Consider the following 57,671-nt stretch of genomic DNA (forward strand, 5'->3'; position numbering starts at 1 on the left):
CCAGTGTTGACCCTGATTTTGATACTTCACGTCAGCGTCCGGCGTTAGCCCAGACGTTTGTTGCTGCTAATATGAGCAAATTTACCGCAGTAGCCGTGCATCTGCGGGCAAAAGCATCTTGTCCTGCATCGTCGGATCCTAATGCTGATCAGGGTGATGGTCAGGGTTGCTGGAATTTATGGCGTACGCTGTCAGCTAATGCACTTGCTAACTGGCTGGCAACGGATCCAACAGCGTCTGGTGATGAGGATTATCTGATACTGGGTGATTTTAATGCTTACGCGATGGAAGATCCGTTAACCGCGTTAATTGCACAGGGCTATCAGAATCTGGCGATTGCGGCCAATGATGGTGACCCGGCAGTATATAGCTACACCTTTATGGGGGAGGCCGGTAGTCTGGATCACGCGTTTGCCAGCCCAGCCATGCAGGCTCAAGTCCTGACAGCCGCCGCCTGGCATATAAATGCGGATGAAGTTCGCGAATTTAATTACAGTGAGGCACCGTTACGAGCAGGTTTGCAGAAGCCTGCGAGCTTTTACAATGCCGATCCGTTCCGTTCGTCTGATCATGATCCGTTAGTCGTTGAGTTAAACTTAACCCCGGCGTTCCCACCCGTTATGATTAATCTGGAGCTAATCCGGGTTAACCGTGGCCGTTCTGGTGCGACCCTGGTGCAGCTGCGCTGGAACAGTGATGTGAGCCAGGCGCTGACCTTATATCGTGATGAAAATCCGGTGGCCACTTTAAGCCGGCCCGGTCGGTACAATGATCAATTCAAAAACCCTGAGATTAATAGTGCAACATACCGATTATGTCTGGATGCCACCGCGCAGTGCTCAGAGCCGTTGGTGGTAAATTTTTAATGAAGCCTGGTGAGCATGCTGTAAGCTCACCAGGTTGAGTGAACCACTGAGCGATTAACCATAAAAAAACCTGCCAATTGGCAGGTTTTCTTATGTTGTATCAGCTGGCGTTACGCTGCTTTGGTTTTTTTGCTTTGTTGTTCATTCAATGCTTCAGCACCGTTGGGTTGCTGGGTCAGACTGTTGTCAGCAGCCAGATAATCCGGCTCAAAGTCATCAACATTAATCACAAATAAGCGACCTTCTTCAGCTAAGCGCAGTTTAGCGGCTTCTTCCTGGCTGATAACACCCAGTTCCAGTCCCAAGTCGGCGACTTCATGTAAGCGATAGAAAGGCAGACGTTTGTTCGCTGCTTTGCTTACTTTATCGAACAAGGGTTCAGCAGCCAGAATGTCCAGCAGAACCTGTTCAATCCGACCTAACTGGTTACCTGGCTCATCAGTAAGATATAAATGCAAGCCTAAACGAGAACGTGCTTCACACGGTGTTTGCATTATACGGGCAACCTGATGTTCCACTTTATCTGATGCCTTACGCAGGGTACGACCCCAGGGGAATACCACCCGCTTCAATACCACGCCCACCGCACGGTTAGGGAAGTTATCAAATAACTCATCCAGCGCCAGCTGTGCCTTAGCCAGATTATCTTCACAGGCCCATTGTACCAATGGTAAATCCTGTACCTGCCGGCCTTCATCGTTAAAGCGCTTTAACACCGCTGAGGTTAAGTACAGCATACTTAAAATATCACCTAACCTGGCTGAGATACGCTCGCGGCGTTTTAAATCGCCACCCAGGGTTGCCATCGCCACATCTGACATCAGGGCCATAGCAGCACTAAAGCGGTTCATCTGCTTATAATACTTAGCCGTGGCATCGTTGTAGGGCGCATGACTGAACATGCCACCGGTTAATGACAACCAGAACGTGCGGAAGAAGTTACTGATAGCAAAACCAATATGACCAAACACTGCTTTGTCAAAAGCTGTGACTGCGGCACCTTCATCATCCATTTGAGCTGCTTGTAATTCAGCCAGCACGTAAGGATGACAACGAATGGCGCCCTGGCCGTATATAATCATATTGCGGGTTAAAATATTGGCACCTTCGACGGTAATCGCTACCGGTGCACCTTGATAACCCCGGGCCAGATAGTTATTCGGGCCCATACAAATGCCTTTACCACCGTGTACATCCATCGCGTCGTTAATCGCGGTGCGCATCCGTTCTGTCATATGGTATTTGGTAATCGCTGAAATAACCGATGGTTTCTCTCCCAGGTCGATAGCACCCACTGACATCGTGGTGGAGGCATCCGCCATATAGGCGTAGCCGCCGATGCGGGCAATCGCTTCTTCAACACCTTCCATTTTACCGATAGGTAATTTGAACTGACGACGAATACGGGCGTAAGCGCCGGTCGCCATTGCCGCAGCTTTGATGCCACCTGTGCTGTTAGAGGGCAGGGTAATCGCCCGACCTACCGATAAACACTCAACCAGCATTTTCCAGCCCTGTCCAACCATAGGTGCACCACCAATGATGTAATCCAGCGGCACAAATATATCATCGCCCTGGGTTGGACCATTCTGAAAGGGTACATTTAGCGGGAAATGACGCCGACCAATTTTAACGCCCGGTGTATTAGCCGGAATTAAGGCACAGGTAATACCCAGTTCTTCCTTATCACCTAACAGTTTTTCCGGATCGTACAATTTAAAGGCCAGGCCCAATACGGTGGCGATAGGTGCCAGGGTAATATAACGTTTGTTCCAGGTAAGACGCATACCCAGCACTTCTTGGCCTTGCCATTGCCCTTTGCAGACGATACCAAAGTCAGGAATGGCGCCGGCATCTGAGCCTGCTTCCGGGCTGGTCAGGGCAAAACAAGGAACGTCCAGGCCTTTGGCCAAACGTGGCAAGTAATAGTTTTTTTGCTCATCAGTACCATAGTGCTGCAGCAACTCGCCCGGGCCTAATGAGTTAGGCACACCAACAATGCTGGATAACATCATGCTTTTACTGGTCAGCTTTTGCAGGACGCAAGACTGGGCATAGGCAGAAAATTCCAGACCACCAAATTTTTTGGCGATGATCATTGCGAAAAAGCCTTGGCTCTTCAGGAAGTCGTACACCTCTGGCGATAAATCAGCACGTTCATGGGTGCTGTGCCAGTCATCTACCATGGCCAGTAACTCTTCTACAGGCCCGTCCATAAAGGCTTGCTCTTCCGCACTTAATCTTGGTTTGGGGAAGTTATGCATTTTGTGCCAGTCGGGGTTGCCACGAAACAAGTCCGCTTCCCACCAGGTAGTGCCGGCGTCTATCGCTTCTTTTTCGGTAGTCGACATTTCCGGCATTATCTTGCGATACAGGCCTAATACCGGCTTGGTAATGTATTGCTGGCGGACACTGGCAATATTTAACGGCAGAGCCACAATTAAAAACAGTAGCCAGGCAAAAGTGCCGATGGTGTCGGTCAGGCTGCCTACTATTAATAAACCGGCAATGGCAGCGGTAAACATGGTAAGGCTGGCGCGATAATACGCTAACACACCGATTGCCACGACGATGGCAACGATCAGTAAAAACACATTCATTGTTAACTCCTGAAGAGAGGTCAGACCACTAGCATTTAAGCTTAGATGGCTTTGGAAAAAGTTGCAAGCAATATCCGGTATTTCCTATCGCAATTGTTTGCAAATTTTATTTAACAACAATAGTTACGGACTGACATAGGCTGCTGGCTCAGTATGCCGGTAAATCAGATGTTTTTTAACGTAAGGTAATGCAGACACCTGACGGCGCCAGCTATGGCAGTTAATGCTACAAAGCAGGCGCAATAAGGCTTAGGGAGGATAATTAATGTGGAGCGATAAACTCCAGTTTGTGCAGTTGGATATCAAATTGTTCAACGTTATCTTCACCACGCCACAGTCGTACCAGCATATAATCCAGTTCTGGCGCAACCCAGGCGTAAACTTGTTTTTCCGGATCGTCCATTCTGGCGATCCGCAGGGTATGTACTGTGCCATAGGGCAGGGCTAACGGTTCTTCCATCACTACTTTGTAATGGTAGGTTTTACTGTTGCCATTGCGGTTTAAAACATCATAGAAAAATTCTGTTTTGCCGGCCCTCAGGTCTAACACAAGTTGTTGGTGGTAACTTAACGGATCCAGCCAGTTATCCTGCCAGCTGTTGGCCTTAAGTTCTTTTGATTTGCCAACCATCAATTGCTCTTTGGCGGGATCCAGATGCAGTTCATAGTGCCGGCTGGGGCCGGTTCCCTGGCGTTTCATCACATAATTAAGCGGCTGGATTTGTTGATTTTCTACCACGAATTCGCTGGTTTCTTGCCGTTTATCACTAAAAATGAGCCAGCTTATATCGCTACTGTAACCCATCTGATAGCGGTCGTTGTTAAATTTAAGGTAGCGGGTGGCTTTGCCATGATTTTTGCCGGCACGGTATACCAGATAATCGGCGCTAAACAGACGAAATTGCGCGGTCTGATCCGCAGCAGGAGCTGTAACAGGAGTTTGAGCGTGAGTTATTACGGAATGTGTTAGCAGGCTGGTAAATAGTAATGACGCCAGCAGGCGCCATTTAAGATTCGTCCTCATCGTTCGCATATCCTTGTTCCGACAATACATTATTATCTAACCATGCCTTATCGCCGCGTTGTTGTAAACGGTTTTGACAAAACCAGCGAATAACCAGTGGATATAACTGATGTTCCTGCTCGTGTACTCTGGCGGCGATAGTTATGGCGTCATCTTCAGGGAATACCGGCACCTTAGCCTGTAAGATAACCGGACCACCATCCAGCTGCTCAGTGACAAAATGCACACTGCAACCGTGTTCGCGGTCACCGGCATCAATGGCACGCTGATGCGTGTTTAAACCCTGATACTTCGGCAATAAAGATGGATGAATGTTCAATAATTTTCCAGCATAGTGGCTGACGAAGTCTGCGGTTAGGATCCGCATAAAGCCCGCAAGCACCACCAGATCGGCCTGGTAGCTGTCAATTATACTAATAAGTTCTTTATCGTAAGCATCGCGGCTGGCGAAGTTTTTATGGCTTAGCGCATGGTTGGCAATGCCTGCGTCAGCTGCCCGTTGTAAACCGTATACACCGATTTTGCTAGAGATCACTGCCGTTACCCGGCCAGCGATAAAACCGCTGGCACAGGCATCGATCACTGCTTGCAAATTGGAGCCATTACCTGAAATCAATACAACTATGGATTTCATTGACAGCCCTATTCGTTAATAATCACAAGTTCTTCACCCTCTGCCGCGCCTTGGATCTCGCCCAGGTGCCAGGCGTTTTCACCCGCAGCTTGCAGGTTAGTCAGTGCAGCTTCCAACTGGTCTGCCGGGACGACTAACATCATGCCAACCCCGCAGTTAAAGGTACGATACATTTCGTGGCGGCTGACATTGCCTTGTTGTTGCAACCAGTTAAAAATGGCGGGCCACTGCCAGCTGTTGCCATTGATCACTGCTTTGGTATTGTCAGGTAATACCCGGGGAATATTTTCCCAGAAACCACCACCGGTGATATGGCACAGCGCATGTACCGGCATTTCTTTAATAAGTGCCAGCAGATTTTTAACATAGATGCGGGTCGGTTCCAGTAAATGATCCGCCAGGCTTTTTCCTTCCAGCAACGTATCAGCTGATTGGCCACTGACTTCCAGCACTTTGCGGATCAGAGAGAAACCATTTGAATGCGGCCCGGATGAAGCCAGAGCAATGAGTTGATCACCGGCTTGTACTTTGCTGCCATCAATAATGTCGGCTTTTTCTACTACGCCAACGCAAAAGCCGGCAATATCATAGTCGTCACCATGATACATACCAGGCATTTCGGCAGTTTCACCACCCACCAGAGCGCAACCCGATTGCACACAACCTTCAGCAATACCGGCAACCACTGCAGACGCAGTATCAACGTCAAGTTTGCCTGTAGCATAGTAATCCAGGAAAAACAGCGGTTCGGCTCCCTGAACTACCAAATCGTTTACGCACATGGCAACTAAGTCGATGCCTACACCGTCATGTCGTTTTAAATCCATCGCTAAGCGCAGTTTAGTGCCAACACCGTCGGTGCCTGATACTAAAACCGGCTCTTTATAACCTGCCGGAATTTGACATAAGGCGCCAAAACCCCCTAAGCCTCCCATGACTTCCGGACGGGTGGTACGTTTAACCGCACCTTTAATCCGTTCTACCAGGGCGTTGCCGGCATCTATATCAACTCCGGCGTCTTTGTAGCTTAAAGATGTATTGTGCTCGCTCACGGCTTTCCTCGATTGGCTTTATTGGTTGGCATAATCGGCGCGTATTTTACCTGTATAATGGCGCCGACAAAAGCATTACTGCATTACATTTGCAGCGGCTTGTTTTACGTAGTTTGCTACCAGAATAGAATTATCCTGGGTGATCTTGTGGTAACACACTGAAGCAAATGGAAATTCTCTGTCTGACAACTGCACTGAAATGTAAGGGGCGGCGTTATCTGCTGTATTGTTGTGCCAGTTGCCACCATAATTAGCGATAAACACCTCGCCAACATAAGCGCCAATAATATTGCTCAAGGTAAATATTAACTCAGCTGAATGACTTTGTTGCTGCTGATGCTGATGTAAAGTCGCTAACACCGTATCAATGTCTTTAAGACTAGCCAGCGTAAAATCCAGGGTTAGTTTATGTTCTTCGGCAATGTAAGCAACCGCATCCCGGGCTGCGTCTTGCATCAGCTTCGTTATATCAACACTTTGCATAATGATCCTTATTTAAGATGTTCCGCCAGGATTAACTGGCGTAATTGTTTGCTGCCGGGGCCAAGTGTCTCTTCCTGCGGGGTTAGCAGTGCCATAGGTACCAGCCGCTCTGAACTGTTACTGAGCTGTATTTGCACCAGGTCACCGTTGGCCAGGCCCGACGCTACTACAAAATCAGGTAGCCAGCAAAAGCCCAGACCCAGTTGCAGAATTTCAATGGCTTCATTAAAATTATCGACCGTCCAGCGTTGCTCGGCTTTTAACCAGCCGATATTTTCCAGTGGTTTTTGCGCAGTATCCCGGATAACAATCTGTAAATGCTGACTTAGCTGGTTTTGGTCCAGCCTAAGCTGAGTAGCCAACTCGTGGCCGGCACCCACCACTGCAATAAACCGGCTGACATATAGCGGTTCGCTCAGATACCCTTTAGGCACAACACCGGCGATAACTAAATCCGCTTTTTTCTGCACAATAATTTCACTGGTACCGGTTAAAACGGTATCGATAATCTGTACTCTGCTACCGCGGCTTAGCGGATAGAATGCCTGCAGGGCGCGGTATAAAAAGTGTTTCGGATAGGCCAGTTCTACCGCAATCCTGATTTCCGGCTCCCAGCCTTGCTCGATATTATCTGCCAATAGCTCAAGATCTTCAATTTGCTGAGTGAGAACCCGGGAACGGCGCAACATCACTTCGCCAGCATCGGTAAGTTGTGCTTTGCGGCCGATAACCTCAAGTAATTCGACACCCAACTGTGATTGCAGTTTAGCAACCGCGTGATTGAGTGAAGACTGGCTTTTATTGAGTAACTCAGCGGCCTGTGCATAACCGCCGGCATCGACAACTGCCTGCAGAATACGCCATTGTTCCAGGGTCGATCGAGGGCGGTAGGGCATATAAAGCCGGGTCCTGTAGCAATTTAAACGGTGGCAATAATCACGGCACGTAGCGGTGCCGGATAACCTTCAATCGTTTTACTATGGTCAGTCGGGTCAAGAAAATCAATTAAACTTTCATTTTCCATCCAAGGTGTTGCCCGTTGTTCTTCCAGCGTAGTCGTATTTAAATCAACTACTTTTGGGTTTTTAAAGCCAAGCCGGCTTAACCAGTGGCACAACGCCAGTGTACTGGGAATAAACCAGACATTACGCATTTTGGCGTAACGCTCTCCCGGCACCAGCACCGTATTTTCATCCCCTTCGACCACCAGCGTCTCCAGAATAAGCTCGCCACCTGGACGTAATTGTTGTTTTAACTGTTGCAGAAAATCTAATGGTGAGCGCCGATGGTATAAAACACCCATCGAAAATACGGTATCAAACTGAGCCAGTGGTGGCATATCGTCAATGCCAACCGGGACAAGATGAACGTCTGGATCGGGATTAAAATGCTTTATTGCCTGAAACTGGCTGTAAAATAGCTGTGATGGGTCAATGCCTACTACAAAATCAGCGCCTTCACCGCGCATTCGCCAGAGGTGATAACCACTACCGCAACCTACATCGAGCACAAAGCGCCCCTGCAACGGACTAATATGCGGCAACACCCGGTCCCATTTAAAATCTGAGCGCCACTCGGTGTCAATGTCGATACCATGAATAGTAAACGGCCCTTTGCGCCAGGGTTTTAGCTGTTGTAGTAAATAGCGGATCCGCTCGGCTTCACCGGCACTGATGTCGCCAGCCGCGCCAAACTGCACAGCTTTGCTTAGTTCAAGCGTGCTGGACGTTGTCACTGGCAGGTGGGCAACTATTTTTTGCCATTGTTTAAAGTCACCATGCAACGCATTTTTCTGCCATTGTGCCAATTGGGCGGGCAGTGTTTGCAGCCATTCGTGCAGCTTGCTTGTGGCTAATTTAGCGTAAAATGGGGTGAAGTCGAGCATTATACATTCCTGTAAGTATGAGCCTGCACAGCTTATTTAACCGCGAGCATAGAGCAAAAATTAAAACACTGAAACCATAGGCTTTGCTCACTAAATCCCGCCTTTTGCAGCCGTTGTTGATGTTGTGCCAGGGTATCGGGTTTCATTACGTTTTCAAGCGCCGAACGTTTCTGGCTGATCTCCAGCTCGCTGTAGCCATTGGCACGTTTAAAATCCAGATGTAAGTCCACTAACAGGGTGTTAGTAGTGACCGTATGAGCGATAAATTTTTCTGACAAAATCAGCACCCCTCCCGGCTTTAACCCCTGATAAATTTTCCCAATCAAGGCATCCCGATCCTCTGGTGCCAGAAATTGCAGGGTAAAGTTAATGACCACCACTGCTGCATCCTGAATCGCAATATCGCGAATATCAGCCAGTTCAAGACTGACCGGTACTTCAGAGCGAAATGCCAGCAAATGTCGTTCACAACGTTCCAGCATAGCTTTGCTGTTATCCACGGCGATGAGACGTGCGCCAGCAACGGAGATATTTCGACGCATAGCCAGACTTGCTGTACCAAGTGAGCAACCCAGATCGTAAAAATTACTCTGTGGTTGCTGAAAACGAGCGGTTAATTTGCCGATAGTTTGAATAATAGTCTGGTAACCGGGAATAGAACGTTGAATCATGTCGGGAAAGACTTCAGCTACTTGATCATCAAACCTGAAATCCTGAATTTGAGCCAGAGGCTCGGCGTAGATATGATCTTTTTGCATAGACATAAGCACCAGTGCTGCGCCGGATAAATAAATTAACGCGCGATAACAATAAAGAACGTAGTTTACCCGAATTGTTGTGGGCCGCCAAAAGCAAACTATCCCGGTTTAATAAAACGGGGTTGGATTAACCTAAGTGCGGTCAGATAGCCCGGGGCATCACTTGACCATTACTGGTACTAAGGGTAAAACATATATGATGTTAATCAGCTGTGTGGCGAAATGATCAGACGTTTATGGGTTTATGCTGGAATACTGTGTTGCATTATCAGCTCAGCACTGGTCACGGCTCAACCGCAAAAGTTCAGAGTTGCCCTTAGCAACGATACGTATCCGTACATGTTTATTGATGAGCAGGGGCAGCCAGATGGTCTGATTGTTGATTACTGGCGCGCAATCGCTCAGGAGCAACAGTTTGAGATAGATTTTGTGATGGTTCCATGGCCGGAATCGGTGGAAATGCTTAACCAGGGCAAGGTCGACTTTCATGGGGGAATGGCATACACCGATCAGCGGGCAAAAGATTATCAATTGCATAGCATTAACATTACGATTTATAGCAATGTGTTTGTTCATCGAGACTTATTGCGGGTAGAAAAGCTTAGCGACATAGCGCCCTACGTGATAGGGGTGGTCGAAAACTCAAGCCATATATCGACCCTTGCACGCGAACTGCCCAATGCGCTTTTACGGTCCTATCCAACAGTCAGTCAGATGTATGATGCGGCGCTGGCCGGCGACCTGAAAACATTTACCAGCCTAGATCGCTTACCCCCCCGATATTCTGGCTACAATGCATTAGTTAATCAGTTTCCGCTATATAAAAAAGTACCGCTACAACTCATTGATTTGTCATATGCATTGCCACTTAAATCGCCACTAAATAGTAAGTTAGTGCAGTATACAGCAGCGGTGTCTACCAACACATTAAACCAACTGGAACGCAAGTGGCTTGGTTTTAACGTTGCCAACGATAATACTTTGTTGCTCGGCTTGTCGGTTCTTAACCAACCTTATATGCATGTGACTTCGCAGGGCGAAGCAACAGGCTTGCTGGTCGATTTATGGCGGCTATGGTCTGAGAAAACCGGTACCAGCATTGCGTTCGTCCCTGATAACTCGGCCGATAGTCTGACCAGTCTGACGAATAAGCGGATCGACGCCCACATTGGTTTCCCAGACAATACGTTACTTAACCCGCAACTGGAAAAAGCATACCACTTATATAGTTTCAGTAGTGCATATTACACATTAAAAAACAATGACTTACCATTGCCCAATGCCAGTTTTACGGGAAAAGTGGGCATTTATTATAATTCCGGCTATCTGCCTGAATTGCAGCAACAATATCCTGATGTGACCTTTATCCGCTTCTCATCACTGGAAGCAATGACGAGCGCAACAATTGGCGGTGAAATAGATGGTTTTTTTGGGGCCGAAGCCATTTTGGATGCCCGTCTTAATCACCTGGATCTGGCCAGCGAGTTCATTGCCGCGCCAACTACGCGGCTATTTGCACCACTTTATGCATTAACCCATATTGATAATTCAGAATTAGCGATAAAGATTAAAAACGGGTTTAATCAGATGTCACTGGAGGAGTTGGCCACGATTGAAAAAAAATGGGTCAGCTCAGCCGAGCAAAGCTATTATGCGGACTTTAAAAATAAAATACCGCTGACACCAGAGGAAAAAGCCTGGCTGTTGGAACATAGCCCATTGCGGGTTGGCTTGATGCGCAACTGGCCACCGATGGAATTTGTGGATGAACAGGGCAATGCCGCTGGCGTGACCCAGGAAATACTGCAAATTTTAGGCGAACGGTTAGATATTGAATTTGAGATAATGCTGTATGACAATTTTGACGATATTCTAAATGATTTAGAACACCGCAAGCTCGATTTGGTCGCCAATATATCACCGACGGCTGAGCGGGAAACGTTCGTTCGTTTTACTGAGCCGTTCTGGTCTGTGCAATGGGCGCTCATCAGTCACATTAACAGTGAAAATATTACCTCCGCCGCCGAGCTTAGCGGGAACAGTGTTGCTATTTTTGGCGATTATCAGTTAGCTTCGCATCTGTCTGATGTGGTAGCTGACACGGAGGTTATTATTGTCAATCAACTGAGGGATGGAATTGAGCTGCTGCAGAATAACAGAATTGATTTTGTGCTTGATTCGGTAGCAGCGGGAAGCCGCGAGTTAAAACGGTTGAATGCGGTAAATCTGCGAATGCAGGTGATTGATGATTTACCTGATTTTCCTTCACTTGTTGGCGTACGAAGCGATTATCAACCGCTGGTGGCTATATTGAATAAAGGGCTACGCAGCATAAGTGAAGCTGAACGGGCACAAATGTATCAGCATTGGTTTGATGTTGAAATCACCCAGGGCGTTGATAGCAAAAAAGTACAGCTGATAATTTGGCGGATAGCGGCAATAACCGTAGTGCTGATAACAGTGTTTACGATCTGGAATTTGTTTTTACGCCGCGAGGTAAACCTGCGCCGGCAGGCCGAACATAAAATGCGTCATATGGCCACCCATGACGATTTAACCGGACTACCGAATCGCAGTTTGCTCAAAGAGCGGATTGACCAGGCGGTCGAGCAACATAGCCGTCATAACGAAATTTTAGCAGTACTTTTTATCGATCTTGATGGCTTTAAAGAGGTAAATGACCAGTATGGTCATGATGCCGGTGATGAGTTATTACTGAAGCTTGGTGGTGTTCTGGACAGCTGTATTCGAAAAAGTGATACGGTGGCCCGCTTTGGTGGCGATGAATTTGTGGTGTTGTTGACAGCGCTCTTGCACCCGGATGATGCCGCTATTGTGGCAGAGAAAATAGTGTTTCAGTTAAGCCAGCCGTTACAGTTGTCCTTTGCACAGATTCAGGTGGGTGCCAGCATTGGTATTGCGATTTACCCGCACGATGCCACCGACAGCAGCGCATTGTTAAAGCAAGCCGATAAACAAATGTATCTGGCAAAGCAGCAAGGAAAGAATGGTTATCGGTTCACTGAACGAGAGTTTTCGTGAACGGGCAGTGACATTAAGCGCTATTTCTATATAATTGGCGGTCATTTTACAGCGGCTGACCAACGAGATATAAGGAAGGGTTAATGCGTAGCCATTACTGCGGTTTTTTAAGTGCCCAACATGCCGGGCAACAAGTTTCATTATGTGGCTGGGTTAACCGGCGCCGGGATCTCGGTGGCGTTATTTTTATCGATTTACGTGATCGTGAGGGCATGGTTCAGGTTATCTGTGATCCGGATTTAACTGACTTATTTGAGTTGGCGTATACGCTCAGAAATGAATTTTGCATTCAGGTCACCGGCGAAGTGCGACTGCGCCCGTCGTCACAAATTAATGCCGATATGGCAACCGGTGAAATTGAAGTGTTCGCCAGTGGTTTATCCATATTGAATAAAGCGGCGCCGCTGCCGCTTGATTTCAATCACGACAACAGTGAAGAGCAGCGCCTTAAATACCGCTATCTGGATTTACGCCGCCCCGTCATGAGCGAACGGTTAAAGTTTAGGGCAAAAGTGACTAGTTTTGTTCGTAATTTCATGGACAGCAATGGCTTTCTAGACGTTGAGACGCCTATCCTGACCAAGGCGACTCCGGAAGGTGCCCGCGATTATCTGGTGCCAAGTCGCACCCACAAAGGTCAGTTTTTTGCCCTGCCGCAATCTCCTCAGTTGTTTAAGCAATTGCTGATGATGTCAGGCCTTGATCGTTACTATCAAATCGTAAAATGTTTCCGCGATGAAGATTTACGCGCCGATCGCCAGCCAGAATTTACTCAGATTGATATTGAAACCTCTTTTATGAGTGCTGAGCAAGTGATGGCAGTAACCGAACAAATGGTCCACCAGTTGTTTTTACAACTGCTGGAGGTCAATTTGGGCGACTTTCCGCAAATGACCTTCCATGAGGCAATGCGGTTGTACGGTTCTGACAAGCCCGATTTACGCAACCCAATGCAGTTTGTTGATATTGCAGATCTGGTAAAGCAGGTTGAGTTTAACGTATTTTCCGGCCCTGCGAACGACCCTAAAGGGCGGGTTGTGGCACTGAAAGTACCTGCAGCTGCCGATAAGGTCTCACGCAAAGACATCGACAACTACACCAGTTTTGTTGGCATATATGGTGCTAAGGGTCTGGCGTGGATGAAAGTGAACAACGTTAGTGCCGGCATCGATGGCGTACAGTCACCGGTGGCCAAATTTTTAACTGCCGATATTGTCAGCAATATTTTGCAGCGCACTGCTGCCGCTGATGGCGACATGATTTTCTTCGGCGCTGCCAGCTATAAAGTCGTGTGCGAAGCTATGGGCGCGTTGCGTCTGAAACTGGGCGACGATTTAGGCATAACGGTGCCGGGCTGGAAGCCGTTATGGGTTGTTGACTTCCCGATGTTTGAAGAGAATGAAGATGGCAGCCATACCGCGGTGCATCACCCGTTTACCTCACCGCTTGATACCGCCGGTTTTTTAGCGACGCCGGTTGCACAGTTGGATCATACTAATTTATTATCAAACGCCTATGATATGGTGTTAAACGGCACTGAATTAGGTGGTGGTTCTGTCCGTATTCACAGCGCTGAGGTGCAGGCAAAAGTATTTAAATTGCTTGGTATCAGTGATGATGAGGCAACAGAAAAGTTTGGTTTCTTACTGGAAGCGTTGAAATTTGGCGCACCACCGCATGCAGGTTTAGCTTTTGGTTTAGACCGGTTGGTAATGTTAATGACCGGCGCTACGTCAATTCGCGATGTGATGGCGTTTCCGAAAACGGCGACGGCAGCGTGCCCGCTTACTGATGCACCTGGTGAGGCTAATAATGCGCAACTGGCTGAATTAAGTATTCAGGTTATCCGTAAAGCTCAGTAGCACCGCGGCACTATTTTGTAGACAGCAGCCTGTAAATTGGAACCTGTAGATAGCAACCTGTAGAAAATACCCTGTAAGTTGTTAACCTGCGCCAGCAAATTGCGGGCGCAGGATTATTACCGCAAGCGAGGAGTGAAATATGGCCGGCCATAGTAAATGGGCGAACATGAAGCATCGCAAAGCCCGCCAGGATGCGAAAAAAAGTAAAATATTTACCAAAATTATTCGTGAGCTTACCGTTTCTGCTCGCAGCAATCCTGATATCAGTGCTAACCCGCGGCTGCGTCTGGCAGTAGACAAAGCATTGTCAGAAAATATGACCAGAGACACCATTGATCGCGCGATCAAGCGCGGTGCCGGGGCAACAGAAACTGAGAATTACGAAGAGTTAGTGTACGAAGGCTACGGCCCCAATGGTGTAGCCATTATTGTTGAAACCATGACGGACAATAATAAACGAACGGTTGCTGATGTGCGCAACGCTTTTACTAAAAACGGTGGCAACCTGGGCACATCGGGATCGGTAGCTTATTTATTTTCCCGGCGTGGCGTACTGCTGTTCGCGCCGGACATAGACGAAGATGCACTGCTCGATGCCGCCCTGGAAGCAGGGGCAGAAGATGTGCAAACCCATGAGGATGGCAGTACAGAGGTGTTTACCAGCCCTGAACATTACAACGACATTAAAGACAGCTTAGCTGCCGCCGGTTTTACTGCCGATAATGCAGAAATAGATATGATACCGTCTATTCGTGCCCAGGTTGATGCAGACAATGTTGGCCGGTTTTTTAAATTGATAGATATGCTGGAAGACTCTGACGATGTGCAGAATGTGTATCACAATGCTGATATTAATGACGATCTGCTTAACGAGCACAGTGTGTAGTGAATATTATTCTGGGGATTGACCCCGGCAGTCGCCTGACCGGATACGGTGTGGTGCGCCAGCAAGGCAATAAATTTGTCTATATGGCCAGTGGTTGTATCAGGCTGGGCACTGACGAGCTGCCAGAGCGTTTATTGCGGATTTTCAACGGTATTTCCGAGATCATTACCCAAACTCAGCCAACCATATTTGCTATTGAACAAGTATTTATGGCCCATAATCCTGACTCTGCATTAAAGCTCGGACAAGCACGTGGCGCAGCTATTGTTGCCGCTAAGCACGCCGGACTGGATGTATATGAGTATTCAGCGCGGCAGGTTAAACAAGCGGTAGTGGGTACTGGCGCGGCTGACAAAGCTCAGGTGCAGCATATGGTACGTTCGTTATTGCAGCTTAGTGCCAGCCCGCAGGCCGACGCCGCAGATGCGCTTGCAGTTGCGTTGTGCCATGGGCATACTCAGCAAAGCCTGGTGGCCCTGGCTGGCCAGGCGCGTAAAACGGTGCGCCGGCGCCTGCGCTGAAATGTCACGGCCTAGTTAAACCTGGTGATAATAGTTACCTGTCAACATTTAAAATTAACGAATTAAGAAGAAGCGCTGCCTGATGATTGGACGTTTACAAGGTGTATTACTGGAAAAACAGGCTCCTGATATTTTGCTTGACGTGGCTGGCGTTGGCTATGAAGTGCAATTGCCCATGACCAGTTTTTATCAGCTACCTGAACCGGGAAATCAGCTGATTATTTTTACCCATTTTGTTGTGCGGGAAGATGCGCAGCTGCTTTATGGTTTTATCACCAGCACTGAGCGTAGTTTGTTTCGGCAACTGATAAAAGCCAACGGTGTCGGTCCGAAACTGGCACTGACCATTTTATCAGGGATGACCGCCCAGCAGTTTGTTCATTGTGTATTGCATGATGAAATTAGCACGCTGGTAAAATTGCCGGGGGTAGGTAAAAAAACCGCCGAGCGATTAGTGATAGAGATGCGTGACCGGTTAAAAGATTGGGGGGTTAGCGGCACGCCGGTTACTGACCGGTTGACATTAAGCAGTGATGAAGCAATTTTTGCGCCGCCGGCCAGTGCCGAACAAGATGCCTTAAGTGCTTTGCTGGGGTTGGGTTACAGTCAGGCTCAGGCCAGCAAAGCAGTAAAATTAGTTAAACGCGCCGACATGAGCAGTGAGCAACTGATCATGGCCGCCCTGAAGAGTATGGTATAGCCAGGATGATTGAAGCTGATCGAATGATCCAGGGCAATGCGACCCGCGAAGATGAAGTCATCGACCGGGCCATCCGCCCCAAAACCCTGGCCGATTATACGGGTCAGCAACATGTACGCGAACAAATGGCGATTTTTATCGAGGCGGCCAGGGGGCGGGGCGATCCACTGGACCATTTATTAATTTTTGGCCCACCAGGCCTGGGTAAAACAACCCTGGCAATGATTGTTGCGAATGAAATGGGGGTAAATATCAAAAGTACCTCTGGTCCGGTGCTGGAAAAAGCGGGTGATTTAGCGGCATTGCTTACCAATCTTGAACAAAATGATGTGTTATTTATTGATGAAATACATCGCTTAAGCCCGGTGGTCGAAGAGATTTTATATCCGGCAATGGAAGATTATCAGCTGGATATTATGATAGGTGAGGGCCCTGCTGCTCGCTCTATAAAGCTTGAATTGCCGCCCTTTACCCTGATAGGGGCAACCACCCGCGCCGGAGCGCTTACGTCGCCACTGCGTGACCGCTTTGGCATCGTTCAACGCTTAGAATTTTATAAAGTAGATGAGCTTAGCGACATTATTCAACGCTCAGCGCTATACCTGAATTTACAGCTCGATAAAGAGGCGGCAACCGAAATTGCCCGTCGCTCACGGGGAACCCCCAGGATTGCCAACCGTTTGCTGCGCCGGGTACGTGACTATGCTCAGGTTAAATCAGACGGTACCGTGACGGTAACGGTAGCCGCGCAAGCCCTGAAAATGGTTGACGTCGACGCAGAAGGCTTTGATTATATGGATCGAAAGTTGATCCTGGCCATTATTGATAAATTTATGGGCGGGCCGGTAGGGCTTGATAACTTAGCGGCGGCGATTGGTGAAGAAAAAGAAACCATTGAAGATGTGATAGAGCCCTTTTTAATCCAGCAGGGCTTTATTCAGCGAACGCCCCGTGGCCGTATTGCCTCACCTCGTGCCTATCAGCATTTTGGCTTCGATTTACCACAAAGAGATTAAGTTGAACAAAAGTACTCGCCAAATAGGACATAAGTGCCAACTAGGACGCGAATAAAAAAAAGCCCGCTCAAAGGAGCGGGCAAAGCAACAAGTTGAAGGTGTGCTTCAATAAATCCAGGGAACATGTTTGAAACAGCAGCAAAACTAATCTTAGCTATCAGTCATACTGCTTAAGTGAACTTTACTAAACAGGGTAATCGACTTACCGTGCTTTTGCGCTAGCTCAGAACACAGGGCGTATGTTAAAGACTTCGAGTAAATACTTCAAACGAGAAAAATTAGCGCGCTGGCATTAGTTTAACTAATGCCAATGAGGTTATTGGATGTTCACTAAACAAGCAGTTAACGTACAAAGGACGAAAGAAGCCCTGTATTCATCTGCGATTAAGTTTAAATGTGGATGATGGCTCGGATTACTTTTAATAGTTATCTGTAGCAGTTGCGGCCTTTTTTCAGCTAATACATTGCATGCGTAACATATTGAACTTAAGCGCACTGCCACAGTCTGCTTTTTAAGCATAATACAAGTGGTCACCGCAAATAAATATAGTTGCATTGGAGCCTTGCCAGCCATTGAGTTTACCGTGCTGGCTAATTATCATACGCGGCAAAATGAGATATGGTTATAAATGGCAGATAAAAGCTTCACGTGGCCGGTGCGGGTATATTATGAAGATACCGACGCTGGCGGTATTGTTTATTACGCGAATTATCTGAAATTTTTTGAAAGGGCCCGCACCGAATGGTTACGGGCGCTGGGTGTCGAACAGGATATTTTGTTGTCAAATAATATCGCTTTTGTTGTTACTCAGGTTTTAATGAACAATAAAAAAAGTGCAGTTTTTAATGAATTATTGACGGTATCCAGTCAAATCAGTACCTTAAAGTCTGCGAGTATCATTTTTTCCCAGCAAATTTATAATGCTTCGGCCCAGTTAGTGTGTCAGGCTGAAATTAAAGTTGCCTGTATTGACAAGCAGGCTATGAAAGCCCGGCCAATGCCGGCCGAAATTGCAGAGGTGTTAACGCGTGTCAGGTGAAATTTCCATTCTTCATTTATTACTCGATGCCAGTATCGTAGTGCAGTTGGTAATGCTTATTTTGGTGGGTATGTCGGTTGCTTCCTGGAGCATGATTTTTAAACGGAAAAAAGTACTGAAAGATGCGTTGGCAGATGCCAAGAGATTTGAAGATAAATTCTGGTCGGGTATCGATTTGTCAAAACTGTACGCAGAGGTCAGCGCCCGGCAGAGCAATATCGGTTTAGAAGCCCTGTTTAAAGCAGGTTTTAAAGAGTTTGCCAGATTACATAAAAGCAGCAGACAGCAGCCTGCTGCTTTAATGGAAGGGGCTCAGCGGGCGATGCGGGTAGGCTTGTCACGCGAAGTGGAGCGGCTGGAAACCAATTTGCCTTTTCTGGCTACTGTTGGCTCTATCAGCCCATACATTGGCTTGTTTGGTACCGTATGGGGCATTATGAATTCATTTATAGCTCTGGGTGCAGTGCAGCAAGCGACGCTGGCAATGGTAGCACCAGGCATTGCCGAGGCATTGATTGCCACGGCTATCGGTCTGTTTGCGGCAATACCGGCAGTTATTGCCTACAACAAGTTTTCGCATCAGGTTGAGTTGCTTGAAAGTAGCTACGTGAACTTTGTTGAAGAGTTCTCTAATATATTGCACCGCCAGGCGGTTAACAGTACTGAGGCTGCCTGATGTACGTCCGCAAAAAACGGCGAATGATGGCCGAGATCAATGTCGTGCCTTACATTGATGTTATGCTGGTGCTGCTGGTGATTTTTATGGTGACGACACCACTGATTACCCAGGGAGTGAAAGTTGAATTGCCAAAATCGGCAGCCGAGCCGATCGCTCAGATGACTGAAGGCAAAACGCCGTTAGTGGCCACGGTGGACAGTGACGGTTTATATTATTTCGAGAAAGATGGTAATCAACAAGGCCCTTTTACGTCGGCTGAGTTGCAGGTAGAAGTCGCAAGCTGGCTGACGATAGAACCCGGAACCCAGGTTATTGTCAAAGGTGATAAAGCGGTAAGCTATGAAGCGGTTATACGTCTGATTAATGTTTTGAAAAATGCTGGTGCGCCGGCAGTGGGTTTAATGACTGATAATGAAGTTTGATAAGATTAAACCAGCCCTGACCACGTCGTTGGCAAAATCGGTGGCTTTACATGTCACGATTTTGCTGCTGCTGATTTTTGGTGCAAATATTAGTTTTAAGCGCAAAACGGTTGAGCTTTCGATCAGCGCTGAACAGGCCGTAGAAAGTAACCCGGCGCCGGTAGAAGCGGTGGCGATTGACCGTAAGCAACTAGAACAGCGGGTTGCTGAAATTCAAAAGAACCGGGATGACGCTAAACAAGCAGAAGAAGACCGGATTGCCGCACTGGAGCGCAGGGCCAAACAGGCTGAACGTGATCGGGCAGCGGAAGAGCAACGATTAAAGCGGGTAGCGGAAGAGAAACGGCAGGCTGACGAAGCGGCGCGTAAATCGAAAGCGGCAGCGGCAGAAGCGCAAAAGCAGCAGCAAGCCGAAATCGCCAAAGCAAAACAAGCAGAAGAAGCGCGAAAGGCGCGCGAAGCGGAGCAGAAAAAAGCGGAAGCCGCAGCCAAAGCCGCTGAAGAGCGTCGTAAGCAAGCGGAAGAAGAAGCGGCTAAAGCGCAGGCTGAACGTGAGCGTAAAGCGCGTGAAGCACGGGAACAGGCCGAGCGGGAGCGGCAAATTCAGGAGCAGCTTGCCAACGAAGCAGAGGCAAGACGGCAGGCCCGGGCTCAACAAGCCGTTACCGAGGTGCAGCGCTACACGGCAATGATTCGGGACGCTATTCAACGTAATTTATTGGTAGATGAAAACATGCGCGGTAAAACAGCCCGGATCAACATCCGGCTGGCAAGCAGCGGCTTTGTGACTGACGTACGCTACGTTAGTGGCGACCGCCAGGTAGCAGATGCAGCCATTCGAGCTGTGAACCGGGCAGGAACTTTGCCGGTATCAACTGATCCCGATGTTTATAATCAACTGAAAGATATAACTTTAACGGTGGCACCAGAATTTCAATGATGACTAATTTATTAAGAAAGACGCTAATCCTGACGATATTGTTATTTCCGGCGCTGGCCCGTGCATCCCTGGAGATAGTCATTACCGAAGGGATTGACTCTGCTAGGCCAATAGCGGTTCTGCCGTTTAGTTTCAATGGCACCACCCGGCCGACAGAAAATCTGGCTGAGATAGTTTCTGCTGATTTAATGCGCAGTGGCAAATTTAGCCCGCTGGCCAGAATAAAAATGCCGCAACAACCTGCTAAAGCCAGCGACATTAACTATGCCGCCTGGGCAAAAGAAGGTGTTGAAGCGATTGTAGTGGGGCAGATTAACGAAATTGGTATTGATCGCTATACCGTGAGTTTTGAACTGATTGATGTACTCAAAGGTAACAGTGGCCCCAGCTCACAAATGCTTAATGCCGGTAAGCTGGTCACCAGTAATGAACATATACTGGACAGCCGTGAAACCACCATTAATGGCGGCCAGTTTCGCCAGTATGCCCATCGGATAAGCGATATCGTTTATGAGAAACTGACCGGTGAGCGTGGTGCTTTTTTAACTAAAATTGCGTATGTGCTGGTGCAGCCGGATAACGAGTTTCCCTACCAGTTAGTGGTTGCGGATTACGATGGCGTAAATGAACAAATATTGCTGCGCTCCAAAGAGCCCTTAATGTCGCCAAGCTGGTCGCCTGATGGTACCAAACTTGCTTACGTGACCTTTGAACGACGTCAGGCTCAGATATTTGTGCAGGATATCTATAGTGGCCGGCGTACGGTAGTCAGCACCTTCCCCGGTATCAATGGTGCGCCAGTCTGGTCACCGGATGGCGAAAGCCTTGCATTGGTGTTGTCTAAAGATGGTAACCCGGAAATATACACCTTACACATTGCCAGCAAAGCGTTACGTCGCGTTACTAATCAGCGCGCTATCGATACTGAACCAAGCTGGTCACCGGATGGCACAGAGCTGGTGTTCAGCTCGGACAGAGGTGGCAATCCCCAGCTTTATAGCGTAAATTTAATAACAGGCACTACCAGAAGATTAACCTTTGAAGGTGAGATGAATCTGGCAGGCTCTTATACCCCTGACGGCAGCACTATGGTGATGGTGAACCGTACTCAGGGCCAGTATCATATTGCAAAAATGGATCGGCAAAGCCGTTTCCTGCAAGTATTAACCAAAACCAATCTGGATGAATCACCCAGTATTGCGCCAAATGGTTCAATGATTATTTACAGCACTATGCATGGTTCGTCGCAGGTGCTGGCACTGGTTTCAATGGATGGACGCTTTAAAGCCCGACTGCCGGCGATAAATGGACAGGTAAAATCGCCGGCCTGGTCACCTTTTTTATAAAACAAAAACGTGGTTAACTTACTAAGGACAACAAAATGAAATTAAACAAAGTGTTAAAGGCTTTATTGATCGCAGTTCCTGTGATGACATTAGCCGCCTGTAGCTCAACGTCATCAACTTCTGCTGACGATGGCCGCAACACTGGAGCTGTAGAGCCTGTTACTGAAACAGTACAGGTTGAAACTGCAGAGCCGGTAATCAGCCCTGCTGAGCAAATGCGTCAGAAACTTGAAGCATTACGTCAGGAAAACACTATATATTTCGACTTCGACCGTGCGACAGTTCGTCCAGAGTTTGTAGAAGTATTAGAAGCACATGGCACCTTTTTACGTGCTAACCCAAGCGTTCGGGTGACTATCGAAGGTCATTCAGACGAACGTGGTACGCCAGAATACAACATCGCACTTGGCGAGCGTCGTGCTCAGGCAGTAGTGTCTTATTTACAGAACCTGGGTGTATCAGCTGGCCAGTTATCTACCGTTAGCTACGGTGAAGAGAAGCCAGTAGACAGATCACGTACTGAAACCGGCTTTGCTAAAAACCGTCGCGCAGTATTGGTGTACTAATAAAATAATTAATTTGAGTGATCATGACAGTAAATAAAACACTGTGGGTTGCTCTGTCCTTAGTGAGTACCGGTGCCTGGGCTAACCCGGCACCGGTTACTGAGTTGGGCAGAAATATCACAACAAATCAAACGCTTGCCACAACGGCTTCCGGTACTATGGAGCAACGTCTGGCTACCTTAGAAAGGGTGGTAGAAGCCCGGGCCCAGGGGCAGCTGCGAATGCAGCAGCAATTAAATGTATTGCTGGAAGAAGTTAGCCAGCTGCGTGGCGTGACTGAAACACATACTTATCAGTTGGATGAAATGCTGCAGCGGCAACGTGATTTGTATCAGGAAATTGATCGCCGGGTAGGGGCTTTGCAAACCAGCAACGCAGCCCAGCAGCCAACTGCCGCTGCCAACGTTAATAACGTTCCCACTGTTTCATACTCTTCCAATATGTCAGAAAACGAAGCTTACGATAAAGCCGTTAATATGGTGCTGAAGGATCGGCGTTATGAAGCCGCAATCCCAGAGTTTGAAGCCTTTTTACAAACTTATCCTAATTCAGGTTATGCGCCCAATGCGCATTACTGGCTTGGCCAGCTGTTATTTAATAACAATGAGCTCGCTAAAGCAAAAACGCACTTTGAACGCGTTGTAACTAACTTCAGTACATCTAATAAAGTACCTGATGCATTGCTGAAGCTGGGACAGGTAGCCGAGCGCGAAAATAATAAAGACGCTGCGCTGCGATTTTACCGGCAATTAACCAAAGACCATGCCTCGGCAACATCTGCCAGACTGGCTCAGGAACGAATAGACATCCTGAATTAAACCATGCAAGCCAACCTTAAGGTTGGCTTTGTTGTTTCATATCGCTGACTTTTTGCGCAGTCAGGCCATCAAGGCGTCCTTTTTAACAATTTTCGGTTGCACTGGCGCCGTAAATCAGTAAGATATGCGTCCGCGGTAAGGGTCGTTAGCTCAGTTGGTAGAGCAGTTGACTTTTAATCAATTGGTCGCTGGTTCGAATCCAGCACGACCCACCAAACCGCACAAACAGTACATTGAAGTGGGTCGTTAGCTCAGTTGGTAGAGCAGTTGACTTTTAATCAATTGGTCGCTGGTTCGAATCCAGCACGACCCACCACTTCATGCACCCTGTTTGGGTCGTTAGCTCAGTTGGTAGAGCAGTTGACTTTTAATCAATTGGTCGCTGGTTCGAATCCAGCACGACCCACCATTTATTTCGTCGCACCTGTTTGGGTCGTTAGCTCAGTTGGTAGAGCAGTTGACTTTTAATCAATTGGTCGCTGGTTCGAATCCAGCACGACCCACCAAACACTCCCCCATAAATACTGTTATTGCTCGCCTGCCAAGTGTATAATATGCCCCTTTTTACGCAACCGGTCAGGTGTTATGACGCAGTCGATGTATTTTAGTGAACAGGATTTCAGTTTCCCCAGAAAACCGGCTTCACTGTCTGCAGATGAAAAGCTTGCTTACAAAACCCGAATTAAAGCCTTACTGCAGCAAAACAATGCGGTATTGGTAGCCCATTACTATACCGACCCTGAAATTCAGGCACTGGCCGAAGAAACCGGCGGCTGCGTGTCAGATTCTTTAGAAATGGCCCGTTTTGGTAATGAGCATCCTGCTACAACGCTAATCGTTGCCGGCGTTAAGTTTATGGGCGAAACCGCAAAAATTCTGACCCCGCATAAAACGGTGCTAATGCCTACCCTGGAAGCGACTTGTTCTCTGGATTTGGGTTGTCCGGCCGAGCCGTTCTCGGCGTTTTGTGACGCGCACCCTGACCGCGTGGTAGTGGTGTACGCCAATACCTCGGCTGCGGTAAAAGCGCGGGCTGATTGGGTGGTAACCTCTTCAATCGCACTGGATGTTGTTGACTATTTAGATAGCCAGGGTAAAAAAATCATCTGGGGCCCCGACAAACACCTGGGTGCTTATGTCCAGAAGCAAACCGGTGCCGATATGTTGTTATGGGATGCCGCCTGTATTGTGCACGACGAATTTAAAGCCAATGCGTTGGTTGAGCTTAAAAAGCAGTACCCTGACGCTGCCGTGCTGGTGCATCCGGAGTCACCAGACAGCGTAGTGCAGTTAGCAGACGCGGTAGGCTCAACCAGCCAGCTGATTAAAGCCAGCCAAACTTTGCCCAACAGCACCTTTATTGTCGCGACCGACAAAGGCATTTTTTATAAAATGCAGCAGCAAATGCCAGAGCGCACCTTTATCGAGGCTCCAACCGGCGGTAACGGCGCAACGTGCCGCAGCTGCGCTCATTGCCCCTGGATGGCAATGAACGGCTTAAAAGCGATTGAGGACGCGTTAATTGATACTACTGGCCATGAGATCTTTGTCGATAATACCTTACGCGAAAAAGCCCTGGTGCCACTTAACCGCATGCTGAACTTCGCCCGCGAGTTAAAAATGCAGGTAAAAGGTAACGCTTAAGCCAGCCTTTTGGTTAAAATAAACGCTGGCTGCTTAAAAAGCAGCCATAAAAAAACAGTTACGTATATAACAGTTGCAGCGCAGGGCGAATTTCCCTAGTATAGCCGCGCTTGCAACGCAAGTTCCGGAGAGATGGCTGAGTGGCTGAAGGCGCACGCCTGGAAAGTGTGTTTAGGTTAACCCCTAACGAGGGTTCGAATCCCTCTCTCTCCGCCAATTAAATGAAAAAGGCCCACGCCAAAAGCGTGGGCCTTTTTCATTTAAGCGTCGAGATGAGGATTTGGTTCGAACCCTGAGGTTCGACAAAACGGCAGGATAGCCGTTTTGCATGGCCCTGCCACCCGAAGGGCGAGTGCCATGGATGGCGCGAGTGAATCCCTCTCTCGGCCCAAAAAATGGGCCTTTTTCATTTAAGCGTCGAGACGAGGTCTTGACGAGAACCCTTTGGTTCGACAAATTCGCCGGGAGCGAATTTGGACGCACTTCAGTGCGGCCCGCAGGGCCAGCACCATGGATGGTGCTGGCAATCCCTCGGTCTCGCCAAAAGCATGGGCCTTTTGTTTTAACGCGGTCGAGACGAGGATTTGGTTCGAACCCTACGGTTCGACCAACTTACTTATCTTCTTTCTTGCTATTATCCACCACTATCTTTACGCGCTCATGCGGCATATATTCCTCCGGCTCATCGGGAAAAGCTTCGGCATCGGTATTGGTCATACTTTCCAGGCTACCGGACAATACACCGAATTCATCTTCTAACTCGGGCACATTTTCCAGCTCTTTAACCCGTTTAGCTATCCGTTGGTCCAGCCACTCATCAAACTCGGCAGTACCGGGTTCTGGTCTTTCAGAACGTTGTTTCATAGTAGATCCTTCACGCAATAATCACTTTTCCCACCAACATAAGTAAAGCCCATGGCCTCATAATGTGACCGCACTTTACTGTTAATGGGATTCATTATCCTTATTTGGTCTGCACCTATCATGTCAGCATAGGTTTCAGCTACCAACACGGTCAGCTGAACCGTTTGTCCACTTAGAGGCGTTTTCTCTGGCGAAGATTCAATCATATCCAGTCGCAGTTTTCCTGCGCCCCAGGTTGGCCGGCCCAACGATGCGCTACACAACATGCTATGAAACCAAATTGCCAGCTCAAAACGCTTAGGGTAAATGGCGGCATAGCGGCTGGTCCATTGCGGCCAGGACCACATTACCCGCCGATTAGGGTGGGTATCCCAACGTGATAACTGCGACATTGCTCTTCCAGTTATATCATCAAGCTTAACTGCTTCCTGAAAATTTAACGGCATTTTAAGTAAAGATTTTGAACGGCTTTGCTCCCTTAACTGAGCATAAGTACTATCGGCTAACTGGTGGCTTGGCTGCTTCATATTGCATCCTTGTAATTTAAAGTTAAAAAATAGTAACTTTTAAGGCGCCAGCGAGCAAGCAGAAACTTAGCATAAAGGTTAGCAAAGAACGGTAATTGACCCCGTCACCATTTCCTATACAATCGGTTGATTGTCATACGGATATGTAGTGCATGAACAAAAAAGCCCTGAGTGAGCGCGATATATGCTCCAAGTTTATTACCCCTGCCATTTTGCAGGCCGGTTGGGATTTGCAAAGCCAAATTCGTGAAGAGCTCACCTTTACTGCGGGTAGAGTAATAGTACGTGGTCGCATGCATACCCGTGGTGAAAAGCGCCGCGCCGATTATGTGCTGTATCATAAGAAGAATCTGCCGCTGGCAGTGGTAGAGGCGAAAGACAATAAACACAGCCTTGGCTCTGGTATGCAGCAGGCGCTAGCATACAGTGAAGCGCTTGATGTGCTGTTTGTGTTCTCCAGCAATGGTGACGGTTTTTTATTTCATGACAAAACAGGCTTAAGCGGTAAAACCGAGCAAGAGTTAAGCCTTAACGAATTCCCTTCGCCAGCACAGCTATGGCAATGGTATTGCCAGCATCATGGTTTTAAAGACGCTGCCGTGCAGTTGGTAGATACCCCATACTATGATGATGGTAGTGGCCGCAGCCCGCGTTATTACCAAATGACAGCCATTAACCGCACGGTAGAAGCAGTAGCGCGTGGCCAGGACAGAATATTACTGGTTATGGCCACCGGCACCGGTAAAACCTATACCGCGTTTCAGATTATCTGGCGGCTTTGGAAGTCACGGCAGAAAAAGCGTATTTTGTTTTTGGCCGATCGCAATATTCTGGTCGACCAAACCAAAAACAACGACTTTAAACCATTTGGTCAGGCCATGACCAAAATTACCAAGCGCACGATTAATAAGTCTTATGAAATCTATTTGTCGCTATACCAGGCAGTTACCGGCACTGAAGAAGAGCAAAACATCTACCGTGAGTTTTCGCCCGACTTTTTCGATTTAATCGTTATAGACGAATGCCACCGGGGCAGTGCAAGGGAAGACTCGGCCTGGCGCGACATTCTGGATTATTTTAAAACCGCTACGCACGTTGGCCTTACCGCTACACCCAAAGAAACAAAGGAAGTCAGTAATATCCATTATTTTGGCGAGCCCATTTTTACCTATTCGCTTAAACAAGGCATTGATGATGGCTTTTTAGCGCCTTACAAAGTCGTGCGCATCGATTTTGATATTGACCTGCAAGGCTGGCGGCCAAAGAAAGGCCAGAAAGACAAATACGGCCTGGAGATTGAAGACCGGATCTATAACCAAAAGGATATGGATCGCAATATCGTATTTGACGAGCGCACCCAGCTGGTAGCGCAAAAAGTTACCGAATACCTGCAAAAAACCGGTGAGTTTCAAAAAACCATTATTTTCTGTGATGACATCGACCATGCCGAGCGCATGCGCCAGGCCTTAGTGAATTTGAACCCAGAGCGGGTGCGCGAAAGCGGCAAATACATCATGCGCATTACCGGCGATGACAACGAAGGCAAAGCCGAGCTTGATAACTTTATCAACCCGGAAAGCCGTTATCCGGTTATTGCCACCACCAGCAAACTGATGACCACCGGCGTAGATGCCCAAACCTGTAAGCTGGTGGTACTTGACCAACGCATTCAGTCGATGACGGAATTTAAGCAAATTATCGGCCGTGGCACCCGTATTAATGAAGACTACGACAAGCTGTGGTTTACCATTATGGACTTTAAAAAGGCCACCGAGCTGTTTGCCGATCCGGCCTTTGATGGTGATCCGGTAATGGTATATAACCCCAAACCGGGTGATGATCCGGTGCCACCGGAAGAAACACCGGGGGGTATAGAAGATGAAGGGCCAGGTTATCATCCAACGCCTGAGAGCGGCGAGGGTGAAGATGATGGCTTTGGCCCAGGTGGTGAAGGCGGCGGCGAGAAACGGAAGAAGTTCTTTGTTAATGGCCAGCCGGTAAATATGATTGGCGAGCGGGTACAGTTTTTAGGCCCGGACGGTAAGCTGATCACCGAATCATTAACCGACTACACCAAACATTGTGTGCAAAAGCAGTTTGCCACCTTAAAAGACTTCTTCCGCCACTGGAGCAGCGCCGAGCGCAAACAGGAGATTATTCAGCAGCTGGCCGAGCAGGGCGTGTTTTGGGATGAACTGCGCGCAGAAGTTAAGCAAAAGCACGGCGGCGAGCTGGATGCCTTCGATTTAATTGCTCATATCGTTTACGATGCACCGCCACTTACCCGGCGCGAGCGCGCCAATAACGTGAAAAAGCGCAACTACTTTACTAAATACCAGGGCGCTGCGTTGCAAGTGCTGGAAAACCTGTTGGAGAAGTACGCCGACACCGGCATTGCGCATATTGAAGATATTAAAATTTTACAGCTGCCGCCTTTTAATACCATGGGCACGATGGTCGAGCTGGTGAATGCCTTTGGTGGTAAAGCCGGTTACGAGCAGGCCCTGCACGAATTAGAACAAGCGCTTTACGACGATAAAAGCATCGCCTGAGTGTGAAGCTCAATTTACAGGTGAGAACCGGCTTGCGCTAAGCCAACCGTTGCAGGTCTGGACGGCCGAATCGAGCCTACAGGGATGTATTAACGGCGTGTTGGCGTGTGTATGCCGGTTCGTGAGCTTTAGTCGCATTTTTTGAGTTAAAAAGGAACACCATGTCAATTAGCAGTACCATTAAATCCATCCAAGACATTATGCGTAAAGACGTTGGCGTAGATGGTGACGCCCAGCGCATTGGCCAGCTGGTCTGGATGCTGTTTTTAAAAATCTATGATGATAAAGAGCAGGAATGGGAGTTATTCGGCGATTACAGCTCACCCATTCCAGAGCACTTGCGCTGGCGCAACTGGGCAGCCAATGCCGAAGGCATTACCGGTGACGAGTTAAAGCAGTTTATCGATAACGAACTGTTCCCGGCTTTACAGAACTTGCAGCCAAAAGGCGATGATCAGCGTGCTTTTGTAATTAAAAGCGTGTTTGAAGATGCCTACAACTATATGAAGTCTGGTCAGCTGCTACGGCAGATGATCAACAAAATTCAGGAAGGGATCGATTTTAATAAAGCACAGGAACGCCATTTATTCGGTGACATGTACGAGCAAATACTGCGTGACTTGCAAAACGCCGGTAACGCCGGTGAGTTTTATACCCCGCGCCCGGTTACCGAGTTTATGGTACGGATGGTTGGCCCTAAGCTGGAAGACAAGGTGCTTGATCCGGCCTGTGGTACGGGTGGCTTTTTAACCTGTACTATCGAGCATAAGCGCAAACATTACGTTAAAACTCCCAGCGACGAGCAAGTGCTGCAAAACAGTATTTTTGGAGTGGAGAAAAAGCCATTGCCACACTTACTGGCCACCACCAATATGATTTTGCATGGTATTGAAGTACCGTTTCAAATTCGCCATGACAACACCCTGGCCAGGCCACTAATTAGCTGGGGGCCCAAAGAGCGGGTCGACTGCATTATTACCAACCCGCCGTTTGGTGGCATGGAAGAAGACGGCATAGAAACCAACTTCCCGCAGGCACTGCGTACCCGCGAAACCGCCGATTTGTTTATGACGCTGATTATCCACCTGCTAAAAGACGGTGGCCGCGCCGCCGTAGTGCTGCCAGACGGCTTTTTATTTGGCGAGGGCATGAAGTCGCGCTTAAAAGAAAAGCTGCTGGAAGAGTGCAACCTGCACACCATAGTGCGGCTGCCCAATGGCGTGTTTAACCCTTACACCGGCATTAAAACCAACCTGCTGTTTTTTACCAAAGGCACACCGACCAAAGACATTTGGTTTTACGAACATCAATATCCAGAGGGCGTTAAAAACTACAGCAAAACCCGGCCAATGCGTATTGAAGAATTCGCAGTGGAAGAAGCCTGGTGGGGCAGCGCAGCCGATGGCTTTGCCACACGGGAAGAAAACCAGTTTGCCTGGAAGGTTTCGGTCGCAGATATAAAAGCCCGCAACTACAACCTCGATTGCAAAAACCCGCATATTGGCGAGTTAATAAGCCATGACCCGGAAGAGTTGTTAGCCAGTTATGCCCAACAGCAGCAGGAAATACAGCAGCTGCGCGACCAGCTAAAAAGCATTCTGGCCGAAGCCCTGGCTCCAAGCCATGCCAAGGGTGAAAAGTCACCTACCAGTGGCAAGGGTGGAAACTAGCATGGCAGTGCAAGTTGAACAGCTAATTACCGAGCATTTAGATCTGTGGTCACAGGCACAAACCGCCAAAAGTACCAGCGGCCGTGGCAGTAACAACAAGATTGAGCTAACCGGAATTAAAAAGCTGCGTGAGCTAATTTTAGAACTTGCTGTGCGCGGCAAATTAGTTCCGCAAGACCCAAATGACGAACCGGCCAGTGAGCTGTTAAAGCGGATTGCCACTGAAAAAGAAGCATTGATAAAAGCGGGTAAGCTTAAAAAGCAAAAGCCACTGTCGCCGATTACGGATGATGAAAAGCCCTTTGAGATCCCAAAAAGTTGGCAATTTTCTTACCTTGGCGATCTGGGTAATACTCAAACTGGTTCAACACCAAGTAAAAGTGATCCTGAATTATTTGGTTCTGATGTGCCCTTTATTAAGCCAGGGGATATTTCTGAATGGGGTATTTCGTATGATGGAGAATTTCTTTCTCAAAAAGGGGCTACAAGCCTTGGGCGATTAGCAACACCAGGGTCAATTTTGATGGTTTGTATAGGCACTATCGGTAAATGTGGTTTGATAGAAAGAGAGTGTGCTTTTAACCAGCAGATCAATTCAATTACTCCTTATGTAAACATCTCAGATTATTTGCTGATTGCTCTGAAAGCAAAGTATTTTCAGATGTCAGCTTGGGCGTCATCTTCAAGTACTACGATCGCAATTCTGAACAAAAATAAATGGTCGCATTTGGTTGTCCCACTCCCTCCTGTGGGTGAACAAAATCGAGTTGCATCAAAAGTCGACGAGCTAATGGCTCTTTGCGATCAACTGGAACAGCAAAGCTACCAGCAGCTCGATGCTCATAACCAACTAGTTGATGCCTTACTGGCTACCTTAACCCAAAGCCAGAACGCCGACGAACTGGCCAGCAATTGGCAGCGCCTAGCCGCGCACTTTGATACCTTGTTTACCACCGAATACAGCATTAACGCGCTAAAACAAACCATTCTGCAACTGGCAGTAATGGGCAACCTGTGCAAACAAGACCCCAACGACGTACCCGCCAGCGAACTGCTCAAACGCATTGCCGCCGAAAAAGAAGCTCTGGTAAAAGCCGGTAAAATCAAAAAACAAAAACCACTACCGCCAATTAGTGATGACGAAAAACCGTTTGAACTGCCGGATGGGTGGGAGTGGGTGAGATTAGCAGATATTTCTTATCAAATTACTGACGGTGCGCATCATACACCTGTGTATATTGAGCAAGGAGTCCCATTTATATCTGTCAAAGACCTAAGCAAAGGATTTATTAACTTTTCAAATACAAGATATATTTCCAAGGAGCAACATGCAGAACTCACCAAAAGATGTAATCCAAAACGAGGGGATCTACTTCTAACAAAAGTTGGAACGACAGGTATACCTGTTCTTATAGACACCGATCTAGACTTCAGTATTTTCGTTAGTGTCGCCCTTGTTAAATTCTCTACAGCGAATATTAATGGTGATTTTCTCGTTTACTTGTTCAACTCACCACTTGTAAAAAAACAGTCTGATGAGGGAACTCAGGGGGTCGGCAATAAAAATTTGGTTTTAAAAACCATATCTAGTTTTTTAATCCCAATACCGCCCTTTAAAGAGCAGGTTAGAATTCGAGAGAAATTAAATCAAGTAATGGATATGTGTCATACACTTTCTGAAAAACAGAGAGTTGTTATACAAACACAAACTGTTTTAGCTGATGCTTTGGTTGCGCAGGTAGTGGCATGATCGAAAAAATCAGAATTTCCCTTTGGGATATATTTACCTTTTTCATGACTGGCGTTTTTGCACTAATCGTCACACTTTCGGTATTGGCGCTAACTGGCCGATTGCCTAAGCATGACGTTGTAATCGATTTTGTGATCAAGTTGCCAACAACTTACATTATTGTAGTTGCGCCAATTGTTCTGACTTTACTTGGTTTATTAATTGAACCAATGGCAAACTTTTTTGAGAGATATATAGGAAAACATCTATATTTCTGGCTCAAGCTGAACAAAGCAGAGCGATATTCAGATGAAGTAGTGATGAAGGACTATATCAAAAACCACTGCTTTGGCGATCTGAATAATCGTATCGAAAATCCCTACCATCTTTGCAAGGACTATGTCGAAACAAAGCAGTTAAGCACTACCTTTATGGTGTTTTTAGCTCGTTATGGCTTCTACCGGAATTGTAGTTTCATAGTTTTAGTAGCTGGTATATTTTATTTTGTGGATAACCTCGATGGCGCTTCATTCCTGTTGATGCTGCTTAGCTTTTTAATCAGTGCGCTGTTAACCAAACGAGCAAATGAGTTTTATAGCTACCAGGGCCCGGCAGTATACAATGCTTTCCTGATAGATCATCTAAACTGGCCAGCACAGCAGATGGCAAAAGTACAAAAGCAAACTGAAAAGCCAACAGAAAACCAGGACTAGTTTAAAATGGAATTAAAAGGACTTTTAGAGCGTGGGTATTTCCCGAAAGAATTACCAAGACCGTTTACAACAACACCTTTTGCAGAAGTGATGTATTCTTGGTCTATTTTGTTTGGATCGTCTACTTTCCTTGGTCATTTTGGCAAGCCGATTGTTAAAGAATCCCGTATTCCAGTTGCTAAAGAGGTCTTTTATTCATTAGCTAGAGGGGGCTTACAACGCCGTCAATTGAGTATCTGTAACCCTATCTTGTTTTATTTATTGGCACGTGAACTAGTAAGCCATTGGGCAGAGATCAAACCTCTTGTTTCAGGTTCAAAATTTGCTGCCACTGAGCCTGAATTTAAAAAAGATGGCCGAGCTATTAATGGTAAATATCCTCAAAACGCTAGGGCCGAATTAGCTAGGAAGAATCGAATTGGCGCACGTTATATTTTAACAACTGATATCAGCAGGTTTTATCACAGTATTTATACCCACTCGATTCCATGGGCGTTGCACGGAAAAAAAATTGCTAAGATTAATCGACGGCTGGATAGCTTAGGTAACAAGCTTGATTACTTGGTTCGGCAAGGACAAGATGGGCAAACTGTTGGGATACCAATTGGCCCTGATACTTCGTTAGTCATTGCAGAGTTATTAATGCACCGTGTAGATAGTGAACTGGCAAAAAAGTTTCCTGACACAAAAGGGCACAGATTCATTGATGATTACGAAATTAGTTTTATGAATCGTGATGAAGCTGAACGTGCTTATCATATTCTTGATGCTAACCTTGCAGAGTTTGAATTAGCGCTAAATACAAAGAAAACTTACATAACTGCGCTGCCAGCCAGACTTGAAGAGCACTGGGTTACTGAATTACGACGGTTTCAATTTCGTTCTAGTGCTAGTGGTCAGGCTGCTGATTTAGAGGCATATTTCTCGTTAGCATTTGAGTTACATAACCAATACCTGAATGATGCTGTTATGCAGTGGGCTATATCGTGTCTGAGATCAATTCAACTACACGAAGAAAACTGGGAATTATTTCAAAGACTTTTAATGCTTTGCGTGGCACCTGAACCTGCTTGTTTACCATTTGTGCTTGAGCAACTCCTTCTTCGTAAGCATAAGCACCCAGATGTACTCAAAGAAGAAATGGCGTTTTTGCTGAATAAGTTAATTATTGAGCATGCCGAACTTCGGCATTCAAGTGAAGTAGCAAACTCGCTATGGGGATGTTTGGCACTTCAAATTGAAATTAGTCAAGAGGCATGTAACAAAGTCTCTGCTTGCCGGGATTCTTGTATTGCGTTGTTAGCTTTGGATTGTGAACAGCAAGGACTAGTAGAAATACCGTTAAAAAAAGCCGTCTGGGAAGAATACTTAAATACCGAATCGCTATATGGCGATCAGTGGTTACTTGCTTATGAAGCAAGCTTAAAAGGTTGGCTGAAGCCAAAAAAGGATCTTGATTATGTTGAAAAAGATGCCAGCTTTGCCTTTTTAAAATCTAATAATGTGTTTTTTTACCGGCAGCGTGATAGTTGGGATGATGATGAACTGCCAATAACACCTTCATTTAGACCATACGATGATCAAGTTAATTATTAAATAACAGGTATTTGAAATACCACGATGAACAAGTCGGCAGAAGATTTCGATTCAGTACTGCATTCAGAAAAAATTCTTTATAAGTAATGAATTGAAGATAGGGCTATTGCAGTCCATTGATTAAATGTGAAAAGGAATGTTAATCATTAATGAATGGCGTTTGCCTTTTGTGGAAGAGTTTGAACAGCTATTTGGTAAAAAACGTATTTATGGTAAAAACGAATTACATCCGGGTTGGCAAGAAATTCAAAATTTTTTCAATTCTTTAGAAAAAACATTTTGGACGTCATCGCATTATAGTAGCTTTATAAAAGGTGCTGCATGGTATGCCAGTTTAGAGAAGGGTATTACTTATGAAGGTTCAGCTGATTACGACAGAGGTTTTGTTCGACTTGTTCGCCAGGGGAAATCAGAGAGATATTTCAACAATATTACGGCTGATAATCGGTTCAAATTATCTGACTGTAAGACATATGTTATTGATGAAATAACAGGATTAGAATGGAAGCGTGATGCTGAACTTGAAAGGTGTTCTTGGCGCTCAGCTATTTTGAAGTTCAGTGAAGGAGCTATTAAAGACTCCCGTGATTCAGAATTTGAACAGCGGAAGAATAACTGGCGTTTACCGCATAAAATTGAATTTCTAAGAGTGATGCGTTACGAGGAAGAACTTGGTTTTTTGCTTGATGATATTACAGGAATGTTTTGGTCTTCGGACGATGGTGCTAGCCGTATGATGCCATCTGTCAAACCAGTTTTGTTCAGCACCAATATTACTCCACGTCCTGAAGCACTTCGTGTCAGGTTGGTTCGTAACGCAGTTAGACGAGATAAAAGTGACTCACTTATCAGTCAATTTGAAATCAGTGCTTGCGGTGATTTTGTTACCGATTATGTGAATAAAATTGAGTGGAAACGAAATTCTGAGCCAGGATTTTTTACCTATGATGAAGCGAAAAAGCGTTTTAAAGTACCATCATTTGAAGAGACACTGCGAAGCTACACTTTTTATAGTAAGAGTGATAGTTATAGAGATTGACGAACCTACTAGCCTTAATTTACCCACTTGGGTAACGAAATAATTACCCATGGTTGCATCAGGAAATCCCCTCTGATATTCTCAAGTCGCTTTCGAACCACTAAGCAAAACTCGAAGCAAACAACTGGGTAGCAAAACGGGTAAGTAGGCGTTTTTAAAGAAAACGACATTTAGATTCAGTGAGTTACGCTTCAGTCGGGAGACCTCTCTCTCCGCCAATTAAATGAAAAAGGCCCACGCCAAAAGCGTGGGCCTTTTTCATTTAAGCGTCGAGACGAGGTCTTGACGAGAACCCTATGGTTCGACAAATTCGCCGGGAGCGAATTTGGACGCACTTCAGTGCGGCCCGCAGGGCCAGCACCATGGATGGTGCTGGCAATCCCGACATTACGCCTACTGCATGGGCCTTTTGTTTTAACGCGGCAGAGATCGAGGATTTGGTTCGAACCCTTAGTTCGACCAACTTACTTATCCTCTTTATTGCTATTATCTACCACTATCCTCACCCGCTCATGCGGCATATATTCTTCCGGCTCATCGGGAAAAGCTTCGGCATCGGTATTGGTCATACTTTCCAGGCTACCGGACAATACACCGAATTCATCTTCTAACTCGGGAACACTCTCCAATTCTTTAAAACGTTTAGCGATATAGTCGCCAAGCCATTTATCAAATTCTGGTGTACCAGGTTCTGGTCTGTCTGTTCGCTTTTTCATATCAGGTCCTTAGTGCAAAAGTCACTTTTGCCACCAACGTATAAATAGCCAAGTGACTCATAATGTGACCTCACTTTATTATTAATCGGGTTCATAATTCGGACTTGTTGCGCTCCTATGCTAATAGCATAGGCTTCTGCCGCGATTACAGTTAATTGCGCCGTATTTCCTGTTAGAGGCGTTTTCTCCGGAGAAGATTCAATCATATCTAATCGCAGTTTTCCTGCGCCCCAGGTTGGCCGGCCCAACGATGCGCTACACAACATGCTATGAAACCAAATCGCCAGCTCAAAACGCTTAGGGTAAATGGCGGCATAGCGGCTGGTCCATTGCGGCCAGGACCACATTACTCGCCGATTAGGGTGGGTATCCCACCTCGATAATTGCGCTATGGTTCTACCAGTAATATCTTCAAGTTTTACTGATTCCTGTAAACGTAAAGGCATCTTTGATACTGCCTGCGCGCGGCTTTGCTCCCTTAACTGAGCATAAGTACTATCGGCTAACTGGTGGCTTGGCTGCTTCATATTGCATCCTTGTAATTTAAAGTTAAAAAATAGTAACTTTTAAGGGGCCGCCGAGCAAGTAGAAACTTAAGCACAATGGTTAGCAAATAATAGCTAATCATCATACAGATATGTGTACACATGAATAAAAAAAGCCTGAGTGAGCGCGATATATGCGCCAAGTTTATTAGCCCGGCACTTGTAAATGCGGGACGGGACATGCGTAAACAAGTCCGTGGAGAGGTCGGTTTTACGGATGCACGTATTTATGTCAAAGGCAATCTAACCACCCTTGGTAAATGTAAGCGCGCTGACTATCTTCTTTGTTACAAACCTAATATCCCAGTAGCAATTATCGAAGCAAAGTTTAATCACCCTTCTGTAATAGCGGTATTCAGTTGCTGCTTTTCAGGCAGTAAAAATTTCACTGGCAATGCTAGCAACTTCCGAAACATGAACTATATTCAGAACGAAGCAAGGTGGTACCTGAAATAGGTATATGTGCTTTAGCTAAAGTCTGTGCTGCTTAAAGTAAAAATGTTTAATCTTCTTTGGAGTATTCATTTTGGAAAAGCTGGAAGAATATTTGAACAACATAATCTATAGGCAAGAACAACTGGCCAAAACCATGTTGATTTTAGTTGTTTCAATGGTTGTTGTAGCAGCTTTATTTCTAGTAATTATTTTAACTAGTTACGATGATCATAGTTTTGTTGGTTCGCTTGCAGTCTCCATTTCTGGTTTCATTGTTTCAGTGTTATTGGTCGGAGTTTTTGTAATTATTCGCATTCATTCCTGTATGAATGGTTGTGATTTAATAAAGGTAAGACTGTCGCAAGGGGGACTTATAGCCGCAGAGAAGGCTTTAAGTAGCACGTGTTGTATCAAAGATTTTCCTATTGAAAAAATTAAAACGTTAATACCATCTGGAAAATGATTATGGATAAAGAAACGCTCGCGAATGAATTAAATAGGGTCCAGGAACGTGATAAAAGACACCTTAAAATATTAATAGTTGGCTTGTCACTTCTAACTATTTTTGGGTTTTTTACCGTAGCGTTGCTGATGGATTCTCTGAAAAGTAGATATGAAGCTAAGTTTGAGGATTTTGAGATAAAAACAGAAAATATAACAAGCAATATGTATACGCAACTCGATGTACAGAAGAAAGCGTTTAATGAAATGATTGAGTTGAGAGATGAGATCTTAGATAAATTAAATATGGATGTGAGAACTGTAAGTCAAATGAGCAAAGAGGAAATTGATGAGCTTTGGCTAACAGCATATGTGAAGAGCACTAACAATCGTAAAGATATTATCGAGATGACTGACCAGGTTGCAGATATGTCTAGTACTATTAAAGAGTTAAAAATATCCTTAGCACATTTTGAGCAAACCATGGAAAGAGTTAGTGCGCTAGAGATAGACGCAGAGAACGGTGAAAAAGATCTAAATGGAATTGAAGGAAAATTACAGCAATTGATAGATCGAATTACAGCGTTTGAAAATAAAATAGAGCAAAATCTAGTCGTACAAAAAGCTGAATAACAGAGTGGGTTTTGGCTGCCGTTACAAACTTTGTTTTGACGTTCGACCCGTTACAGCATCAAACAAGCCTTTCAATTCAGACATAGAAACTCCTCTGCTGAACCACACCAATCTAGCGCTGAATGATGACAAACGTAATACGCCTGTTATTTAAGAGACGTTTTCAGGATTAAAAGTAACATTTAGCTGCAAGCATGCAGGCGGGTCGCATTGCTGTCATCTACACTAAGATTTTTAATGTACTACCAGTGGGGATATTTATGGCAAATGAAGGCTATCACGAACCTATAGCAGAACTTAGTGCCGAAACGCGCGACATGCACCGGGCTATCACTTCATTAATGGAAGAGCTGGAAGCGGTTGATTGGTATAACCAGCGGGTTGACGCCTGTAAGGATGAAAATCTGAAAAAGATTCTTATTCATAACCGGGATGAGGAGAAAGAGCACGCCGCCATGGTGCTGGAATGGATTAGGCGAAAAGATCCGCACTTTGACAAACAATTAAAAGACTATTTATTTACCGATAAACCTATCGCGCACAAATAATCCTTGCTCAGCCCTCTTCCGCTTATCCGGGGACGGCTGGTAAACTAGCGAAACTGCCAAAAACCGCCATCCGGTGGTTTTTCACCTTTTGCTTTTCGGAGTGTGCATGCGTAATGTCGTTGCGTGGTTGCTTGCTGCGTGGTTGCCTGCTGTTTCTGCCCAGGCTGCTGTTGTGTTCAGTGATGGCTTTGAAACCAGTGATGGTGAACAGTGGCGCCAGTTAGGTGATTGCCGGGCCTTGCTTGGGGTGCCGCGTTCTGGCGAGATGTCTTTGCGGTGCAAGCCTGGCAACAGTGTAATGTTCAGCAAAGAGGCGATTGGCGAGATGGGCGTGCTGGAGCTATGGCTGCGGCCTGAAACTGCTACAACCTCGTATCGTATTCATGTAATGGTATCCGATTTGCCCTCAGTGAATGCGCTGTGGCAGCCAATTGCCCTGATAGAACATTTGGGAGGGGATGTCAGTTTTAAAGCACATCGGGTATCGATAGATGAGCCTGCCAAACGCTACCTGCGACTTGATATCGAAGTGCTCAGCGGTACCTTGGATCTTGACGATGTGATGGTAGAGCGCATTTTGCTGGCTACGGCGTTACAGAAAAATGAACAGCGCATTGTCAGTGGGATCCTGGACAAATTACGCCAAGATCAAAATATTGCAGTGCAGGCGGAGTCATTCCGCACTCTGGGCGTAAACTATGCTGCTCAGCTGGATTTGCAACGACAATACCTGGAATATGCCAATGCGTTACATTCCGGTATTGCCCTGGCATTGGCGGGCTCTGAGCGCAACCGAATGTCTAACCCGATGGCTTATGCCAGCTTTCGTAGTATTGTCACCGATGCCAGACGTGTTTCAACGCCATTGCAACAAGCACGGCTGAATTCGATGCTAAAGCCCTTTGGTGACCTGGTTACGGCCAGTTTAAATGTGGTTAGTGCCGGTGCTTACTCTGCCTTTGCCGAGCCGTTTAAGTCGTTTCTTGCCTCGAGTTTTGATAAAAGTAACTACAATGACGCCGGTTTAAGCCGGGCCGATCGAAAATTCGCTGAACACAATGGCCTGAAAATTTATCAGGATGCTGAGCGTTTTTTAGCCGAGCTGGAAAAAGAACTGACCCAGGTAGCGGCTTTAGATAATGAACTGATTAATATTCAGAAGAGTGTTGATAATTTTCGCCGTGAGCTGGATAAACAGCTACGAGCGACGTTGCAACACGCCAGTATGGCTCGTTCGCAGGAAACCGTAAGCCGGGCCTTGAGCAAGGACGAGATGGCCCGCAAAAAGCTGATGGACGACGTGGCTGGTAATATTACCCTAACAGCCAATAGTTACCTGAACGAAGGCAATAATACCGAGCTTATTCGTTATATTCTGAAAACATCAGAACAACTGGAACAAACTCAAAGTTATAAAGATCAGTTTAATCAAATCACCTCAGCGGTGCTGACCTACTATGATCGCTTTGAGCGTTCAGTGAATCCCAGTCAGAACCCGTTCTCCGATCCTGCTGATAAACACATCTGGGAAAATCACGCCCTGAAGGCCCGGGGTTATTTGCAGCAGTCAAAAGAGTCATTTAACCGGGCCTATTTGTAAGATTGTAAGCACCAGGCGTGCGGGGTACAAATGCGTGTTAATGACGAGACAGCTACTCCGGTATAAATGTGACAATAAAGTACTGACAAAACCAATTTTATTTCACAATTCAGCTTAAGCTCAGTTTGGGCGACCTAAGCTTAGCCTGTATTCGCGGTTTTAGAGGGATACCTTTATCAGGTATTGACTATCAGCTATTGGCTGGCCGCTATTTTTTTGCTGCTATTTATTGACAGTGCAGGAGTTTGCTATGAGTGTTTCTAAACAAAGTGATGTACCGCAACACCCGTTTTTTTATCCGCAGAATAATACGGTTGACTTAACCCGGCAAGAGCGCACCGCATTAAGCCTGGTATGGAACGATAATAAGACTGATACCATAAGGTCTGCTCAGGACGAATCCGGCACGGCGCATTGTGCGGTGTTGGGCTATAACTGATGTGTCGTTAAGCTGTACTTGCCTGAAGCTGAGGCTGTGTTTAAAATCGGCGTTTTACGGTTTATCCGGCGGCGCTGATCTGGCCAGCCCCGGTTGTATGAGAGCAGGCATGAATAAAAATTATATTACCAATGGTATCGCGGCGCTAATTGTAGCTGCTGGCTGGTTTTGGCAGCAACCACTGCTGCTGAGTGTGGGCTTGTTTGCCTTATCTGGCGCGCTTACTAACTGGCTTGCCGTGCATATGTTGTTTGAAAAAATACCCCTGTTATACGGCTCCGGGGTAATTCCGGCCCGCTTTGCTGAGTTTAAAGCCGGTATTTATCAGCTGGTGATGACCCAGTTTTTCAGTAGCGATAATATTGAACGTTTTATCAGCGACAGACAACAGACCGCCAGTCCGTCATTTGATTTTCAACCTGTTATAGAAAATACCGACTTATCTCCTGCCTTCGATTCCCTGCTAAACGTGGTTGAGCAATCGTCGTTTGGTAACATGCTGAATATGTTTGGCGGCAGTGCGGCGCTATTGCCGCTAAAAGAGCCGTTTATTGCCAGGTTAAAAGATGCTCTGACCGACATATCCCGCAGTGATGAGTTTGAGCAGCTCGTTCTGGCGCAGCTTGATCAACCTGAGCAGCTACAGAATATCCGGGGGCAGGTAGACACCATTGTCCAACAACGGCTGCAGGAGCTCACGCCTGAGCTGGTAAAAGAGATTATTCAGCAGATGATCCGCCAGCACCTGGGCTGGTTAGTGGTATGGGGTGGGGTATTCGGAGGTGTAATTGGCTTACTGGTGGCTTTTATCCCGTGAGCAGTAAGCTGCCAGTGCCTGTTGTGGCACTGGCTGACGCTTTATTTATTGTGCTGCGGTGTTAGTGTTTACTTTTTGGGTAGCGGCATAAGCTTCTACTTCGCGCCATACCCGCAATAGGTTGCCAGATAAAATCTTATCAATATCGTTTTCACTGTAACCGCGCTCAAGTAAACCTTGGATCAGGTTAGGATAACTGGCCACATCTTTTAAGCCAACAGGCAGAGAATCTCCGACGCCATCATAGTCTGAACCGATCCCAACATAATCAATACCTATCAGTTTTACCACATGGTCAATATGGTCCAGTACGGTATCTAAGGTTGCAAACGGATAGGGGTTTTTCTTGCGAAACGCTATTTCGAATGCATCATCATCCGCCACGTTGGCCCGCTTGGCTGCCGCTTTACGTAGGGCACCATACTGATTCGCCATGGCGGTAACAAAAGAAGAACCAAAGTTGATCTGGACGACACCGCCATTTTTCGCTAATGCTCTGAGCATATCGTCGTCCATATTGCGCTCAAAACCAGGGGTATAGCTTCGTAGCGAAGAGTGGGACGCAATCACCGGCACCTTGCTTAAGCTGACAACCTGATAAAACGCATCATCGGATACATGTGAAATATCAATCATCATGCCGATATTATTCATCGCCACCACTAACTCTTTACCGAATGGGCTTAAGCCCTGCCAGCGGCGACGTAAATCGTAACTGGAATCAGAAATATGGTTGCTCTCAGAGTGTGCCAGGGTAATGTAGCGAATGCCGCGCTGATAAAAATGACGTAAATTGGCCAGATCTCCACCGATGGGCGTGCCGTTCTCCATGCCGAGCGCTAACGAAATTTTTTCAGAACCAAACTGCTGTAGCACGTCGTCAGTGTTATAAGCCATGGCGAACCTGGCAGGCGCCCGGCCAACTAAAGCTTCCATGCCGTCAATCAATTGGTTGGCCAGCTGATACCCCCCGCCCGTGCGCTCGTACGATGCCGGAATGTAAATGGACATAAAGGGCGCATTTAAGCCGCCTGCACGCGCACGCGGGTAATCAAACTCGCCGCGGTCGGTGGCCTGACTGACATCTTCCCAGTCTTTATGCAAGCGGTAAGGTACGTCGATATGGGTATCGACAATGATACGTTGCTGGGCTATCTGACGCGCCAGTTGCTCGGTAGTTAATGCAGAGCCAGCTGCCTGCGGAGTTGACGAGCCCTGGCTGCTGCAGGCGGTTAATCCAGTGCTAAGCAATGCGCTACACAGAATGGATAGCGGAAACGAAAGGCGGGTTTTCATTATTGGTTCCTTGTTAATAAAACGGCTGGCCATAATATGCTATGCTGCGCCTTGAAAATCCAGTCCGGAGTTGATGTTATGTTACGCCTGCTTGCCCTGTGTCTGTTTTTATTGTTGCCATTAGTTAGTGTGGCAGACAATAAGGTTAATTTAGAAACGACGATGAAAAACATGGGGTTGGCACTAAAACAGGCCAGAGAAGCGGACAGCCCGCAAGCGGCACAGCATTATATCAGTGAACTTGAGACGCTGACTGAGCAGGCAACAAGGGCGCAGTTTCCTGAGGATAAAGCACAACTCTACCTTGAGGGCCTGCGAAAAGTGCAATTAACTTTACAAAGTGCTCAACTTGCCGCCGCTGCCGGTGACAACGCTAAGCTGCAGCAGACGCTGGCCGAAGTAGAGCAGCTGCGTAAACATTATCATAAGCAACGTAAAGTGAGTTTCTGGCAATTATTATTTGGTTAGTGGCTGCCATAAAAAAACCATCCGGCGGATGGTTTTTTTGACTGTGGGCATTAACTTAGCCGGCCAGACCAACGTAGACGTTCTGCACATCATCATCCGCATCAATGGCATCAAGAAAGGCTTCTACTTCAGCACGTTGCTCATCGTTTAAACTTACCGGGTTGTTGGCACGGTATACCAGTTTGGCGGTTAGCACGTTATAGCCAAACTCCGGCAGGGCCTTGGCCACCATGTCTAAGTCGGTTGCTTCGGTTAAAAACACCACTTCATTTTCGTCGGCGTCATCATTCGTTTCGAAATCCTGAGCTCCGGCTTCGATTGCCGCCAGTTCGATATCGGCATCAGCGCTGCTGGCTTCTGCTTCAATCTGCCCCAGATGTTTAAAATCCCATGATACCGCACCTGACGTGGCGAGCTGACCTTTGCGGAATAATTGGCGAATACTTTGCGCACTGCGGTTTTTATTGTCCGTTAAACACTCAACAATAACGGGTACCTGATGGGGGGCAAAACCTTCATAGACCACTGTTTCATAGTTGGCCGGGCCATCCAGTAAACCGGCGCCCTTTTTGATGGCCCGCTCCAGGGTATCTTTAGGCATCGAGGCTTTTTTCGCGGTTTCAATGGCAGAGCGTAATTTGGAGTTCATATCCGGATCGGCGCCATTACGCGCGGCAACCGCAATTTCTTTTGCCAGCTTGGTAAAAATACGGCCTTTGGCGTTCGCCGCGTCTTGTTTATGTTTGGCTTTCCATTGTGCGCCCATCGTCGCGCTCCTGTAATCTAAGTAGTAAATCGAACAGGGCGCTAGTCTAGCCAATTGCAGGCTTTTATAGCAAGCTTAAGCAGGCTAATCCGCGATTCAATTTTTACGCGGTTTAAATATACGCCTGAGTACCAAACTAAATGGCCAACATTTACGTTTAACATCGGGCAACTCGCGACGGCAATGATTACGACAATTATTAGACAGCAGGCAGAGAAATATGGCAGTAACTCCAATTAAAGCAGTGGTGTTTGATCTGGACGGCACCCTGGTTGATTCCCGGCTCGATTTTGCTGCTATATGCAACGATATCGGCTGGCCTGCCGGTACGCCGCTGTTAGAGCAACTGGCAACCGTCAGTTGCCTGACAGAAAAATCACGGGTCGAGCAGATTATTCATCAACATGAACTGGCAGGAGCAGACGCAGCCAGCTGGATCCCGGGCGCACTGGAGAGTCTGCAGCAATTAACCGAACAGGGCTGGCCGCTGGCTATTTTAACCCGCAATATGCGCGCTGCTACCCAGCGGGTTATCGAACGCTTGCAGATCCCAATCAGTCTGGTATTAACCCGGGAGGATTGCGCAGCCAAGCCTGATCCTGCCGGCTTGCAGTTAATTGCCAAGCAATTGCAATTAAGCTGTGCCGAAATATTATACGTTGGTGACTATTTATTCGATTTACAAGTCGCTGCCAATGCCGGTAGCCTCTCGTGTCTTTATCTTAATGGGGCTAATCAGCAGTTTGTCAGCCAGGCCGACTTTCATATCAGCCACTTTAATCAGTTACCTGCGCTGGTCAGCAAGTTAAGCGGGCATTCGTAATATATTGTACCGTTCTGGTACTGTGGTGCCTGGGGCGGGTACTGCGCGCCCAACGCTGCTTTATCGCGCTATTTAGTTGCATTTTGGCCCCCATAGACCCTATATTAGCGCCATAATTATAAAATAATCAGGGTAGATACGTTTGCAGGCACGGTTGAAAAGCAATTTTTATCTGGCAATGATAAGCCTGGTTGGGCTGATAATTATAGTATTTCTGACGCCGTATGGAATTTACCGGTTGCTAAGTGGCAATATTGTCGTCGGTATTGCGGATCTTGTTATGGTGCTGGTTAGTATTTGCAGTGTCATTTATGCCTGGCGAACAGACAATACCAAGGGCCCTGGTTTTTTTATGGCGGTGGTATTTTGTATTGGCGTGACGGTGGTATGCATTAAGCTGGGGAGTGATGGTTTATTCTGGCTGTATCCTTTTATTGTGTTTATTTTTTTTCTGGTGTCACCTATCAAAGCGTTAGTACTGTTGTTGCTGTCGTTATCTGTGCTGGTCGGTTTCGCATTATTTAATCCGGGGCAGATTTTTGCCAGTAGCTTTCAGTTGATTTCATTTACCGTAACCTGTTTCATTACCAGTTTGTTTGCTTATCTTTTTGCTTACCGTACCCTGACCCAGCGCGAAGCGCTGCGAACGCTGGCTACAACTGATAGCCTGACCGGGGCCGCAAACCGCAGAACCTTAGATGAAGCGTTGATTGCTGCCATTAGTCAGTACAAAAGGAATGGTGCGCAATTTGGTTTAATGTTGCTTGATCTGGATTATTTTAAACACATTAACGATAACTTTGGGCACAAAACCGGTGACAACGTGTTGATGGAACTGGTACCGATCCTGAAAAATATGGTGCGACAGCACGATATCGTATTCCGGTTTGGTGGCGAAGAGTTTGTGGTGTTGGTGACGGATATTGGCTCAGCTGATTTGGATAAGTTGGCAGAAAAACTGCGCGCCGGGGTTGAACAAAAACTGGTATTACCCGGCGGACAACACGTTACTGTGTCAATAGGCGTGGCCATGTTACAAGCTGATGAAGACTGGGAAGCCTGGTTACACCGGGCAGATATGGCGTTATACCAGGCTAAAAATCTGGGGCGAAATAAGGTTATTACTGGCTAGTTACACCAGTTTTCGCTGGCCAGGTACGGCCGCAAAATAGGTGCCATACTGTTCATTACCTGTAATGGCAGGGCAGAAGTGAAGCTAAATTGTTCGCTGTCAGCATCCGGTACATATGCGGTTAGCACCCCAAAATGTTGATCTCCAAGATAAAAAACAAAGGTCGCTGTCCGGTTTAAGGCTTTGGAACTGATCTGCTGCCCTTTGGCATTGAGCTGTACCATGCGGTTATCCCCCGTACCGGTTTTACCGCCGATAACCACAGTGGCGCTGTCATAGCTATTGTTTAAACGTCGGCCGGTTCCATCACTTACCACCTGTTGCAAGGCCGCTTTTACGGCTGCTGCCACTTCAGGGGCTAACACCTGTTGTGCTTGCGACGGTTGGCGCCTGAATTCTGTGTGATATGGGGTATTCGTGGCAAAAGTCAGCTCATCAATACGGATTGTCGGCGCCCGTTTGCCGTTATTAATAACAATACCGAGTAACTCAGCCAGTGCCGTGGGTCTGTCCCCCGAACTGCCCAGCGCGGTGGCCAGGGAGGGGACTAAATAATCAAACGGATAACCCAAACGTTGCCAGCGCTGATGCAGATCCCAGAATGCTTCTATTTCCAGCATAGTGCGGATGCGATTATCCCGGGCGCTGCGAAAACGGGTTTTAAACAACCACTGATATACTTCCTGTCTTGTGTTGCTGCTAGCCGTAACGGCCATTTGTTGCGTTGCGTCCGGTGTACGGTTCAAGTAAGCCAGTAACCACAACTCCAGCGGGTGGCTGCGGGATAAATAGGCCCGGTCTGGCAAATTAAACGCCTTTGGCTGATATTTATCATACAGTTTCAGCCAGTCATTATCTGAGCCGGTGCTCCCAAACTGCTGCTGCATCAAGCTGATAAATTGTTCTGGCGTGGCGTCAGGCTGCATATATAAATAAGCCGCCCCCAGCCGTTCCGGGGTCTGCCGACTGCTGGCAATATACAGTTGCAACCGCTGCCCGGCGGTTTTATCACTGTACTTCTGCCAGAAGCGGCGAATAAAAGTGGTGCCTTCGCGGTCGGCAAAGCGGCGCAGATACTCATCACGGCGCGGATTATTATCGTCAGCCAGTAGCTGATAACTGCTGTTTTCGCCATGATAAATACTGTAATTGACGATATCCTGCAGCAAGCGGACGAACGGCAGATTGATCGATTGCTGCAGCGCCTGGGCGATGCTCGGATTTAACCCATTTTCTTCTTTACGGAAGTTATTAAACGTATGTAAACCACTGCCGGTATAAAAACTCTCTTTGGGATCCGCGCTATAGCGCCGCTCTATTGCCGCCTGCAGCATGGTATCAAGCCCGGCGGCGGGGTTATCGATCAGGTAAGATACGGCCCAGGCGGTCAGATTATCTTCAGGTGCAATCGGAATAAACTGCAGGGTATCAGTATGCTCCTCGCCATACAGGCGATGAAGCTCTGCAATAATCTCCAGATAACTAATCAGTACCCGCAGTTTCGCGGTAGAGCCTAACTCCAGTTTACTGGCATCATTCATGTCAAAGGGCTGGTTAGTTGTGTCTGTCTGGACCCGTACTTTATTGCCGTTATCGGTGGCCTGATACAGGGTAAAACTGTATTTAACTTTAGCTTGCTGTTCTGGTTGCAGTAAGCGCTCTGCAAACAGCCCGGCTTGTTCAGCAGCAGCAACGGTGTTGAGTTGGCGTAAATGACGACTGATATCACGCTGTAACTGATTATGTAGCGTGGTCTGGCTGCTTAAATCAAGCCGGTCCAGTTGATACAGGTTTTGCTCAAGCAGTTGACTAAGGCGGGAGCGCACCATGGTAACGGCTTTAAAATCTTCACCCTGCGATGCGGCCGCTGCCGGTTTTCCAGCAAAACGTAGTGGTTGACCGAGCGCTTTACTCGCCAGAGTGGCTGGCAGCACACCTTGCTGCTGCATCAGCCGCAGATGATTGTTTATCAGCTGTTCCAGATCCTGGCGGCCCTGCAGCAGATAATAGGATGGTCGGCGCTGGGCAATGATAAGTGCCATTATCTGCTTAAGTGCCAGCGCCTGCTCATCAGTGTATGGCGCTCCCTGTGTTAATAGCCGGTTGACCCGGATCGGATCTGCTCCAAACCAGGCATACAGGCCTTCGCCCATACCATTAACTTCACCATAAGCCGCTGTCGCCGCTAACGGCACAGTATTGATGTAGTCCAACACGATTTTTTGCCGGCTCTGGCGGGTATCAACGCTATGCTGATATACCCTGACGCTGGCGGATACCAGCTGACGGGCTTTGTCGGCAATACCTGAGGTAAACCCCTGGGGGCTGTGGCGGTATTTTTCCAGTTGGGTTGCCAGGGTGCTGCCGCCAGCAGCATTGGCCGGGATCCCGACTGCCCGCTGCAGCTGCGACCAGATTGCCATACCAAGCCGGGGCAAGTTTATTACCGGGTTTGCATGAAAATGATCCGGTGTCAGCAAGGTCCGGTCTTCAATGAATAACAGACTTTGCACCAGCAACGGCGCAATATTCTGGGCACTGTCAAACTGAAAAGCCGGTGCCTTGTGCTGGTATAGGGGTTCCAGCTGGCAACCCTGAATACGTAAACCAGCCTGGTTTTTTTCTGCATAAGGTGGTGAAAAACCATAGTCGGTATAGTGTCGCAGACTGTCGGAAAACTGGCTTTGTGCGGCAATAGCAAAGCCTGAGCGCTGTAGTTTATCGCTCCATTGCGGCAACTGAGTGTAACCAAAACGCTGATCGAATGGCCCGGCTGCCGGAAATACAATGTGTGACGCCGCGCCCGGCTGCACCTGGTACGTCAGCTTAGCCGCGTACCAGTGCCAGAATGTCGATTGGTAAAAATGGTTACGACTTTCCTGATATAATGCCAGGGCGATTAGCAGCACCAGCAGCACTAGTAGCCGGGGCCAATACCGCACGGGCGGACGCTGCGGCATAATGTGCGGCGCTTCGCGTACATTGTCGAACGTCATGTTGTTGAGTGGCGGCTCGGCATTAAGTGTCGGTTCAATTCTGGTAGATTGGCCCCGTGGTTTACTCATACTGGCAGGTTAGTCTCCGTATTTTTCTTGCTGCAGAGCGGCGGCACGATGTGCCCGCTCTGGATCGGCAGTTAACTGCCAACCCTGTAAATTCTGGTTAATTAACTGATAAAGTGCCGCTATATGTGTTGGCCGGTCGTTTAACGCGCTGATGTACTGGTATTGTTCGCCGCCTGCGTCCATAAAGTATTCGTGATTTTCTTCGCCAATTTCTTCAATGGTTTCCAGGCAATCTGCAGCAAAACCAGGGCAAAATATCTGCACCGATTTAACGCCTTGAGCGGGTAATGCTTTTAAGGTTTCATCGGTATAAGGTTTTAACCATTCTTCGCGGCCAAAACGCGACTGAAAGGTAGTCATATACTCTTCTTTAGCCAGCCCCAGCGCTTCTGCTATCAAGCGGGAGGTTTTATAACATTCACAGTGGTAGGGGTCGCCGTTTAATAAATAGCGTTTTGGAATGCCATGGTAAGAAAACATCAGTTTGTCGCTGCGGCCATGTTCTGCCCAATGATCTTTGATTCGCTCGGCACAAGCGGCAATAAAACCGGTATTATCATGATAGTGCGAGATAAAGCGCAAGTCCGGCAGCCAGCGGCGTCGGGTAAAATCGTTAGCGAGTTCATCAAAGGTCGACCCTGAGGTTGACGCTGAATATTGCGGGTATAATGGCAAAACCAGAATTTTACGTACGCCCTTTGCAAACATCTTGTCCAGCACTGAGCTGAATGAGGGGTTGCCATAGCGCATGGCGAAATCAACCACGACATCGTTTCTGCCATCTTTGGCAAACTCGTTGGCTATAGCGTCAGCCTGCGCTCTGGTATGAAACAGTAATGGCGAGCCTTGCTCGGTAAAAACGGTGGCATAGGCTTTAGCTGAGCGCCGGGGCCGGATCCGCAAAATAACGCCGTTTAAGATAAACCACCAGAGCAGGCGTGGTACTTCTACTACTCTGGGATCGGATAAAAACTGTTTTAAATACCGTCTTAATGCTTTTGGTGTCGGTGCATCTGGCGTACCCAGATTGGTGAGGAGCACCCCGATTTTATCCGGACTGCTGTGCTGGTAATTCGGGTTGTTAATAAAAGCCATAATGGTCACTTTCACATGCTGAAATAAAGAGTCTGGCGATACGCAACAGACAACAGATTGGTTTGGTTAATACAGTGGTGATGGTAGCAGTTTCAGATAATTAAAAGTATTGAAAAACGTGTTATGGTACTGAATTAATGTCCTGACACAGACAAATTATGAATACTGCACAACCGACTTTTACTCGTAAAGTACTGGCCTTTATCATAGCGCTGATCATCGCAGCCGCACTTAGCAGCGTGATGCAAAGCCAGTTTAATTTAGTCGCGATAGCTGCACTGGTCGATCAGTTACCGTTTGGTGACTGGCTTTATACGGTTTGGTTTGATTTGCAGTCGTTTGCTCCAATCATGTTGGTTATTCTGGCTCCGGTGCTGTTGCTGTCGCTCATTGCTGTTCGCTTGTTGCAGCCGCTTATCAACATAAATGCATTGTGGTTGGCCGTGGTTATCACGATGCTGGCGCTGTTGCTGGCACTGAGTTTAATCAACATGCTGGCACCGATGCCAACCTTAATTGCGGCCAGTCGCAGTGTTGCCGGTAGCGTGGCCTTGGCCTTATGCGCTGCTGCTGGCGCCGCAATATATGTCAGTTTAACGCGCAACAGCGAGGCAGCAAATGGATAAATCAATTAAAGATTGGATGCTTTGGGTCATGATGCTATCGGCCACATTGTTATCGACCACCCTGCTATCGAAAAAAGCGCTGGCTTTGCCCTATCAGGTAACAACCGTGGCGGAGGAACTTAACTACCCCTGGTCGCTGGCTTTTATGGCAGACGGCAGTTATTTAGTGACTGAGCGCACCGGTAAGTTAAAGCAGTTATCTGCTGACGGGGCGCTATTAGCTGCGACAGCACCGGCACTACCGGGTTTATACGTAGCGGCGCAGGGCGGTTTACTGGAAGTATTGCTGCCGGCGGCGTTTCAGCAAAACCAGCAGCTGCTACTCAGTTATGTGTGCGGTGATGCTAAGGCCAATACGGTTTGCCTGGCGTCAGCCCGCTGGCAGCAGGGCCAGTTAACGGATATTCAACAGATTTTTATCGCCAAACCTTATCGCCAGGGGGCGGCTCATTATGGCGGGCGCATGCTGCAACTGCCTGATGGCAGCGTGTTACTAACCCTGGGCGATGGCTTTGATTATCGGGAGCAGGCGCAAAACCCTGCTAACCATTTGGGGAAAATAATCCGGCTGCAGCGTGATGGCGCTATCCCGGCTGACAATCCGTTTGTCGGCCAGGCAGGTGTTGCCGGCGAAATCTACAGTATGGGTCATCGCAATGTGCAGGGTATCGTCTGGGATAATGCAACAAAAAATGTGTACAGCCATGAGCATGGCCCACGAGGTGGTGATGAGCTGAATATTATCCAGCCGGGTAAAAATTATGGCTGGCCGGTGGCTACCCGGGGTATTGATTATACGGGTGCCAGAGTGTCACCTTTTCGACAGTACCCAGGCATGCTCGAGCCTATCTGGCACTGGAGCCCTTCCATAGCACCTGCCGGCATGACCTTGTATCAGGGAGAGCTTTTTCCGGACTGGCAAGGGGATTTATTTATTACCGCACTGGCCGGTAGGGCGTTACACCGGTTGCAATTAAAAGAGGGTAAGGTGGTGGCCGAGCACATATTGCTGACCGAACGTAACGACAGGTTACGGGATGTCCGCAGCGGGCCAGATGGTGCCTTGTATCTGCTAACCGACAGTGCAAACGGTCAGCTATTACGCCTGAGCCCGCAATAGGCGCTCAGGCGTACTATAGCGGATTATTAATGCTGATGACCACCTTCGCCATGGGCATGGCCATGGGCTATTTCTTCGGCAGTGGCCGGACGGACATTCAGAATTTCAACTTTAAAGGTCAGGGTTTTGCCAGCCAGCGGGTGGTTGACATCAATCTGTGCTTTGAACATGCCTACTTTTACCACCGTAACCTGGCGCTGGCCTTCTTCGGTCTGGATCCAGGCTTTCATGCCCGGTTTCCATTTTTTGGCGCCATGCAGATATTTTACCTGAATGTCCTGAATCGCATTGGTTTTTACTTCGCCATACGCGTCGGCCGGTGCCAGAGTCAGCTCCAGAGTGTCGCCAGCGGTTTTACCTTCTAAGGCCGCTTCTAACTTAGGCAGCATTTGCTGCTGACCATGCATATAAAGTAAGGGGGCACTGCCGTTAGAGCTTTCCAGCTCGCCGGTTTCATCGCTTAAGGAATAGTGAAACTGGACTACGGCGTTTTCGCTGATATTCATTGCGGTATTCTTTTTAATAAGTGGAGTAAGAGCGCCATTATAACGACTTAGCTGCTAAAACCGAAGTATCTGGTGGAAATTCCCCGCTGCGGTGTCCGGAGTAACACCAGGCAGCGGGGCAAGTGCGTGCAGCTCATGAATTGCCGGGCACGTAACTCATGGCTAGCTGGCAGCTTTCATTTGCTCAATAAAGGTTTTCAACTCACGTAGCAGCGTGGCGGGCTGCTCCAGATTTTGTTCCAGAATTTTCACAATAGCCGAGCCACAAATGGCACCGGCCGCACCGCTTGCGATGGCATCGGTAACCTGAGCCGGGGTTGAAATACCAAAGCCCAGCAACGGCGGCGCCGGATTATAAGCTTTAATCCTTGCAATTAACTCGGCGGTTGGCATGGCGGCTTTCGTTTCGGCTCCCGTTACCCCGGCGCGGCTAAGCAGGTAAGTATAGCCGCGACCATAAGAGGCAATAGCACGCAGGTCATCGTCATCAACATTAGGTGGCACGATATAAATGGGAGCAATATCGTGTGCCATGGCCGCCTGGCGAAACATTTTACTCTCGTGTAGCGGCACATCAGCGATTAGCACTGAGTCGACCCCGGCAGCGGCTGCCTGACTGTAAAAGGTATCTAAACCCCGGGCCATTACCAGATTAGAATACAGCAATAAACCAATAGGGATATCGGCATTGTACTCCCGGATTTTACGGATAATCTCAAAGCTGATACCCGGCGTAACGCCGGCTTTCATCGCCCGCAAATTGGCGTTCTGAATAGTTGGGCCATCGGCTATCGGATCAGAGAACGGAATGCCCAGCTCCAGCGCATCGGCGCCGCCATCGATCAGGGTTTTGATGATCTCAAACGACAGCTCCGGGCCCGGGTCGCCAACGGTAACGAAGGGCACAAAAGCGCCGCGCTGTTGCTCTGCAAGTCTGGCAAACATCTGTTGATAACGTTGCATTTAGTGCGCTCCTTCTTTATTGCTGCTCTGCTCGTCTGCTGACGCCTGTTCTGCCAGAATGCTATGCACGTGGCTTAAGTCTTTATCGCCACGGCCGGATAAATTAACTAACAACACCATGGGTTCTGTAGCCTCTGCGGCCATTTTCAGGGCATGGGCCAGCGCATGGGAGCTCTCCAGCGCCGGAATGATCCCTTCCGCTTTGGCTAAATGCTGGAAGGCAGCTAGCGCTTCATCATCGTTTATTGCAACATATTCGGCCCGGCCGGTTTGCTGTAAATGGGTGTGTTGCGGACCCACTGCCGGATAATCGAGGCCGGCAGAAACAGAGTATGATTCTTCAATCTGACCATCGCTGGTTTGCATAATGGCGGTATAAGCGCCATGTAAAATGCCGTAGCTGCCAGTACTTAACGCCGCGCCATGCTGATGAGTATTAATGCCTTTACCGCCCGGTTCAACGCCAATCAGCCTTACCCCGTCTTCTTTAATAAAGTCGGCAAAAATACCAATGGCGTTTGAACCGCCACCGACACAGGCAATAACGGCATCGGGTAATTTACCTTCGGCTTTTAAAATTTGTTGTTTAGATTCTTCGCCAATCATCTTTTGAAATTCACGCACTATGGTTGGGAAGGGGTGCGGACCGGCCGCGGTACCCAGCATATAGTGGCTGGTATCGTAACTGGCTGACCAGTCACGCATGGCCTCATTTACTGCGTCTTTTAAGGTGCCTGAGCCAGCGGTTACCGGAATAACGGTTGCGCCCATCAGTTTCATCCGGAACACATTGGGTTGCTGGCGCTCAATATCTTTTGCACCCATATAAATCCGACACTTTAAGCCCAGCAGTGCGCATGCCAACGCGGTGGCAACGCCATGCTGGCCGGCACCGGTTTCAGCAATCACTTCTTTTTTACCCATCCGCTTGGTCAGCAGCGCCTGGCCAAGCACCTGATTGGTTTTATGGGCGCCGCCATGTAATAAATCTTCCCTTTTCATATAAATCTTCACCAGGGGGTTAGGTGATAAATTACGGCATAGGGTCAGCGGAGTAGGCCGGCCGGCATATTCGGTTAGCAGCTGCTGAAATTCAGCGTCAAAAGCCGGATCCTGCAGCGCATCAACAAAGGCTTGTTCCAATTGCTTTAGCGCAGGCACCAGAAGCTGTGGCACAAACATGCCGCCATACTGGCCAAAATAGGGGTTTAATTTAAGCTCGCTCATAATACTACTCTCTGCTCTGTCTGCTTAGAATGATTTGTTTGCTCAGAAGATAGGGCGCTCCGGCACTGGAACGCGCTTATCGCGCTAAACGCCGCTTGTATTTTAGTACTGTCTTTTATACCCGGTGCACTTTCCAGGCCTGAATTCAGATCAAGGCCTGCCACGGGCAACGCCAGCGCCTGGCTCACGTTGTCGGGGTTAAGACCGCCGGCCAGCATCACCGGCAACACCGTCAGCTTTTCCAACGGTTGCTGGACCAGCTGCCAGTTAAATACCTGGCCACTGCCACCGTGAGCTGCCGGATGATAGCTATCCAGCAACAGCCGGTCTGCCAGTTTGGTAAACTCTGGCAAAGTGTCAGCCACCCGGTAGGCTTTCCAAATCTGACAGCCAACCGGTAAGGCGGATCGCAACGCCTTAATATCCTGATCCGTTTCGCTGCCATGCAACTGTACGGCATGTAACTTAAGCTGTTGCGCTATGGTGGCAATATCGCTGACCGGCGCATCAACAAATACTCCCACAAAGTTTAGTGGTGCCGCCTGAACCAGCTCGCTGGCGCGCTCGGGACTAATGTAGCGCTTTGATACCGGGGCAAAGATGAGACCGCCATAATAGGCTCCTGCCGCATAAGCGGCTTTAACATCTTCTGGTCGGGTCAAACCACATACTTTATGCTCGCCGACAATAAGCTTACGGGCGGCGGAAGCTAAATTCGCTTCAGCCATCAGCGAACTGCCAACTAAAAATGCGTCTGCAACCGGCTGCAAATAACGAACTTGCTGATTAGTATAAATACCCGACTCTGATACCACGGTAACGTCATCCGGGATCAGTGCTGCCAGCTTAAAGCTGGTATCAAGATTAGTGCTAAGGTCACGCAGGTTACGATTATTAATGCCAATTAAGTTAGCGCCGAGCGCCACGGCCCGACGGGTTTCCGCTTCATTGCTTACTTCAGTCAGCACTGTCATATTAAGCTTGGCAGCAAGTTGTGCCAATGACTGGTATACCGCATCAGTTAACACCGACAACATTAGTAATACCGCGTCGGCACCATACAAACGGCCCAGATATATCTGATAAGGCTCAATGATAAAGTCTTTATGCAGTAGTGGCTTATCACTGAGTTGTCGCATTTTCGCCAGATTCTGATAACTACCTTGAAAAAAATGTTCATCGGTAAGTACTGATATGCAATCTGCGAATTGATTGTATACCTGGCTAATTTCAGCTAAATCAAAATGTTGCCTGATTAATCCTTTTGACGGCGACGCTTTTTTACACTCGAGAATAAAACGGCTGCCAGGTTGCTGTAGTGCTGCTAAGAAGTCATTATTGCTCGGTACCACCTGCTCAATAAATTGCTCAAGCGGCGTAGCCAGTTGCAAGCCTGCTACTTCTGCTTTTTTATGCTCAATAATTTTGGCCAGTACGCCGGTTAACTGGTCGCTGGTCGACGGTTCGCTAATTAGCTGTTCAGCCATGGCTCAACTCCCTGAATGTTTGCAAGGTTTGCATTGCTTTACCTGCGGCCAGGCATTCGAGCACTGCCCGGGTATTCGTAATAAGATTATCGCCAAGCCCGGCGATTTTCAGCATGGCTGCGACATTCATCGCCACTGCCTCGTTATGGGCGGGTTGACCGCTACCGTTTAAAATTGCCACTGTTGCAGCAGCATTGTCAGCAGGAGCACCTCCGGCCAGAGTGCTTAATGGTTTTTCAGTTAAACCAAAATCGTCAGGACTGAGATTAAACTCGGTTATTTCACCGTCTTTAAGCTGACAGACATAAGTTTTGCCATGCAGCGCTATTTCATCACAACCACTGCCATGCACCACCCATGCGGTTTGGGTGCCTAATTGCTGTAAGGCTTCGGCCATGACCCGGCACAGGGCAGGATCATACACCCCCAGCAACTGAAAATCAGGTGCTGCCGGGTTCACCAGCGGCCCCAGCAAGTTAAACAGCGTACGGCTTTTTAATGCCTGACGTACTGGCATCGCGTGCTTAATACCGGCATGGTACATCGGCGCAAATAAAAAGCTGCAGTTGCTGTGTTGCAGGGTATGGGCTGCCTGTTGTGGCGATTGCTGGATATTAATACCCAGCTGCTCCAGCAGATCAGCTGAGCCAGAGCTGGATGACACACTACGATTGCCATGTTTAATCACCGGCAAGCCCATACAGGCACCAACAATCGCTGCCGTGGTCGAGATGTTTATGGTATTGCTGCCATCGCCACCAGTACCACAGCAATCAATACTGCCCGCTATTTTTCCCGGGAATGGCAGCGCGGCCTGGCGCAGGGCTTTGGCCGCGCCAGCGATTTCGGCGGCAGTTTCGCCGCGCATTTTCAGCGCAACCAATAGCGCAGTTAACAGAACCGGCGTTACTTCACCTGAGACGACAGCGGTAAAGAAGCTTGAGCTCTGGCTCTGGCTTAACGGTTGGCCGCTAAGTGCCTGTTGCACCAGTTTTAGCAAATCGGCCTGCTGTTGCTGCTCATCGGTTGGCAGCGTTGAGTGTGGTTGGCTGCTCATGTATCACTCCTTAATAAATAACGGATACTTTGTTGCAATAAAGGTTTGCCCAGAGTGGTCAGGATAGACTCCGGATGAAACTGAAAACCCAGCATACGTTGTTGCTCATGGATAATGGCCATAGGAATATGCCGGTCCATCCCAATACACGTCAGCGCATTAGGTAATTCCGTTGCCATCAGTGAGTGATAGCGTGCTACGGAAAACGGATTGGGCAGGCCGGTAAACACAGGGTGCGGCGCAACATGAATACTGGCAGTTTTGCCATGTACGGTTTCGCCGGCACGGCCGACAATGCCGCCATAATGTTCGGTGATGGCCTGATGGCCGAGACAAATCCCCAGTACCGGATACATACCCGCGACCCGTTTTAACAGCGCGGGCATAGAGCC

General features: G+C 47.7%; 55 protein-coding genes and 5 tRNA genes (2 of these 60 cut by a window edge). 38 read left to right on the plus strand and 22 right to left on the minus strand.

Translation table 11 applies throughout. The annotated features are described in order from the left end of the window. Positions 1-866, plus strand: partial view of an ExeM/NucH family extracellular endonuclease gene (locus tag B2Q61_RS00490; RefSeq protein ID WP_290621272.1) — the 3' portion only. The gene continues 2,317 nt to the left of window position 1, outside the view; 866 of the gene's 3,183 nt are visible here — the last part of the coding sequence; the start codon falls outside the window, past its left edge; its stop codon occupies positions 864-866. Positions 867-976: 110 nt separating this feature from the next. On the opposite strand, the gene fadE is transcribed toward B2Q61_RS00490, so the two are convergent. The 8 genes from fadE to cmoA form a co-directional block, all read right to left on the minus strand. Further along, positions 977-3,466, minus strand: coding sequence for an acyl-CoA dehydrogenase FadE (fadE, locus tag B2Q61_RS00495; RefSeq protein WP_290621273.1), 2,490 nt, complete (start codon positions 3,464-3,466; stop codon positions 977-979). 262 nt (positions 3,467-3,728) lie between these two features. Next, positions 3,729-4,490 (minus strand): DUF3108 domain-containing protein, encoded by a 762-nt coding sequence (locus B2Q61_RS00500; protein WP_290621274.1) that lies wholly within the window; start codon positions 4,488-4,490, stop codon positions 3,729-3,731. After that, complete coding sequence (gene purN, locus B2Q61_RS00505) at positions 4,474-5,124, minus strand: phosphoribosylglycinamide formyltransferase (RefSeq protein ID WP_290621275.1); 651 nt, start codon at positions 5,122-5,124, stop codon at positions 4,474-4,476. Before purN ends, B2Q61_RS00500 begins: the two co-directional genes overlap by 17 nt. An 8-nt stretch (positions 5,125-5,132) precedes the next feature. Beyond that, positions 5,133-6,176, minus strand: a complete 1,044-nt coding sequence (gene purM, locus B2Q61_RS00510) for a phosphoribosylformylglycinamidine cyclo-ligase (protein WP_290621276.1) — start codon at positions 6,174-6,176, stop codon at positions 5,133-5,135. A gap of 75 nt (positions 6,177-6,251) precedes the next feature. Beyond that, positions 6,252-6,659: a hypothetical protein gene (locus B2Q61_RS00515; protein ID WP_290621277.1), complete on the minus strand. Its 408-nt coding sequence runs from the start codon at positions 6,657-6,659 to the stop codon at positions 6,252-6,254. Between the two features lie 8 nt (positions 6,660-6,667). Further along, the gene (locus tag B2Q61_RS00520; RefSeq protein ID WP_290621278.1) at positions 6,668-7,555 is read right to left on the minus strand and encodes a LysR family transcriptional regulator; all 888 of its coding nucleotides are present in this window, start codon (positions 7,553-7,555) and stop codon (positions 6,668-6,670) included. Between the two features lie 23 nt (positions 7,556-7,578). Continuing rightward, positions 7,579-8,544, minus strand: coding sequence for a tRNA 5-methoxyuridine(34)/uridine 5-oxyacetic acid(34) synthase CmoB (gene cmoB, locus B2Q61_RS00525; protein ID WP_290621279.1), 966 nt, complete (start codon positions 8,542-8,544; stop codon positions 7,579-7,581). Positions 8,545-8,576: 32 nt separating this feature from the next. Further along, positions 8,577-9,302 carry a carboxy-S-adenosyl-L-methionine synthase CmoA gene (cmoA, locus tag B2Q61_RS00530; protein ID WP_290621280.1) on the minus strand — a complete coding sequence of 242 codons (726 nt, stop codon included), beginning with the start codon at positions 9,300-9,302 and terminating at the stop codon, positions 8,577-8,579. A 222-nt stretch (positions 9,303-9,524) separates the two neighbouring features. On the opposite strand from cmoA, the gene B2Q61_RS00535 reads away from it, so the two are divergent. From B2Q61_RS00535 to B2Q61_RS00625, 19 genes are all read left to right on the plus strand, one after another. Beyond that, the gene (locus B2Q61_RS00535) at positions 9,525-12,344 is read left to right on the plus strand and encodes a transporter substrate-binding domain-containing protein (RefSeq protein WP_290621281.1); all 2,820 of its coding nucleotides are present in this window, start codon (positions 9,525-9,527) and stop codon (positions 12,342-12,344) included. Between the two features lie 83 nt (positions 12,345-12,427). After that, positions 12,428-14,206: an aspartate--tRNA ligase gene (gene aspS, locus B2Q61_RS00540; protein WP_290621282.1), complete on the plus strand. Its 1,779-nt coding sequence runs from the start codon at positions 12,428-12,430 to the stop codon at positions 14,204-14,206. 139 nt (positions 14,207-14,345) lie between these two features. Then, positions 14,346-15,092: a YebC/PmpR family DNA-binding transcriptional regulator gene (locus tag B2Q61_RS00545; RefSeq protein WP_290621283.1), complete on the plus strand. Its 747-nt coding sequence runs from the start codon at positions 14,346-14,348 to the stop codon at positions 15,090-15,092. Then, on the plus strand, positions 15,092-15,613 hold the full coding sequence (ruvC, locus tag B2Q61_RS00550; protein WP_290621284.1) for a crossover junction endodeoxyribonuclease RuvC: 522 nt from the start codon (positions 15,092-15,094) through the stop codon (positions 15,611-15,613). The genes B2Q61_RS00545 and ruvC overlap by 1 nt, the downstream gene beginning before the upstream one ends. 82 nt (positions 15,614-15,695) lie before the next feature. After that, positions 15,696-16,313 (plus strand): Holliday junction branch migration protein RuvA, encoded by a 618-nt coding sequence (ruvA, locus tag B2Q61_RS00555; RefSeq protein WP_290621285.1) that lies wholly within the window; start codon positions 15,696-15,698, stop codon positions 16,311-16,313. Between the two features lie 5 nt (positions 16,314-16,318). Further along, positions 16,319-17,329 carry a Holliday junction branch migration DNA helicase RuvB gene (ruvB, locus tag B2Q61_RS00560; protein ID WP_290621286.1) on the plus strand — a complete coding sequence of 337 codons (1,011 nt, stop codon included), beginning with the start codon at positions 16,319-16,321 and terminating at the stop codon, positions 17,327-17,329. 629 nt (positions 17,330-17,958) lie between these two features. Further along, a complete protein-coding gene (ybgC, locus tag B2Q61_RS00565; protein WP_290621287.1) occupies positions 17,959-18,369 on the plus strand; it encodes a tol-pal system-associated acyl-CoA thioesterase in 411 nt (136 codons plus the stop codon). Position 18,370: 1 nt separating this feature from the next. Then, positions 18,371-19,045, plus strand: coding sequence for a protein TolQ (gene tolQ / locus B2Q61_RS00570; protein ID WP_414631475.1), 675 nt, complete (start codon positions 18,371-18,373; stop codon positions 19,043-19,045). Further along, positions 19,045-19,470 (plus strand): protein TolR, encoded by a 426-nt coding sequence (tolR, locus tag B2Q61_RS00575; protein ID WP_097110104.1) that lies wholly within the window; start codon positions 19,045-19,047, stop codon positions 19,468-19,470. The genes tolQ and tolR overlap by 1 nt, the downstream gene beginning before the upstream one ends. Beyond that, positions 19,460-20,410, plus strand: a complete 951-nt coding sequence (gene tolA, locus B2Q61_RS00580) for a cell envelope integrity protein TolA (protein WP_290621289.1) — start codon at positions 19,460-19,462, stop codon at positions 20,408-20,410. Before tolR ends, tolA begins: the two co-directional genes overlap by 11 nt. Beyond that, the gene (gene tolB, locus B2Q61_RS00585) at positions 20,407-21,756 is read left to right on the plus strand and encodes a Tol-Pal system beta propeller repeat protein TolB (protein ID WP_290621290.1); all 1,350 of its coding nucleotides are present in this window, start codon (positions 20,407-20,409) and stop codon (positions 21,754-21,756) included. The genes tolA and tolB overlap by 4 nt, the downstream gene beginning before the upstream one ends. Before the next feature lie 35 nt (positions 21,757-21,791). After that, a complete protein-coding gene (gene pal / locus B2Q61_RS00590) occupies positions 21,792-22,322 on the plus strand; it encodes a peptidoglycan-associated lipoprotein Pal (protein ID WP_290621291.1) in 531 nt (176 codons plus the stop codon). Between the two features lie 23 nt (positions 22,323-22,345). Next, positions 22,346-23,140, plus strand: coding sequence for a tol-pal system protein YbgF (ybgF, locus tag B2Q61_RS00595; RefSeq protein WP_290621292.1), 795 nt, complete (start codon positions 22,346-22,348; stop codon positions 23,138-23,140). Positions 23,141-23,279: 139 nt separating this feature from the next. Continuing rightward, positions 23,280-23,355 (plus strand) — tRNA-Lys (locus tag B2Q61_RS00600). A 25-nt stretch (positions 23,356-23,380) separates the two neighbouring features. Continuing rightward, positions 23,381-23,456: transfer RNA gene (locus B2Q61_RS00605), tRNA-Lys, on the plus strand. A gap of 17 nt (positions 23,457-23,473) precedes the next feature. After that, positions 23,474-23,549: transfer RNA gene (locus tag B2Q61_RS00610), tRNA-Lys, on the plus strand. A gap of 21 nt (positions 23,550-23,570) precedes the next feature. Continuing rightward, a tRNA-Lys gene (locus B2Q61_RS00615) sits at positions 23,571-23,646 on the plus strand. A 79-nt stretch (positions 23,647-23,725) separates the two neighbouring features. Further along, entirely contained in the window at positions 23,726-24,784 is a 1,059-nt protein-coding gene (nadA, locus tag B2Q61_RS00620; protein ID WP_290621293.1) for a quinolinate synthase NadA, read from the plus strand. Positions 24,785-24,910: 126 nt separating this feature from the next. Continuing rightward, positions 24,911-25,000, plus strand: a tRNA-Ser gene (locus B2Q61_RS00625). Positions 25,001-25,396: 396 nt separating this feature from the next. Here B2Q61_RS00625 and B2Q61_RS00630 read toward each other — a convergent pair. Together B2Q61_RS00630 and B2Q61_RS00635 are read right to left on the minus strand one after the other, a co-directional pair. Further along, complete coding sequence (locus B2Q61_RS00630; RefSeq protein WP_290621914.1) at positions 25,397-25,648, minus strand: hypothetical protein; 252 nt, start codon at positions 25,646-25,648, stop codon at positions 25,397-25,399. Beyond that, complete coding sequence (locus tag B2Q61_RS00635) at positions 25,645-26,175, minus strand: hypothetical protein (protein WP_290622459.1); 531 nt, start codon at positions 26,173-26,175, stop codon at positions 25,645-25,647. Before B2Q61_RS00635 ends, B2Q61_RS00630 begins: the two co-directional genes overlap by 4 nt. A 152-nt stretch (positions 26,176-26,327) precedes the next feature. On the opposite strand from B2Q61_RS00635, the gene hsdR reads away from it, so the two are divergent. The 6 genes from hsdR to B2Q61_RS00665 all read left to right on the plus strand — a co-directional run bounded on the left by hsdR (position 26,328) and on the right by B2Q61_RS00665 (position 35,474). Then, positions 26,328-28,727: an EcoAI/FtnUII family type I restriction enzme subunit R gene (hsdR, locus tag B2Q61_RS00640; RefSeq protein WP_290616787.1), complete on the plus strand. Its 2,400-nt coding sequence runs from the start codon at positions 26,328-26,330 to the stop codon at positions 28,725-28,727. Positions 28,728-28,888: 161 nt separating this feature from the next. Next, positions 28,889-30,397 carry a type I restriction-modification system subunit M gene (locus tag B2Q61_RS00645; RefSeq protein WP_290616785.1) on the plus strand — a complete coding sequence of 503 codons (1,509 nt, stop codon included), beginning with the start codon at positions 28,889-28,891 and terminating at the stop codon, positions 30,395-30,397. A gap of 1 nt (position 30,398) precedes the next feature. Then, positions 30,399-32,147 carry a restriction endonuclease subunit S gene (locus B2Q61_RS00650; protein ID WP_290616783.1) on the plus strand — a complete coding sequence of 583 codons (1,749 nt, stop codon included), beginning with the start codon at positions 30,399-30,401 and terminating at the stop codon, positions 32,145-32,147. Beyond that, entirely contained in the window at positions 32,144-32,839 is a 696-nt protein-coding gene (locus B2Q61_RS00655) for a hypothetical protein (protein WP_290616781.1), read from the plus strand. The genes B2Q61_RS00650 and B2Q61_RS00655 overlap by 4 nt, the downstream gene beginning before the upstream one ends. Positions 32,840-32,845: 6 nt before the next feature. Further along, on the plus strand, positions 32,846-34,435 hold the full coding sequence (locus B2Q61_RS00660; RefSeq protein WP_290616779.1) for an RNA-directed DNA polymerase: 1,590 nt from the start codon (positions 32,846-32,848) through the stop codon (positions 34,433-34,435). Positions 34,436-34,571: 136 nt separating this feature from the next. Beyond that, positions 34,572-35,474 (plus strand): hypothetical protein, encoded by a 903-nt coding sequence (locus B2Q61_RS00665; RefSeq protein ID WP_290616777.1) that lies wholly within the window; start codon positions 34,572-34,574, stop codon positions 35,472-35,474. A gap of 464 nt (positions 35,475-35,938) precedes the next feature. Here B2Q61_RS00665 and B2Q61_RS00670 read toward each other — a convergent pair whose 3' ends face one another. Together B2Q61_RS00670 and B2Q61_RS00675 are read right to left on the minus strand one after the other, a co-directional pair. Then, positions 35,939-36,190: a hypothetical protein gene (locus B2Q61_RS00670; RefSeq protein ID WP_290616775.1), complete on the minus strand. Its 252-nt coding sequence runs from the start codon at positions 36,188-36,190 to the stop codon at positions 35,939-35,941. Next, positions 36,187-36,717 carry a hypothetical protein gene (locus B2Q61_RS00675; RefSeq protein ID WP_290616773.1) on the minus strand — a complete coding sequence of 177 codons (531 nt, stop codon included), beginning with the start codon at positions 36,715-36,717 and terminating at the stop codon, positions 36,187-36,189. The genes B2Q61_RS00670 and B2Q61_RS00675 overlap by 4 nt, the downstream gene beginning before the upstream one ends. A 120-nt stretch (positions 36,718-36,837) precedes the next feature. Between B2Q61_RS00675 and B2Q61_RS00680 the strand changes: the two genes are divergently transcribed. From B2Q61_RS00680 to B2Q61_RS00710, 7 genes are all read left to right on the plus strand, one after another. Then, entirely contained in the window at positions 36,838-37,191 is a 354-nt protein-coding gene (locus B2Q61_RS00680; protein WP_290616771.1) for a hypothetical protein, read from the plus strand. 70 nt (positions 37,192-37,261) lie between these two features. Next, the gene (locus tag B2Q61_RS00685; protein ID WP_290616769.1) at positions 37,262-37,633 is read left to right on the plus strand and encodes a hypothetical protein; all 372 of its coding nucleotides are present in this window, start codon (positions 37,262-37,264) and stop codon (positions 37,631-37,633) included. A gap of 2 nt (positions 37,634-37,635) precedes the next feature. Further along, positions 37,636-38,244 (plus strand): hypothetical protein, encoded by a 609-nt coding sequence (locus B2Q61_RS00690; RefSeq protein ID WP_290616767.1) that lies wholly within the window; start codon positions 37,636-37,638, stop codon positions 38,242-38,244. 260 nt (positions 38,245-38,504) lie between these two features. Beyond that, positions 38,505-38,792 carry a ferritin-like domain-containing protein gene (locus B2Q61_RS00695; RefSeq protein ID WP_290616765.1) on the plus strand — a complete coding sequence of 96 codons (288 nt, stop codon included), beginning with the start codon at positions 38,505-38,507 and terminating at the stop codon, positions 38,790-38,792. 106 nt (positions 38,793-38,898) lie between these two features. Next, positions 38,899-40,392, plus strand: coding sequence for a BAR domain-like protein A BdpA (gene bdpA, locus B2Q61_RS00700; RefSeq protein ID WP_290616763.1), 1,494 nt, complete (start codon positions 38,899-38,901; stop codon positions 40,390-40,392). 250 nt (positions 40,393-40,642) lie between these two features. Beyond that, complete coding sequence (locus B2Q61_RS00705; RefSeq protein ID WP_290616761.1) at positions 40,643-40,831, plus strand: hypothetical protein; 189 nt, start codon at positions 40,643-40,645, stop codon at positions 40,829-40,831. A gap of 109 nt (positions 40,832-40,940) precedes the next feature. Further along, complete coding sequence (locus B2Q61_RS00710; protein WP_290616760.1) at positions 40,941-41,648, plus strand: DUF445 domain-containing protein; 708 nt, start codon at positions 40,941-40,943, stop codon at positions 41,646-41,648. A 45-nt stretch (positions 41,649-41,693) separates the two neighbouring features. Here the strand turns inward: B2Q61_RS00710 and B2Q61_RS00715 are convergent, their stop codons facing one another. Further along, complete coding sequence (locus B2Q61_RS00715; RefSeq protein ID WP_290616759.1) at positions 41,694-42,944, minus strand: dipeptidase; 1,251 nt, start codon at positions 42,942-42,944, stop codon at positions 41,694-41,696. A 78-nt stretch (positions 42,945-43,022) separates the two neighbouring features. Between B2Q61_RS00715 and B2Q61_RS00720 the strand changes: the two genes are divergently transcribed. Continuing rightward, positions 43,023-43,412, plus strand: coding sequence for a cytochrome b562 (locus B2Q61_RS00720; RefSeq protein WP_290616758.1), 390 nt, complete (start codon positions 43,023-43,025; stop codon positions 43,410-43,412). Between the two features lie 55 nt (positions 43,413-43,467). Here B2Q61_RS00720 and B2Q61_RS00725 read toward each other — a convergent pair whose 3' ends face one another. Then, a complete protein-coding gene (locus B2Q61_RS00725) occupies positions 43,468-44,178 on the minus strand; it encodes a YebC/PmpR family DNA-binding transcriptional regulator (protein ID WP_290616757.1) in 711 nt (236 codons plus the stop codon). A 220-nt stretch (positions 44,179-44,398) separates the two neighbouring features. On the opposite strand from B2Q61_RS00725, the gene B2Q61_RS00730 reads away from it, so the two are divergent. Then, positions 44,399-45,001 carry an HAD family hydrolase gene (locus B2Q61_RS00730; RefSeq protein ID WP_290616756.1) on the plus strand — a complete coding sequence of 201 codons (603 nt, stop codon included), beginning with the start codon at positions 44,399-44,401 and terminating at the stop codon, positions 44,999-45,001. A gap of 154 nt (positions 45,002-45,155) precedes the next feature. Then, positions 45,156-46,133: a GGDEF domain-containing protein gene (locus tag B2Q61_RS00735; protein WP_290616755.1), complete on the plus strand. Its 978-nt coding sequence runs from the start codon at positions 45,156-45,158 to the stop codon at positions 46,131-46,133. On the opposite strand, the gene B2Q61_RS00740 is transcribed toward B2Q61_RS00735, so the two are convergent. Beyond that, the gene (locus B2Q61_RS00740; RefSeq protein WP_290616754.1) at positions 46,130-49,198 is read right to left on the minus strand and encodes a transglycosylase domain-containing protein; all 3,069 of its coding nucleotides are present in this window, start codon (positions 49,196-49,198) and stop codon (positions 46,130-46,132) included. The genes B2Q61_RS00735 and B2Q61_RS00740 overlap by 4 nt on opposite strands. A 9-nt stretch (positions 49,199-49,207) precedes the next feature. Next, positions 49,208-50,293, minus strand: coding sequence for a ferrochelatase (gene hemH, locus B2Q61_RS00745; RefSeq protein WP_290616753.1), 1,086 nt, complete (start codon positions 50,291-50,293; stop codon positions 49,208-49,210). 158 nt (positions 50,294-50,451) lie between these two features. Between hemH and B2Q61_RS00750 the strand changes: the two genes are divergently transcribed. Both B2Q61_RS00750 and B2Q61_RS00755 read left to right on the plus strand, forming a co-directional pair. Continuing rightward, entirely contained in the window at positions 50,452-50,919 is a 468-nt protein-coding gene (locus B2Q61_RS00750) for a hypothetical protein (protein ID WP_290616752.1), read from the plus strand. After that, positions 50,912-52,039 carry a PQQ-dependent sugar dehydrogenase gene (locus B2Q61_RS00755; protein WP_290616751.1) on the plus strand — a complete coding sequence of 376 codons (1,128 nt, stop codon included), beginning with the start codon at positions 50,912-50,914 and terminating at the stop codon, positions 52,037-52,039. The genes B2Q61_RS00750 and B2Q61_RS00755 overlap by 8 nt, the downstream gene beginning before the upstream one ends. Positions 52,040-52,065: 26 nt before the next feature. Here B2Q61_RS00755 and B2Q61_RS00760 read toward each other — a convergent pair whose 3' ends face one another. The 6 genes from B2Q61_RS00760 to B2Q61_RS00785 form a co-directional block, all read right to left on the minus strand. Continuing rightward, on the minus strand, positions 52,066-52,545 hold the full coding sequence (locus tag B2Q61_RS00760; protein ID WP_290616750.1) for an FKBP-type peptidyl-prolyl cis-trans isomerase: 480 nt from the start codon (positions 52,543-52,545) through the stop codon (positions 52,066-52,068). 162 nt (positions 52,546-52,707) lie between these two features. Further along, positions 52,708-53,508 (minus strand): tryptophan synthase subunit alpha, encoded by an 801-nt coding sequence (gene trpA, locus B2Q61_RS00765; RefSeq protein WP_290616749.1) that lies wholly within the window; start codon positions 53,506-53,508, stop codon positions 52,708-52,710. Beyond that, a complete protein-coding gene (gene trpB / locus B2Q61_RS00770; RefSeq protein WP_290616748.1) occupies positions 53,509-54,735 on the minus strand; it encodes a tryptophan synthase subunit beta in 1,227 nt (408 codons plus the stop codon). Beyond that, a complete protein-coding gene (gene trpCF / locus B2Q61_RS00775; RefSeq protein ID WP_290616747.1) occupies positions 54,732-56,222 on the minus strand; it encodes a bifunctional indole-3-glycerol-phosphate synthase TrpC/phosphoribosylanthranilate isomerase TrpF in 1,491 nt (496 codons plus the stop codon). The genes trpB and trpCF overlap by 4 nt, the downstream gene beginning before the upstream one ends. Further along, positions 56,215-57,279, minus strand: coding sequence for an anthranilate phosphoribosyltransferase (trpD, locus tag B2Q61_RS00780; protein ID WP_290616746.1), 1,065 nt, complete (start codon positions 57,277-57,279; stop codon positions 56,215-56,217). Before trpD ends, trpCF begins: the two co-directional genes overlap by 8 nt. Further along, positions 57,276-57,671: the 3' portion of an aminodeoxychorismate/anthranilate synthase component II gene (locus B2Q61_RS00785; protein WP_290616745.1), read on the minus strand. The gene runs 195 nt beyond the window's last position; only the last 396 of its 591 coding nucleotides appear in the window; the start codon falls outside the window, past its right edge; it ends in the stop codon at positions 57,276-57,278. Before B2Q61_RS00785 ends, trpD begins: the two co-directional genes overlap by 4 nt.

The organism is Arsukibacterium sp. UBA5043 (assembly GCA_002415085.1).
Lineage (GTDB): Bacteria > Pseudomonadota > Gammaproteobacteria > Enterobacterales > Alteromonadaceae > Alishewanella.

Coding starts and splice junctions, on each gene's coding strand:
- fadE (WP_290621273.1), bottom strand. CDS start 3,466: ATGAATGTGTTTTTACTGATCGTTGCCATCGTCGTGGCAATCGGTGTG.
- B2Q61_RS00500 (WP_290621274.1), bottom strand. CDS start 4,490: ATGAGGACGAATCTTAAATGGCGCCTGCTGGCGTCATTACTATTTACC.
- purN (WP_290621275.1), bottom strand. CDS start 5,124: ATGAAATCCATAGTTGTATTGATTTCAGGTAATGGCTCCAATTTGCAA.
- B2Q61_RS00515 (WP_290621277.1), bottom strand. CDS start 6,659: ATGCAAAGTGTTGATATAACGAAGCTGATGCAAGACGCAGCCCGGGAT.
- B2Q61_RS00520 (WP_290621278.1), bottom strand. CDS start 7,555: ATGCCCTACCGCCCTCGATCGACCCTGGAACAATGGCGTATTCTGCAG.
- cmoB (WP_290621279.1), bottom strand. CDS start 8,544: ATGCTCGACTTCACCCCATTTTACGCTAAATTAGCCACAAGCAAGCTG.
- cmoA (WP_290621280.1), bottom strand. CDS start 9,302: ATGCAAAAAGATCATATCTACGCCGAGCCTCTGGCTCAAATTCAGGAT.
- B2Q61_RS00535 (WP_290621281.1), top strand. CDS start 9,525: ATGATCAGACGTTTATGGGTTTATGCTGGAATACTGTGTTGCATTATC.
- aspS (WP_290621282.1), top strand. CDS start 12,428: ATGCGTAGCCATTACTGCGGTTTTTTAAGTGCCCAACATGCCGGGCAA.
- B2Q61_RS00545 (WP_290621283.1), top strand. CDS start 14,346: ATGGCCGGCCATAGTAAATGGGCGAACATGAAGCATCGCAAAGCCCGC.
- ruvA (WP_290621285.1), top strand. CDS start 15,696: ATGATTGGACGTTTACAAGGTGTATTACTGGAAAAACAGGCTCCTGAT.
- ruvB (WP_290621286.1), top strand. CDS start 16,319: ATGATTGAAGCTGATCGAATGATCCAGGGCAATGCGACCCGCGAAGAT.
- ybgC (WP_290621287.1), top strand. CDS start 17,959: ATGGCAGATAAAAGCTTCACGTGGCCGGTGCGGGTATATTATGAAGAT.
- tolR (WP_097110104.1), top strand. CDS start 19,045: ATGTACGTCCGCAAAAAACGGCGAATGATGGCCGAGATCAATGTCGTG.
- tolA (WP_290621289.1), top strand. CDS start 19,460: ATGAAGTTTGATAAGATTAAACCAGCCCTGACCACGTCGTTGGCAAAA.
- tolB (WP_290621290.1), top strand. CDS start 20,407: ATGATGACTAATTTATTAAGAAAGACGCTAATCCTGACGATATTGTTA.
- pal (WP_290621291.1), top strand. CDS start 21,792: ATGAAATTAAACAAAGTGTTAAAGGCTTTATTGATCGCAGTTCCTGTG.
- ybgF (WP_290621292.1), top strand. CDS start 22,346: ATGACAGTAAATAAAACACTGTGGGTTGCTCTGTCCTTAGTGAGTACC.
- nadA (WP_290621293.1), top strand. CDS start 23,726: ATGACGCAGTCGATGTATTTTAGTGAACAGGATTTCAGTTTCCCCAGA.
- B2Q61_RS00630 (WP_290621914.1), bottom strand. CDS start 25,648: ATGAAACAACGTTCTGAAAGACCAGAACCCGGTACTGCCGAGTTTGAT.
- B2Q61_RS00635 (WP_290622459.1), bottom strand. CDS start 26,175: ATGAAGCAGCCAAGCCACCAGTTAGCCGATAGTACTTATGCTCAGTTA.
- hsdR (WP_290616787.1), top strand. CDS start 26,328: ATGAACAAAAAAGCCCTGAGTGAGCGCGATATATGCTCCAAGTTTATT.
- B2Q61_RS00645 (WP_290616785.1), top strand. CDS start 28,889: ATGTCAATTAGCAGTACCATTAAATCCATCCAAGACATTATGCGTAAA.
- B2Q61_RS00650 (WP_290616783.1), top strand. CDS start 30,399: ATGGCAGTGCAAGTTGAACAGCTAATTACCGAGCATTTAGATCTGTGG.
- B2Q61_RS00655 (WP_290616781.1), top strand. CDS start 32,144: ATGATCGAAAAAATCAGAATTTCCCTTTGGGATATATTTACCTTTTTC.
- B2Q61_RS00660 (WP_290616779.1), top strand. CDS start 32,846: ATGGAATTAAAAGGACTTTTAGAGCGTGGGTATTTCCCGAAAGAATTA.
- B2Q61_RS00665 (WP_290616777.1), top strand. CDS start 34,572: ATGTTAATCATTAATGAATGGCGTTTGCCTTTTGTGGAAGAGTTTGAA.
- B2Q61_RS00670 (WP_290616775.1), bottom strand. CDS start 36,190: ATGAAAAAGCGAACAGACAGACCAGAACCTGGTACACCAGAATTTGAT.
- B2Q61_RS00675 (WP_290616773.1), bottom strand. CDS start 36,717: ATGAAGCAGCCAAGCCACCAGTTAGCCGATAGTACTTATGCTCAGTTA.
- B2Q61_RS00680 (WP_290616771.1), top strand. CDS start 36,838: ATGAATAAAAAAAGCCTGAGTGAGCGCGATATATGCGCCAAGTTTATT.
- B2Q61_RS00690 (WP_290616767.1), top strand. CDS start 37,636: ATGGATAAAGAAACGCTCGCGAATGAATTAAATAGGGTCCAGGAACGT.
- B2Q61_RS00695 (WP_290616765.1), top strand. CDS start 38,505: ATGGCAAATGAAGGCTATCACGAACCTATAGCAGAACTTAGTGCCGAA.
- bdpA (WP_290616763.1), top strand. CDS start 38,899: ATGCGTAATGTCGTTGCGTGGTTGCTTGCTGCGTGGTTGCCTGCTGTT.
- B2Q61_RS00705 (WP_290616761.1), top strand. CDS start 40,643: ATGAGTGTTTCTAAACAAAGTGATGTACCGCAACACCCGTTTTTTTAT.
- B2Q61_RS00710 (WP_290616760.1), top strand. CDS start 40,941: ATGAATAAAAATTATATTACCAATGGTATCGCGGCGCTAATTGTAGCT.
- B2Q61_RS00715 (WP_290616759.1), bottom strand. CDS start 42,944: ATGAAAACCCGCCTTTCGTTTCCGCTATCCATTCTGTGTAGCGCATTG.
- B2Q61_RS00720 (WP_290616758.1), top strand. CDS start 43,023: ATGTTACGCCTGCTTGCCCTGTGTCTGTTTTTATTGTTGCCATTAGTT.
- B2Q61_RS00725 (WP_290616757.1), bottom strand. CDS start 44,178: ATGGGCGCACAATGGAAAGCCAAACATAAACAAGACGCGGCGAACGCC.
- B2Q61_RS00730 (WP_290616756.1), top strand. CDS start 44,399: ATGGCAGTAACTCCAATTAAAGCAGTGGTGTTTGATCTGGACGGCACC.
- B2Q61_RS00740 (WP_290616754.1), bottom strand. CDS start 49,198: ATGAGTAAACCACGGGGCCAATCTACCAGAATTGAACCGACACTTAAT.
- hemH (WP_290616753.1), bottom strand. CDS start 50,293: ATGGCTTTTATTAACAACCCGAATTACCAGCACAGCAGTCCGGATAAA.
- B2Q61_RS00750 (WP_290616752.1), top strand. CDS start 50,452: ATGAATACTGCACAACCGACTTTTACTCGTAAAGTACTGGCCTTTATC.
- B2Q61_RS00755 (WP_290616751.1), top strand. CDS start 50,912: ATGGATAAATCAATTAAAGATTGGATGCTTTGGGTCATGATGCTATCG.
- B2Q61_RS00760 (WP_290616750.1), bottom strand. CDS start 52,545: ATGAATATCAGCGAAAACGCCGTAGTCCAGTTTCACTATTCCTTAAGC.
- trpA (WP_290616749.1), bottom strand. CDS start 53,508: ATGCAACGTTATCAACAGATGTTTGCCAGACTTGCAGAGCAACAGCGC.
- trpB (WP_290616748.1), bottom strand. CDS start 54,735: ATGAGCGAGCTTAAATTAAACCCCTATTTTGGCCAGTATGGCGGCATG.
- trpCF (WP_290616747.1), bottom strand. CDS start 56,222: ATGGCTGAACAGCTAATTAGCGAACCGTCGACCAGCGACCAGTTAACC.
- trpD (WP_290616746.1), bottom strand. CDS start 57,279: ATGAGCAGCCAACCACACTCAACGCTGCCAACCGATGAGCAGCAACAG.